Origin of the sequence: Burkholderia cepacia ATCC 25416 (assembly GCF_001411495.1) — a bacterium.
Classification (GTDB): domain Bacteria; phylum Pseudomonadota; class Gammaproteobacteria; order Burkholderiales; family Burkholderiaceae; genus Burkholderia; species Burkholderia cepacia.
In genome coordinates this window covers 114624-172294 of record NZ_CP012982.1, presented here as the reverse complement: position 1 = coordinate 172294, position 57671 = coordinate 114624, and the positions used below count along the sequence as shown (strand labels likewise).

Here is a 57671-nt window from a genome sequence, read left to right as displayed (position 1 = left end):
CCGATCTCGGGCTCGACCAGCCGCTGCCCGCGCAGTTCGTGAACTTCTTCGTGAAGATCGCGCACGGCGATTTCGGCCTGTCGACCCGCAGCAAGCGGCCGGTTTCGACCGAGATCGGCGAGCGTTTCATGCCGACGCTGATGCTGACGCTCGTCAGCATGGCGTGGGCGACGGCCTTCGGCATGGCGATCGGCATCGCGTCGGCGGTGTGGCGCAACCGCTGGCCGGACCGCGTCGGCATGACGCTCGCGGTGTCGGGCATCTCGTTTCCCGCGTTCGCGCTCGGCATGCTGCTGATGGAAATTTTCTCGGTGAAGCTCGGCTGGCTGCCCGTCGTGCCGGACGGTTCGTGGCGGAGCTACGTGCTGCCGTCGCTGACGCTCGGCGCTGCGGTCGCGGCCGTGATGGCGCGCTTCACGCGTGCGTCGTTCGTCGAGGTGCTGAACGAGGATTTCGTGCGCACCGCGCGCGCGAAAGGCGTGCACGAGCCGATGGTGGTGCTCAAGCACTGCCTGCGCAACGCGATGATCCCGGTCGTCACGATGATGGGGCTGCAGTTCGGCTTCCTGCTCGGCGGCTCGATCGTCGTCGAGGTCGTGTTCAACTGGCCGGGGCTCGGGCGCCTGCTCGTCGATGCCGTGACGATGCGCGACTACCCCGTGATCCAGGCGATCGTGTTGCTGTTTTCGCTCGAATTCATCCTGATCAACCTGACCGTCGACGTGCTGTACGCGGTCATCAACCCGACCATCCGGTTCAAGTGAGGCGCGCATGAACGCGACTGTCCAGACCGCGGCGCCGGCCGCACCGACCGCGATCCGCACGCCGTGGCGCGAATTCTGGCGCAAGTTCCGCAAGCAGACCGTCGCGCTCGTCGCGGGCGGCTTCGTGCTGGCGCTCGTCGTGCTGGCGTTCGTCGGCCCGCACGTCGTGCCGTTCGATCCGGAGAACTATTTCGACTACGACGCCCTGAACGCGGGGCCGTCGGCCGTGCACTGGTTCGGCGTCGATTCGCTCGGCCGCGACATCTTCAGCCGGATCATCACGGGCACGCGCATCTCGCTCGCGGCCGGCTTCTTCTCCGTCGCGCTCGGCGCGGTGATCGGCACGTTCTTCGGGCTGCTCGCCGGCTACTACGAAGGCTGGTGGGACCGCATCACGATGCGTGTGGCCGACGTGCTGTTCGCGTTCCCGGGCATCCTGCTCGCGATCGGCGTGGTCGCGATCCTCGGCAACGGGATGGTCAACGTGATCTGCGCGGTCGCGATCTTCAGCATCCCGGCGTTCGCGCGGCTCGTGCGCGGCAACACGCTGATGCTCAAGCACATGACCTATGTCGAGGCCGCGCGCAGCATCGGCGCATCGGACTGGACGATCATCATGCGGCACATCCTGCCGGGCACCGTGTCGTCGGTCGTCGTCTACTTCACGATGCGGATCGGCACGTCGATCATCACGGCCGCGAGCCTGTCGTTCCTCGGGCTCGGTGCGCAGCCGCCGACGCCGGAGTGGGGCGCGATGCTCAACGAGGCGCGCGCGGACATGGTGACGGCGCCGCACATCGCGATCTTCCCGAGCCTCGCGATCTTCCTGACCGTGCTCGCGTTCAACCTGCTCGGCGACGGGCTGCGCGACGCGCTCGATCCGAAGCTGGAGCGCCGCTGATGCGCATCGCACCGATGTGGACGGCGACGCTGCCGGCCGGGCCGCGCGGCACGATCGCCGACGTGCCGGGCGTGACGGTCGGCCATTGCACGCTCGATGCCGGCAGCGTGCAGACGGGCGTGACCGTCGTGAAGCCGCATCCGGGCGATGTGTACCGCAGCAAGGTGCCGGCGGGGGCCGCCGTGATCAACGGCTTCGGCAAGAGCGTCGGGCTCGTGCAGGTCGACGAGCTCGGCACGCTCGAGACGCCGATCGCGCTGACCAATACGTTCGGCGTCGGCGCGCTCGCGCACGCGCAGATCCGCGCGGCGATCGCCGCGAATCCGCAGATCGGCCGCGACTGGCCGACCGTCAACCCGCTCGTGTTCGAGTGCAACGACGGTTATCTGAACGATATCCAGGCGTTCGCGGTCACGGCCGCGCATTACGACGACGCGTGCCGCGCGGCGTCGCGTGACGTCGCGCGCGGCGCGGTGGGGGCCGGGCGCGGGATGTCGTGCTTCGACCTGAAGGGCGGGATCGGTTCGGCGTCGCGCGTTGCCGTCGCGGCCGGCCGGCCCTATACGGTCGGCGCGCTTGTGCTCGCGAATTTCGGCCGGCTGCCGATGCTGACGCTCGGCGGCGTGCCGCTCGGGCGCATCGTCGCGCAACGGCGGGCGGCCGAGGCCGCGCACGCGGCGCCACCCGAGCAGGGCTCGATCATCCTGTTGCTGGCCACCGATGCGCCGCTCGACGCGCGGCAACTGTCGCGGCTCGCGCGCCGTGCGGGCGCGGGGCTGGCCCGCACGGGCTCGGTCTACGGGCACGGCAGCGGCGACATCGCGCTCGCCTTCTCCACCGCCTACACGATCGCGCACGACGCGTCGACCATCGCGCTGCCGGCCCTCGTCGCCGACGCGGCGCTCGATCCGCTGTTCATGGCTGCCGCCGAAAGCGTCGAGCACGCCATCGCCGATGCGTTGCTGCAGGCCGTGACGGTGGCCGGGCGCGACGGCCACGTGCGGCAATCGCTGCGCGATGCGGTGCCCGACCTCGATCGCCTGTTCAACGAAAGTCACGAAGGACGTATTGCCCAGTCATGAAGATCCTGATTTCGACCGACATCGAAGGCGTCGCCGGCGTGTTCGCCACCGAGCAGACGCGTGCGGGCAATCCGGAATACGAACGCGCGCGGCGCTGGATGACCGCCGAGGCGAATGCGGCGATCGAAGGCGCGTTCATGGGCGGCGCGCAGGCCGTGTGGGTCAACGATTCGCACGGCGGTTTCCGCAACCTGCTGCCCGACGGGCTCGATGCGCGTGCGCGCGTCGTGCTCGGCAAGCCGCGCACGCTCGGGATGATGGCGGGCCTCGAACGGCAGCCCGACCTCGTGTTCATGATCGGCTATCACGCGAAATCGCAGACGCGCGGCATCCTCGCGCACACGATCAACAGCTTCGCGTTCACGCAGGTGTGGCTGAACGGCGTCGAGCTCGGCGAAGCCGGGCTGTACGGCGCGCTGGCCCGTGAATATGGCGCGCACGTCGCGCTGGCCACCGGCGACGACGTGTTCGCGGAAGAAACGCAGCCGCTGTTTCCGGATGCGCATTTCGAGACGGTCAAGACGGCCGGCGGCGCTTCGAGCGGCGATACGCTCACGCCGTCCGCATCGTGTGCGCGGATCGCAGCCGCTGCGCGCGAGACGGTCGCGCGGGCACTGTCGGCAGGCGTGCGCGCCGGCGCCCGTCGGCCCGCGCCGGCCGCCTGCACGTTGCGTGTGCAGACGGCGGCGCTGGCCGACCTGTTCTGCGTGCTGCCGTCGCTGGAGCGCGTCGATGCGGTGACGCTGCGCTTCGACGGGCCTTCGGTCGAGCACGTGGTGCGCACGTTGAACAGCCTGTCTGCGATGTCGTTCATGCTGCGGTGATGCGTGCCGCGGCGATGTCGCCGGCGTGCGACCGGTCAATGGGCGGTAGCAGGGCTCGCTGTCACGGCAAGCAGGAACGTTTCCATGGCCGCGACCAGCGCGAGCGGCGTCTCGTTCATCGGATAGTGGCCCGCATTGCGCAGCACGTCGACGGTGGCGAGCGGGTAGCGCCGCAGGTAAGTGCGGGCCATCAGCGCCGCGTCGAACGCCGGATCGTGCTCGCCGATCAGCACTTTCACCGGATGGGTGCCGGCGATCTCGTGGCTGAAATCCGTGTCGGCCCACGCGCGGAAGTACGCGCCGAACGCCGGCGGCGACGAACGGGCTGCCGAATACGCGGCTTTCCACGCGACCCAGGCGGCGGGCAGCCGGCCGCCGGTGCTGCGATCGATGATGGTCCGGCGATCGGCGACGTGGTCGGCGGCTCGCTCGAATAGCGCGCGTTTCTCCGCGTCGAACGGCAGGCCGCCGCAAGGCACGGGCGTGACCGGCACGAGCGCGCGCACCCGGTCGGGCGCGATGACGGCGATTTTCTCGGCCGCCATCGCCCCCATCGAGTGGCCGACGACGCTGAAGGTCGGGAATTCGAGTGTGTCGGCAAGCGCGAGCGCGTCGGCGGCGATCTCGTCGATCGTGTAGTCGCCGGCTGTGTCGCGCATGCGGCCGTAACCTCGGTAGTCCATGAACACATAGCTGAAACGCTCACGCGACAGCCACGCCTCGACGGGTTCGAACGCGTGGGCGTCGCCGAACCAGCCGGGCAGTACAAGAACAGGGTGGGGGCCGTCCCCCACGCGATGAAACGTATTCGGCATGTCCGCTCCGATGCAGTGGTAATCCGGCCGATCAGGCCGACGGGTCTTGCGGCCGCGAGGTCGCGCAAGGGGTGGAGCGGATCGTAGATCGCGCGAAGGAGACCCGCCTTCGATATCGGGTCATTGATGATGGAATTCGGGCCGTGAGAAATACGCTGCTAGATCCCTACGAACACATTCCGCGGAGCGTGGTCGTGACCGCGAACGACTACGCGGCGGGTACGACGTTTCCGGAGCACGCGCACGTGCGCGGGCAATTCGCGTTCGCGTCGCGCGGCACGATCAGCGTGTCGACGCCGCACGGGCGCTGGCTGGTGCCGCCGCAGCGCGCGTGCTGGGTGCCGGCCGGCGTGCGGCACGAAATGACGATGACCGGGCCGGTCACGATGCTCAACACGTTCGTGTCCGGCGACGCCGCGCTCGAGGCGGGTCTGCCCGAGCAGTGCGGCGTCTATGGCGTATCGGCGCTGCTGCGGCAACTGATCGACGATGCGATCGACCTGCCGGCCCTGTACGACGTCGACGGGCGCGCGGGCAAGCTGATGGCGCTGCTGGTCGCGGAAATCGCGACGATGCCGCGCCTGTCGCTGCATGCGCCGCTGCCGGCCGACGCGAGGCTGGCGAAGGTGTGCCGGCACCTGCTCGCGTCGCCGTCGATCGCGGCCGATCTCGACCAGGTGGCCGCCGATGCCGGCGTGAGCCGGCGCACGTTCACGCGGCAGTTTCGCGCGCAGACGGGCGTGAGTTTTGCCGCATGGCGCCAGCAGGTGTGCATGCTCGCGGCGATCGCCCGCCTGAGCGACGGGCAGCCGGTCACGCGCGTCGCGCTCGATCTCGGGTACGCGAGCGCCAGCGCGTTCACGTCGGCGTTTCGCCGCATTCTGGGCGATACGCCGAGCCGCTATCTGGAGATTCGGCGCTGACCGGAAGGCATCCGAGCGCACAACGCCGATGTGCCGGTCGCCACAAAAAAATACGCGTCTGCCAACTTCGGTCAGACGCGCTTAAAGGCACTCGGTCAGAAAAAATGCGCGCACGGCCCGGTGGGCCGATATCGCGCATGACATGCGTAATTGTTGCTGATCCTGATTTAATTCCGTTTGAACGTTGCGGATAACGCAGGATACGCCGCATAACGCGCAAACGATATCCTGCCGGGGCGATGATTCATGTGCAGTCGCAGCATGCGTTTCAATCGCGCGTTCGATGCGGGGGCGGCAGCCCCTGGCACCGGGCATCGATGCCCGCAGCCTGGCGTGCTGCGATGCAGCATCAAATGATGGCGCCGCAACACGAAAAACGCCGCGTGGCGCGATGCCTGTCGGTGTCGCGCCACGCGGCGTTGCGGTTTGCGATAGCGGGCGAAGCCGGCGTGCGCCGGCTCGCGCGTCACACGTCGAAGAACACCGTTTCGTCGGGCCCCTGCATGCGGATGTCGAAGCGGTAGACGACCGGGCGGCCCGGTTGCGCGTCGCGTTTCGCGACGAGCGTCGCGCGACGCTCGGCGGGCACCGCGTTCAGCACCGGGTCGGCGGCGTTCGCGGCGGCTTCGTCGTCGAAATACACGCGCGTGAACGCATGGGTGAGGATCCCGCGCATCATCACGGTCACGTTGATGTGCGGCGCCTCGCCGGCGGTGATGCGGCCCGGCTTCACCGTCTCGACGACGAAGCGCTGCTGCGCATCGGTGCCGGTGCCGACCCGCGCGAAGCCCGTGAAGCCGGATTTCGCGATGTCGTCGCGCGACGCGGGGTAGCGGCCCGCGCTGTCCACCTGCGTGAATTCGAGCACCGCGTCGCCAACGACGTTGCCGTCGCCGTCGAACACCTGGCCGATCAGCAGCACGTGCTCGCCTTCGGCGTGTGCCGCGGCGATCGTCGGCGTGAACAGGCTTTTCAGGTCGTAGTCGTATTGCTGCGGGCACAGGCCGTACGCGAAGTACGGGCCGACCGTCTGCGAAGGGGTTTGCTTCAGCGTCGTCATGGTTCAGCGCTCCATCGGGGTAGCGTCGCGGCCGCGCAGCACGATGTCGAATTCGTAGCCGAGCGCATAGCCTTCTTCGGTGATGTCCATCGAGAAGCGCGAAATCAGGCGGTCGCGCGCGGCCTCGGGCGTGCCCTGGAAGATCGGGTCGTACGCGAGCAGCGGATCGCCGGGGAAGTACATCTGCGTGACGAGACGCGAACCGAAGTAATCGCCGAACAGCGAGAAATGGATGTGATTCGGGCGCCACGCGTTCGGATGGTTGCCCCACGGATACGCGCCGGGCTTGATCGTCAGGAAGCGGTAGCGGCCTTCGTTGTCGGTCAGGCAGCGGCCCGCGCCGAGGAAGTTCGGGTCGAGCGGCGCATCGTGCTGGTCGACCTTGTGCACGTAGCGGCCGGCCGCGTTCGCCTGCCACACCTCGACGAGCGTGTTGCGCACGGGCTTGCCGCCTTCGTCGAGCACGCGGCCGGTGACGACCATGCGCTCACCGAGCGGCTCGCCGTTCTTCACGGCGTTCTTCGTCAGGTCGTGGTCGAGCGCGCCGAGATCCTCGGCGCCGTAGACGGGCGCGTACTGGTCGCGCAGTTTCTCCTTCAGCGGGATCAGCGGGCGGGTCGGGCCGCGCTTCACGGACGAACGGTACTCGGGGTGGATATAGGCCGGATGCGACGGCCAGTCGCGCGGCGTGAGGATCGTGGGGGAATCCATCGGGCGTCTCCTGATAGGTATTTCGCGAAGTGGATGGCAGGACTTTAGCCAATCCGGAAAGTTATGCAAAATGACCTTTTTTCGCGAATCGCATAACCGTTCGTTATGTTCGACGCGCCAATGAAAATTCCGCCGGACAGGATGCCTGTCCGGCGGAAAAAGCGATCGGGCTTCGCGTCGTCGGTGACGACCCCGTGCACGGCCCTCCAGCCAGCCCGTCGCTGCTTTTTGTGTTTTCGTTCTTGTTGTTATCCGGCCTCCCTGAGCGCGCCCGTCATGACTGGCGGCCGGGATCGAACACGATCCCGTCGAATTCGAGTGACAGCGTGCCGCCGCGCAGCAGTGCCGCAGGCGTCGCGTCCCGGTCGGCGCCGAGCACGTCGCTCACGTAGTCCGCGCAGAACGCACGCCGCGTCCGCAGGTTGAAGCGGTTGCCGAGCAGCGCGTCGATCCGCTGTTCCGCCGTTGCATGCATCCGGCGCTGCGCGTCGGCGGTCGGTGCCGCGACGCGGCGTGCCAGTGCGATGCGCCCGCCGTCGGTACGGGCGACGAAGCGCGACAGCGGCGTGAGTTTCGTCCACGCAAACCCGGATTCGGCGATCACGGGCTCGTCGCCCGACGTATCGACGACGATGCCGAAGCGATTGGCCCACGTGCCCGTCGTGCCCATCGTGCCCGCCGCGTCGCGCGGCGCGCTCGCCGGCACGCGGATGAACACGAGATCCCCGACGTGCGCGCTGGCGGCCAGCGTGCGGATCGTGGCGAGCGGCATCGTGCGATCCGTGTCGCGTGCATCGCGCGGGGCGGTGTGGCGCGATTCGTAGGCGGCGGTTTCGGTTCGGGTGGTCATTTCGGCTCCGTCGTTCGGTGACAGCACGGAGCGGATTATGCAGACAAGTATCCGAAAGTGTTCATTTGTGTGTGCAGGTAGCCTAATATCTGACCTTGAGCATCATTTTTCGATACCAAAATGACCGAAACCGCCCAACTCATCGAAATGCTGAAGCGCCAGTTGAAGGCGCAGGGCATGACCTACCGCGACGTCGCGCGGGCGCTCGACGTCTCCGAGACGAGCGTGAAGCGGCTGTTCGCCAGCGGCCGCTTCACGCTGGAGCGTGTCGTGGAGATCGCCCAGCTGCTCGGCTATACGCTCGCCGAACTCGTGCAGGAGGCTTCCGCGTCGGCGCCGAGGCTGCGCGTGCTGACCGAGCAGCAGGAGGCGTTGCTCGTGTCGGACGACAAGCTGCTGCTCGTTGCCGTCTGCGCGATCAACTACTGGACCGTGCAGGACATCGTGTCGACCTATCAGGTGACCCAGGCCGAGTGCGTGAAATACCTGCTGATGCTCGACCGGATGAACGTCGTCGCGCTGCTGCCGGGCGACCGGATTCGCGTGCGCGTCGCGCGCGATTTCGACTGGCTGCCCGGCGGGCCGATCCGCCGTTATTTCCATGCGCACGCGCTCGGCGATTTTCTCGACAGCCGCTTCGACGGGGAGGGCGAGACGATGACGTTCTCGCAGGGGATGCTGACGGAGGCTGCCGCCGCGGAGCTCGAGCTGGAGTTGCGCCGGCTGCGCAGCAAGGCGGCCGCGCTGCATGCGGAATCGTCGTCCGCGCCGCTCGCGCAGAAGCACGGGACGAGCTTGCTGATCGCGAAGCGGATGTGGGAGCCGGCCGGTTTCCAGGCTCTGCGGCGTCGCGCGTGATGCCTCGTCGAACGCTTGGGGCGATCCGGAAAGTTATGCAAAATGGCGTTTCATCGTCAATCGCATAACCACCCGTTATGAATAACCGTATCGCCGACGGCCGCGTCAAGTTCCGGCACCTGCAGTGCTTTCTCGCGGTCGCGCAGCTGGGCGGCGTGCAGAAGGCGGCGGAAAGCCTGTCGATCACGCAGCCGGCCGTCTCGAAGACGATCGCCGAACTGGAGGCGATCCTCGGCGTGAAGCTGTTCGAGCGCGGCCGGCAGGGCGCGCAGCCGACCCGCGAGGCGCAGCTGTTCATGCCGCATGCGAACGCGTGCGTGCTGGCGCTGCGGCAGGGTGTCGGGCTGCTTGCGCGTGAGGGCGGAGCCGCCGCGGCGACGCTGGAAATCGGCATGCTGCCGACGGTCGCGGCATCGCTTGCGCCGGCGTTGATGAAGGCGCTCACCGAGCGCTGGCCGCGCGTCGTCGTGCGGATCACGACGGCCGCGAATGCCGATCTGCTCGAGCGCCTGAAGTCGGGCGCGATCGAGTGCGCGATCGGGCGGCTGTCGGAGCCGGAGCGGATGATCGGGCTCGCGTTCGAGCAGTTGTACAACGAGCCGCTGGTTGCCGTCGTGCGTGCCGGGCATCCGCTGCTTTCAAGCGCGGCACCGGCGGCCGAGCTCGCACGCCATCCGGTCGTGCTGCCGCCGTTCGGCACGCTGATCCGCCAGTCGGCCGAGCAGTTGCTCGGCGCCTGCGGCGCGCCGCCGCTGGATTCGTTCATCGAGGTGCTGTCGGTATCGGTCGCGCGCGCGCTGACGCTCGAAAACGATGCGGTCTGGTTCGTGCCGCTCTATGCGGCCGAATACGACCTGTCGGCCGGGGCGCTGGCACGCCTGCCGCTGCCGTCCGCGGGCACCGACGAGCCGGTCGGGCTCATCCTGCGTACCGATGCGCAGCCGTCGCCGGTCGCGCGGACGCTGATCGATGCCGTGCGCGACATCGCGCGGTCGCGGTTCGGCGATGCGCGAGCGCACCAGTCGCCACGCGTGGCGCGCAAGCGGGCTCGTCGCGACGAATAACCCGGGGCGGATCGCGCGGCAAGCGCGGACCGAGCCGTCCCCGGCTATCGAATTGGCCGTCCGGCCAGTAGCTGTCCCGGTGGTGCTTGGCTTATCGTACCGATTTTGGTACGATGGGTGTCAAGACGATGACGAGACAGCAGATCCAGGTCACGCTCGGCGTGCGGTTCTTCCAGACGGCTCGTGGCAACGAGCCGGTGCGCGAATGGCTGAAGTTGCTTGGGCAAGCGGAGCGAAGGGTGATCGGCGAGGAGATCAAGACCGTTCAACTCGGCTGGCCGCTCGGCATGCCGCTGGTCCGGAAGATGGCACCGGATCTGTGGGAGATCCGCGTGGCGCTGCCGGGGCGGAGCGCCCGTGTGCTGTTTACGGTCGTCGGCGACACGATGGTCCTGCTGCACGGCTTTTTCAAGCAGTCGCGCGTCACGCCGTCGGACGATCTCGATGTCACCGTCGCGCGTCTCAAAGCGTTGACGCATGCCATCTGAATTTCCCGGTTGCGCCGGAACGCACCGTCTTCGACGGGCAGGCAGCCGGCAACGCCATGCACTGGAGTACCTCATGACGACCACGAACCATCCGCATATCGGCAGCGATTTCGATACCTTCCTCGAGGAGGACGGCAATCTCGAAGCGGCCACCGCCACCGCGATCAAGCGCGTGATCGCGTGGCAGATCGGGCAGGAAATGAAGGCGCAGCACATCACGAAAACCGCGATGGCCGCGCGGATGAAAACCAGCCGCGCCGCGCTCAACCGGCTGCTCGACGAAACCGACACGAGCCTCACGCTCGCGACGCTCGCGAGCGCGGCCGCCGCGCTCGGCAAACGGCTCAGCTTCGAGCTGGTGCCGGCCTGACGAGCGTGAAGCAGCGGCGTATGGCCGGGTTCGCGCCCATATGCGTGATGCGCACGATGCGCACGGCGCAGTGGCCGGCCCTCCGGCCGGCGGGTCGGCCATGATTCGCCGGCGTGTCGCCGCAAGCCGGCGAGTGCCGGCCCGCGCGCACATGCCGGGTCACTGGCGCGGTCCGGTCACCCGCAGATAGAGCAGCGCACCGCCCGCGAGCAGCAGCGGGCACAGGATGGCCCAGCCGGTCGTCAGGAACAGCCCGGCAACCGCAACCAGCGAAACCCACGCACAGCGGTAAGCGATGCCGCCGCGCGGCAGCAACTTCAGCGCGGCGGCCGCACCGAGCCCATACACCATCACGAAACATCCGGACGTCACGAGCACGAGCGGTTTCGGCCCGACGTCCGAGAGCGTCGTCGCGGCCAGCGCAACGGCTGCGAGCGTGGCGATCACGCCGAGGCTTCGGCGCGGGACGCCGCCGACCTGGCTGCCTTGCGCGAGCCACGCGGGTAATGCGCCGTCGCGACCGAGCGCCGCACCGAGCTTGGCCGCGCCCGCGAAATACGCGTTCATCGTGCCGAGCGTGAGCAGCAGCGCGGCCGCGGCGGCGAGCACCTGTGCATGACCGCCGATGCCGCCTGCGATCAGTTCGGCGAGCGGCGCCCCCGAAGCGCCCGCGGAAGGCCCGAGCACCGTCACGCTCGCGGCGGCGACCGACAGATACAGGAATCCGACCACCACGACGGCGATCCCGGCCGAGCGCGGCATGTCGTGTGCGGGCCGTCGGAACTCGGCCGCGAGGTGCGTGATCGCTTCCCAGCCGGCGAAACTCCACACGAGCAGCGCGGCGGCCTGGCCGACCGCGAGCCAGCCGTGCGGGGCGAACGGATGCAGGTTCGCCGTGCGCGCATGCGGCGCGGAGGCGAGCACCGCCGCGAGCAGCAGCGTGACGAGCAACGCCGACAACACGAGCTGCATGCGGCCCGAAACGGTGACACCGAAAGCATTCGCGGCCGACACGGTCGCGATCAGCGCGGCAGCGGTAACGATGACGGTCGTGTGCCCGCCGCCCGTCACGGCCGCGACGTATGCGCCGGCGAACATCGCGGCAGCCGGCGCGCCGGCCGGTACCGCGAAGTAGAAGCACCATCCGACGACCGCCGCGGCTTTCGGCCCGAATGCGCGCCGGGCGTAGGTCGAGACCCCGCCTGCATCGGGATAACGCGCGCCGAGTGCGGCGAAGGTGGCCGCGAGCGGCCCGGACAACACGACCAGCGCGGCCCACGCGAGCAGGGATGCCGGGCCCGCGACCTCGGCGGCCAGCGCGGGCAGCGCGATCACGCCGGTGCCGAGCACCGCGCCGATATAGAGCGCGGCGCCCTGGAAAATCGTCAGCGAGCCCGCGTGATGAGCGGCGGGCGAGTCGGCATGCGAGGGCATGGACAGCAGTCTCCGGAAATCTTGTTGTGCTGGAGCGCGGGCGCCCGCGCGGAAAGTCGTTCGATGCTACCCGAAGGCAGGCGGTCGCGCGGCCCCGCGATCAGTAGTCGGTGTGGTGCTGCGTGTCAGCCGATGTCAGTGGCTGCGCGCGAGCCGCAGGCGCGCTTCCTCGCGCGCGGCGGGCGACAGTTCGGGGGCGTAGTGGAACGCCCCGGAAACCAGCGAGGCGACGGGCACGCCGTCGCGGAACAGCACGCGATTTCCCGCGAGGGCCGGCACCTTGTCGCCGGGCAGCAGCGTGCCGGCAAGATTCAGCGGATCGGCGCCCGTCACGCAAACGTACTGTCCGTCGCCCGGTTGCCGCCGCAGTTCGCGCAGGACCGGGATCGCTTCAGGCAGCGCGAACTGTTCGCCCGCGAGCCCGGCGACGAAGCGTCCGCCGCGAATCTCGCCGCGCGCTTCGAGGCGTTGCAGCACGCGCACGAGCTCGCGCCAGTTCGGCAGCCAGTCGGCTTCGCGTTCGAGCAACCGCCAGAACACGACGCCATAGCGGCGCAGCAGCGTCCAGACGATGTGTTCGAGTGCGTCGGGATCGGTCGCGGGCGCACCGCGCCTCGGTGCCGGGCTTGGCGTGTCAGCCGGTGCCGAAGCGCGTTGCACGAGCGCCCAGCGGCCGGCGTCGTCCATTCCGCCGATCAGCGCACCGCCGCGCCGCGTGCGCGGCGCATAGGTCGCGCTGCGCTTGACGGCAGGTTTCAGCAGTGCGCGGAGGCCCGCGTAGCTGTCCGCATTCACGAGGCCGGCCGACACCAGTTCGCCGAGCGCCTGCTCGAGTTCGACGGGCAGCATGTGCAGGTCGTCGAGCAGCGCATCGAAGAACATCGCGCCGTGCGCGGCGAGGGTGTCGCGCACCTGGGCGGCCCGTGCGGACAGCGCCGGTTGCGCGTCGGGATCGCGCAGCGCCTGCCAGGCAGAGAGGTGGCGGCGCGGCAGAAGCACGATCGGTGTCGTCTTAACGGGCGTGCCGGCCGCGCGGGCCGGCGCGCCGATGCGCGTCCACACGAGCTTGCCGGAGCGGCACAGCTCGTCGAGCCCGCCCGCCGTGTAGTCGGTGAGGCGCGCGGGCAGCAGCGCGTCTTCCCATGCGCTCGCCGCGGCCTCGTAACCCTCGAGCTGTTCGACCACGGCCGCGAGTGCATCGCGGCCCGTACCGCGCGTGTCGGGTGTCAGGTGTTGCCAGTGGAACAGGAAGCGCATGAAGTCGGCGCGCTCCACCGGCTCGATTTCGCGGCGCAGCCGTTTCACCGTGTAGCGATGAATGCGCGCAAGCAAATGGCGTTCGCACCATTCGTCGGTCGTCGTGCCCGGTGTGAACCGGCCGCGCATCACATAACCTTCGCGCTCCAGCGCCGCGAGCGCCGTCGCGACCGACGCAGGCGGCAGGCCGAGCGGTGTCGCGATCGCGTCGAGTGCAAGCGGGCCGAAACCGGTGAGCCGCGCGCGGATCACGTCGACGAGCGCGGCATCCGCTTCCCACGGCTGCGCGCAGGCAGCCGGCACCTTGAGCGCCGGCGCGATGCGGGCATCGGGATGCAACGCACGCAGGCACACGAGCCGTTCGACCGGCACCCACAGGGCGCCGCCGCCGGGCGTCACGAGTTTCGTCGCGCGGCGGCGTTCGGCAAGTTCCGCGAGCCGGTCGGGCCAGCCTTCGTGCGCGTGCGCTTCGCTGTCGGCGATGCATGCGAGCGTGAGCAGCGCGTCGTGCATTTCGTCGGCGTCGCGCACGAGCGGCCAGGCTTCGTCGCGCACGGCATCGATCGCGTCGGCGTCGAGCGCGCCGAGATCGTCGGCCGATTCAGGGTCGCTCCAGCGGCGCGACTGTACGGCCTGCGTGCGGCGCTCTTCCAGCGGCGCGTCGTCGAGGAACGCATACGGTTTCGCGTTCAGGATCTCGGCCGCGAGCGGCGACGGCGCGGGCAGGTCGCGCGCGATCAGCTCGATCGCACCGCTCTCGATCCGGCGCAGCAGCGCGAGCCAGCCGTCGGTGTCCATTGCGTCGTGCAGGCAGTCGTCGAGCGTCTGGTCGACGAGCGGGTGATGCGGTATCTCGCGTTCGCCGACGATGTTCTCGAGGCAGGCGACCTGATCGGGAAACACGGTCGCGAGCAGATCCTCGCTCTTCATCCGCTGCAGTTGCGGCGCGGTGCGCTTGCCGCCGGTGAAGCGCGGCAGCGCGAGCGCCGTCGTCGCGTTCCAGCGCCAGCGCACGCCGAACATCGGCGCGTCGAGGAGTGCCTGGACGAGGACGTGTTCGGCGCTGGCCGAACGCAGGTAACGCCACACTTCGTCGAGCGCGAAGCTGTGCGCGAGCGACAGCGACAGGATGATCGCGTCGTCGGTCGCGGCCGCCTGCAACTCGAAGTTGAAGCTGCGGCAGAAGCGCTTGCGCAGTGCGAGCCCCCATGCGCGGTTGATGCGGCTGCCGAACGGCGAATGGATCACGAGCTGCGTGCCGCCCGATTCGTCGAAGAAGCGTTCCATCACGAGCGTGTCCTGCGTCGGCAGCGCGCCGAGCGCGGCGCGGGTGCGGGCGAGGTAGTCGACGATCTGGCGGGCGGCGTCGGGCGACAGGCGGAGATCGTCGACGAGCCAGCGCAACGCCGGCGCGAGGCGGCTTTCGGCGGTGGCGGCGACGACGGTGTCGTGCCGCAAGCCGGTCGAGGCGTCGGTATCGGCTTCGATCCCGGCCTTCGATTTCGCCTTCGCGCCCGCTTTGGCGTCGGCCCGGGGCACGGGCTTTCCGCCAGTCCCTTCACCGATGCGTTCACGGTTCTTGCCATGTGCGAGCCGGTCGCCGTCCGCGAACAGTCCGTCGAGCCGCGCGCGCAGCCGGCCGACCGCCGCCGACAGCTCGTCGCTGCGCCCCGGCGCCTCGCCGAGCCAGAACGGAATGTTCGGCGACTGGCCCTGCGCGTCCTCGACACGCACGCGGCCCGTTTCCACGCGAATGATCCGGTACGACTGGTTGCCGAGCTGGAACACGTCGCCAGCGAGGCTCTCGATCGCGAAATCCTCGTTGACCGTGCCGACCTGGATGCCCTGCGGTTCGAGCAGCACCGCGTAGTCGGCCATGTCGGGGATCGTGCCGCCCGACGTGGTCGCGGTCATCATCGCGTTGCGGCGCCCGCGCACGGTGCCGCCGACCACGTCGCGATGCAGGTACGCGCCGCGCACGCCGCGCCGGCTCGTGAAGCCTTCGGCGAGCATCTTCATCACTTCGTCGAAGCGCTCGCGTGTCAGCCGCGCGTACGGCGCCGCGCGCGTGAAGCTCGCATACAGCGCGTCTTCCTGCCATTCCGTGCACGCCACTTCGGCGACGATCTGCTGCGCGAGCACGTCGAGCGGCGCTTCGGGAATCCGCAGCGCGTCGAGCTCGCCGCGTTGCACGCAATCGAGCAGGGCCGCGCATTCGACGAGCTCGTCGCGCGACAGCGGGAACAGGCGCCCCTTCGGCACGCCGCCGACATGGTGTCCGGAGCGGCCGACGCGCTGCAGGAACGGCGCGATGCCGCGCGGCGAGCCGACCTGGCAGACCAGATCGACGTCGCCGATATCGATGCCGAGTTCGAGCGATGCGGTGGCGACGAGCAGCTTCAGTTCGCCGCGCTTCAGCCGCTGTTCGGCGTCGAAGCGGTGCTCCTTCGCGAGACTGCCGTGATGCGCGGCGATCGCATCCTTGCCGAGCCGGTCGGCGAGATGGCGCGCCATGCGCTCGGCGGTGCGCCGCGTGTTGACGAACACCAGCGTCGTGCGGTGCGCGGCCGCGAGCCCGGCAATGCGGTCGTACACCTGTTCCCACACGTCGGTGGCCATCACGGGTTCGAGCGGCACGTTCGGCAGTTCGAGCGCGAGGTCGCGCTCGCGTGTGTGGCCCGTGTCGACGATCGTGCAATCGCGCGGCGCGTCGGCCGGCCCGCCGACGAGGAAGCGCGCGACCGCATCGATCGGCTTTTGCGTGGCGGAGAGCCCGATGCGCGGCAGCGCTCGGCCGGCCAGCGCGTCGAGACGTTCGAGCGACAACGCGAGATGGCTGCCGCGCTTGGACGATGCGAGTGCGTGGATCTCGTCGACGATGACCGAGCGCACGTTCGACAGCATCTGCCGCCCCGACGTGGACGACAGCAGCACGTACAGCGACTCGGGTGTCGTGACGAGGATGTGCGGCGCGCGCTTGCGCAGCGCCGCGCGCTCGGCCTGCGTCGTGTCGCCGGTGCGCACGGCGGTACGGATCGCCGGCACCGGCAGGCCGAGTTGCGCGAGCGAATCGGCGATGCCGGCGAGCGGCGCATCGAGGTTCACGTGGATGTCGTTGGACAGCGCCTTCAGCGGCGACACGTACACGACGAGCGTCGCGTCGGGCAGCGTGCCGTCATGCGCGAGCGCATCGCGCACCAGATCGTCAAGCGCGCACAGGAACGCGGTGAGCGTCTTGCCGGAGCCGGTGGGCGCGGCGACCAGCGTCGAGCGGCCGGCCTTGATGTGCGGCCACGCGAGCGCCTGCGCGCCGGTGGGCGCGGCGAACGTGCGCCGGAACCACGCGGCGACGGCCGGGTGGAACACGTCGAGCGCACGGGCGGCAGGGCGGGTAGCGGTGACGTCCATCGGAGCGTTGAAATAGGGTGCAAGCAGGGCGCAAAGCGTGCGCAAGGCGCGCACGAATCGAATCGTCAGTGTGCCAGACGTCGCGCGTGCGTGCCGGGTGCGCGTGTCGGCGAACGGGACTCAAATGGGGGCCTGCACCGTACTTTCAATGGACGGAAAGTTGCATGCGCGCCGGCGTGCCGATAGCACGCCGAATCGCGTCAAATTGCGCCGAATTGCAACTAGACGCGATGCAGCCAGCCGAGCCAGTGTTCGAGCAGCGGCGTACGCGAGCACAACGACTGCGCGAGCCACAGCGTGCCGCCCCATGCGGCGCCCACGACGATCAGGTCGCAGCGCCCGCTGTTCCACAGGTTGAGTGAATGACGCCGCCAGATCCACGGTACGCCGAGCGGGTTCGGCCAGTCGGCGAGCAGGTGCATCACGCCGCCGCATGCGAAGCCGAACAGCGGCGCGGCCCACAGCGGATGCGGATGATGGATGAGCCCGTGCCAGCCGAGTGCGAGCAGGGCGATCCAGCCGATGCCCCAGTGCGTGATGGTTCGATGCGTGACCCACAGGCGGCGCTTGCGGCGCCACCATGCGACTTCGAGCCAGTCGGGCGCGGTACCGCCCGCGACGCCCGCCGCGAATGCGGCGAACATGCCCGAATGCCACGGGCCCGTGGCGCCGGTTTGTGCGACGAGGGCGGCGGCGGCGACGCCGGCCGCGAAGCCGGACGCATGATGCGCGTTGTGTGATGCCATAGGAAGCGAGACGAAGAAACGTGAGGCGGCGCGTGAACGAACCAGTGATGCGGTGTGAAAGCGGGGCGCTATCTTCGCAGATCGGATCGCGCAGCGGGATGGACGTTTGCAGATTTTTTTTCACGCGTCACGTGGCCTGTCGCGCAGTTCGCAACTTTCGGTTTTTGTGCGCTGCGTGATGACGTGAACCGGTGTGAATTGCGGCCGCGCGCCCGGTGCAATTTCGACCTGTCCGCATCCGTGTCGAGAAGCGGCGACATGACCAGGCGCACACAGCGAATGCGCTTTCATCGCATGTCACGTGTTCGACCCTTTTTGTCCCCCTATACTACGAAACCGGATATGGCCGTCGGTGCGCCGGCGACCATGCGCGGGACAGGTGCTTTTCCTGCCTGAAGGAGATCCACATGGGGGACATGCAATGACTACGCTGAATCGCTTCAAATCATCCGCTGTCGTGCTCGCGACGGTGGCCGGCATCGGTTTCCTGCCGAACGCACCCGTCTATGCGAAGGGGCCGCAGCCGGCCGTCCTGACGAGCTCGGCGGTCGCGGTGGCCGACAAGTACAGCGCGGATGCCGCGGAGCGGATCTTCAAGGAAGGCGGCAACGCGATCGACGCGGCCGTCGCGATCGCCTTCACGCTCGCCGTCACGTATCCGGAAGCCGGCAACATCGGCGGCGGCGGCTTCATGACGATCTACAAGGACGGCAAGCCGTACTTCATCGACTACCGTGAGCGTGCGCCGCTCGCCGCGACGAAGGACATGTATCTCGACAAGGACGGCAACGTCGTCAAGGGCATGAGCCTGTACGGCCCGCGCGCGGTCGGCGTACCGGGCACGGTCGCGGGCATGTGGGAAGCGCAGAAGCGCTTCGGCAAGCTGAAGTGGAAGCAGGTGCTCGCGCCGGCGATCCACTATGCACGCGATGGCTTCGTCGTCGACGAGCAGCTCGCGCAGCGCGGCGTCGACGCGTCGAAGGAGTTCGGCGGCAAGACCAACTTCGACAAGTATTTCTCCGGGCTGAAGGCGGGCGTGAACTTCAAGCAGCCCGATCTCGCCGACGTGCTCACGCGCATCGCGAACGACGGCGCGGAAGGTTTCTACAAGGGCAAGACGGCCGAGCTGATCGCCGCGTCGATGAAGACCGGCGACGGCAACGGGCTGATCACCACCGAGGATCTCGCGCAGTACCGCGCGGTGTGGCGCCAGCCGGTGCAGGCGAAGTGGAACGGCTATGACGTGATCACCGCGCCGCCGCCGAGCTCGGGCGGCATCGGCCTCGTGCAGTTGCTGAAGATGAAGGCCGACCTCAAGCAGGACTTCGAGGGCGTGAAGCTCAACTCGCCGCAGTACATCCACCTCGTCGCGGAAATCGAGAAGCGCGTGTTCGCCGATCGTGCGCAGTATCTCGGCGATCCCGATTTCTACAAGGTGCCGATCGCGCAGCTGACCGACGACGCCTATATCGCGAAGCGGGCGGCCGAAGTCAACCCGAAGGAGCCGTCGGATACGAAGAGCGTGCAGCCGGGCCTCGGCACGACGATGCCGGAGAAGGCTGAAACGACGCACTTCTCGGTGGTCGACAAGTGGGGCAACGCGGTGTCGAACACCTACACGGTCAACGGCTATTTCGGTTCGGGCGTGATCGCCGACGGCACGGGCATCGTGCTGAACGACGAGATGGACGACTTCTCCGCGAAGCCGGGCGTGGCGAACATGTTCGGCGTGGTCGGCAGCGACGCGAACGCGATCGAACCGAAGAAGCGCCCGCTGTCGTCGATGTCGCCGACGATCATGACGAAGGACGGCAAGGTGTCGCTGGTGATCGGCACGCCGGGCGGCTCGCGTATCTTCACGTCGATCTTCCAGGTGATCAACAACATCTACGATTTCAAGATGCCGTTGAAGGAGGCCGTCGGCGCGATGCGCTTCCATCACCAGCTGCTGCCGCCGAACACGATCTTCTGGGAGCCGTACCACCCGATCGAAGGCGAACTCGCGAAGCAGATCGAGGCGCGCGGCTACACGCTGAAGGGGCAGGATTTCAGCGGCGACATCCAGGTGATCAAGATCGACGGCAAGACGCCGGAGGCGATGGCCGACCCGCGCGGGCGTGGTGTGACGCGGGTCATTCGCTGATGTGAAGCGGTGCGTGCGCGGTTGCGAAGGCGGCCGCGCACGCCGTGTTCCGCGGCTGGGCGCCGGATGCACGCTGCGGAACGCACTCAGCCGGTCGTCCGGATGAATCCGGCGATCCGCGCCGCGATGGCGTCGGGCGCATCCTCGAAGCAGTAGTGCCCGACGCCCGCCAGCCGCTCGACGGGCGCGGACGGAAACAGCGCGGTGAAGAGCGGCAGGAAATGTTCGGCGCCGAGTGTCCGGTCGGCGTCTCCCCAGATCGCGAGCGCGGGTTTGTCGCGTATCGCGCGCAATGCCGCCGCATCGGGCACCTCGAACCGGTGCGCGCCCGCGGCAAACCCGCGGGCCCATCCGATCGCGCCGAGACAGTCCGCCGGTTGCGCGAACGGCGCACCGTATGCGGCGATCCACGTGTCGGTGATGACTGCGTGGTTCTCGAAACCGTTCAGTTTCAGCGTGCTCAGGATGTTGAAGCCGAGCTGACCGAGCACCGTCTCGAGCGTATCGTCCGCCGCCGCACGCATGATCCACTGGAACCACGGCGCATCGCGGCCGTTCGCGGTCAGCCGCTCGACGAGATCGGGCTGGCCGAACGGCGTCGGCCCGTTCGCCGACACGATGCGCCGGATCCGGTCCGGATGACGCGCGGCGAGCCCCATGCCGACCGGGCCGCCGAAATCGTGCATCACGAGCGTGATGCGCTCGAGGCCGCGCGCCAGCACGAAGCGCTCGAGGTTGTCGATATGGTCCTGCAACCAGTAGCTGCGATCCTGCGGCGTCGCGCTTTTGCCGAATCCCATGTGATCGGGCACGACGATGCGGTGCGTCGGACGCAGCGCCGCAACCAGATGGCGGAACAGGTAACCCCACGTAGGTTCGCCATGCAGGCACAGAACGGTTTCGCCGTCGTGCGGGCCTTCGTCCACGTAGTGCATCCGGAAGCCGGATGCGTCGTCGAAATGCGGGGTGAAAGGAAAGGTGCCGTCGAACGTGGCATCGGACCGGATCATCGAATGCTCCTTCGGTAGTCGGATAGTTTGGTTTCAAGTTGAAACCGAATCGAAGCGTAGGATATCGGGTTGCAAGTTGCAACCAAAAAGAGGGCCGCGGCAATCGACGGACATTCGGCGCGTTGGTGCGGGATGATGTGCCGGAACGGGAAAATGCCGGAATTTATAGACCAGATGTACGAACTGGAGTGCCAATGAGGCCCGAATCGACCATGGCGTTCATCGATCGCGAACAGTCGAGCCCCGCGCGATTGATCTTTCGTGTGACGAGTTTTATATTGCAACCATTCATTTCAACGAGCGTAACCACCGTTCCGCCCGCATTCCCGGAACGGCATTGCCTCATGCATCGATGAACAGACGAACCACGCACGAAGATTCCCTTTGCGGCGTTGCCCGCCCGCTGGACGCGATCGGCGACTGGTGGTCGCTGCTGATCGTCCGCGACGCGTTCGACGGGTTGCGCCGCTTCGGCGAATTCCAGAAGAACCTCGGGCTGGCCAAGAACATCCTGGCCGCGCGTCTGCGCAACCTGGTCGCGCACGGGATCATGGACATCGTGCCGGCCGCGGACGGCGGCGCGCATCACGAATACGTGCTGACCGAGAAAGGGCGCGGCCTGTTTCCGCTGCTCGTCGCATTGCGGCAGTGGGGCGAGGATTTCTTCTTCGAACCCGACGAGGCGCACGTGCTGCTCGTCGACCGGAAGACCGGGCTGCCCGTCAGGAAGCTCGAGCTGCGTTCGCAGGACGGGCGCGTGCTCGGGCCGGAGGACACGGTCGTGTTGCCGCCGCCGGACTGACGCGCCTGACGCGCGGCGATCGGCGATCGCCGATCGCGTTACCGCTTCAACAGCGCATGCGCGTGCACGATCTGCTCGGCGAGCTGGTTGATCGAGATGCGCCGTTCCATCGCCTGCGAGCGGATCTGCTGATATGCCTCTTCCTCGCTGATCGCGTTGTGCTGCATCAGCAGCGTTTTCGCTTCCTGCAGCGTGCGCGCGGACATCACGCGCTGTTCCAGCTGCGCGATGCGGCGCCGGTATTCGTCGTGCCGCCGGCTCTGGTGACACGCGAGCGCCATCGCGCTCAACAGGCCGAACGAACGCACCGGCGTCGTTACCGCGCTCTGCGCATCGATGCGCAGCATCAGTTCGAGGATCGTCGGGCTTTCGTAGGTCGTGACGGCGATGAGCGGCGGCCGCGCATCGTCCTCGAGCCACGGGATCGACAGGTGCAGCAGGTCGGGCCGGACCGCGAGGATCACGAGGTCGACGCTCTCCGGCAGCGCGGCGGGCGGCGGCCAGCGCTGCTCGCTCGGGCAACCGATGCGCGAGAGCTGCTCGACGAGCAGCAGGCCGTTGTCGTCATCCGGGTAGTACACCATCACGCGCAGCGAGCGCAGTTCGGCGAGCAGGCGCGGCGTCGAGCGGATCGGGGTGCGGGCGCGCATCGTCGGTTACGCCTTCTGTTCGTCTGGCGCGTGCACGCGGTCGCCGAGCGAATGCGTGACGAGGTACGGATCGGGATGCACGCGCCGCGTCGCTTCGCGCACGATCGTGAAATTGCCGTCGGCCGTCGCGCAGCCGATGCGCGGGTACAGGCACGTGTGCTGCGTGAGCCGGTCGATCTTCACGCGGCCCTGCGGCGCGTCGAATTCCGCGTCCGCGAGATGTTCGACGAGCCGGTCGCGCTGGTCGGTGCCGGCGCGCGCGAGTGCATTGGCGAACAGGTGAACCTGGAAATACGCGGCTTCCCACGGCGCGGAGGCGTTCGCGTCGTCGCCGAAGCGCGCCTTGAGCTGCGCGATGCAGCGCCGGTTCACGTCCGAATCGATGGTCTGGAAGTAGGGCGACGACGTGTAGTGGCCGGCCGCGGCCGCGCCCATCTGACCGAGCTCGATCTCGGAGGTCGTCAGGCTCGCGATCGGCATCTTGCGCGCATCGAGGCCGGCTTGCGCATACGCACGGTAGAACGCGGCCGTGCTGTCGCCGACGAGCGTGCTGAACACGAAGTCGGGCGCCTTCGCGCGGATGTCCTCGACGACCGCCGCGAAATCCTGCTCGGACGCGACGAGCGGCATGTAGACCTCGCCGAGGATCTGGCCTTCCGGATGCTGCGTGACGAGGTCGATCATGATGCGGTTCGACTCGTACGGGTAGATGTAGTCGGACCCGACGAGATACACGCGCGCACCGAACTGCGCGGTCATGAACGCAGCGAGCTGCACGCTGTTCTGGTTCGGGGCCGCACCCGTGTAGATCACGTTCGGCGAGAACTCGAAGCCTTCGTAGAGCGTCGGGTAGAACAGCAGCTTGTCCCACTTCTCGACGATCGGAATCAGCGCCTTGCGGCTGCTCGACATGTATCCGCCGAACAGCACGTTCACGCGCTCGGTGGCGATCAGTTCCTCGGCGAGCCGCGCATAGACGGCCGGGTCCGAACAGGCGTCGTGCACGACGGGCACGATCTCGCAGCCGTTCGCGCCGCCCGCTTCGTTGATCTCGGCGATCGCCTGCAGCGTGCCGCGCAACTGGCTCCGGCCAAGGTGCGACGTGCATCCGCTCTGCGAGAACAATACGCCAACCTTCACACTGTTCATTCGGTCGTTCCTGTCTCTTCCGGGTGGGGCCGTCATGCGGTCAGTCGTCCGGCCGCGTGCGCGACGACGGCCGGCAATGCGTCGCCGTTCGCCGCGTGCACGCAGCGCGGGCCGACGCCAAGTATTGTAGACAACCCGGGCGGCTCGCCGAACGACAGACCGGCAATCGCGACACCGCGCCGCCGGCCCTGGCGTGCCGCGTGACGCGCATCCTCGACGAGGTAGCGCGGGTCGAACACGTCGACGTCGGCGGCTTCGCCGTCGCCGATCAGCAGCACGGCGGCCCGCGCATTCGCGGTTTCGCGGCGCAGCAAGGCCAGCGCATGCCGCAGTGCCGCGCCCGTGCGCGTGCTCATCCCGCTGTCGGCCGCGAGCAGCGCCGCGCGGCGGCCGGCGTCGAACGCTTCGCCGAAATCCTTGAAGCGCGCGTAGTACACGCGATGCCGGCCGTCCGACGTGTAGCCGTGCACGGCCCAGCGGCGCCGCTGCCGGTCGAACAGGTCGCCGAGCACGAACGCCGCGCGTTTCTCGAGCGTGGCGACCTGCGCGGCCGTCGACGCCGACAGGTCGAGCAGGATCAGCACGGGCCCGCGCGCGTCGTGCGGCACGCGGCGACGGAACACGCGCGGATCGGGCGCGTGCCCGGCGCACCGGGCGATGCGTGCGGCGATCGCCGCATCGACGTCGAGCGCATCGCCGTCGAGCTGGCGGCCCACGCGCCGCAGCAGCTCCGATGCGCGCTCGGCCGGCATTCGCTTTGCCGCGCGCCGGTCGGCGTCGATCAGTGCGGAAAGCGACGGCGGCGGCGCCGACGTGGCGGGCGCGCGTTCGACGATCGTCGTCCAGTCGCGTCGTTCGCGCTGCGTGCGGCAATTCCACTCGGGATAGCGCGGCGCATCGGGTGCGGACGGCGGTGCGTCGTCGCGTTCGTCGCTGGGGCCGCCGGTCGAGGCCGACATCTCGACGCCGTCGTTGCCCGCCTGTTCGGCCGCCGCGGTGGCCGGCCGCGCCCACAGCCACGCATTGTCGTCGCGATAGGGCAGCCATGCGCCGTCGTCAGGCTCGAAGCGCACGCGCATCTGGCCGAGATCGTTCGCGAGCCTCGACGCAATCGTGCGAAACGCACGGTAATCGTCGAGCGTGTCGCGTCGCTCGGCGAACAGCTGCGCGCCCTTGTCGACCCACGGGTTGCCGTCGCGATACGACGGATCGAACAACGCTTTCGCGAGCCGCGCGCACAGGCAGCCGAACGTGAGCCCTTCACGGCCGATCGGCGCGAACGCCGGCGCCCAGAACGTTGCGAGCCCCGGCCATTCGCGGGCCAGCAGCGCCTCGACGCGCGCATCCTCGATCACGCCGGCGACGGCCGAACCGATCTGCGTCAGCGTGTCGGCCGGCTCGCCGGACGGCGAGTGCCGCCAGTGAGCCAGCGCGTGCGCGGCCGCCGCGATGCGCGCATCGGGCGGCAACGCACGGGGCACGCGCAGCGCGGCATGGCCGAGCGTCGCGCGCGGCGCCGCGTCGTCGAGGCGCACGTCGGTCTCGTGCGCGGTCATCCCGTGCAGGAAGCGGGCGAGTGGCAGTGCGCTCATGTCGCGAAGTACGCGGCGGCCATCGTCTGCAACGCGGCACGCGTGTCGGCGTCGTCGGTCGCCGCGTCGCTGATCGCGATCCGGCAGGCATCGAGCGGCGCGAGCCCCGCGACGATCAGCCTTGCCGCGTGCACGAGCAGGCGCGTCGACGCGCCTTCGTCGAGCCCGTTGCCCGCCTGCGCCAGCGCCCGCGTGCGCTGCGCAAGATCGACGAGCCGGCGCGCGGTTTCGCGGTCGGCGCCGCTTTCGCGCACGACGACGTCGGCCTCGTGCGCGGCATCCGGATAGCCGAAGTCGATTGCGACGAAACGTTGCCGCGTCGACGGCTTCAGCCGCCGGTGCTCGCCGTGATAGCCGGGGTTGTACGAGATCACCAGATGGAAATCCGGATGCGCATGGACGACTTCGCCGAGCCGGTCGAGCGGCAGCACGCGCCGAGAATCGGTCAGCGGGTGGATCACGACCGTCGCGTCGGGGCGCGCCTCGACGATCTCGTCGAGATAGCAGATCGCGCCGTGCCGCGCCGCGAGCGTGAGCGGCCCGTCGGCCCAGTAGGTGCCGTCGGCGTCGAGCAGGTGGCGGCCCGTCAGGTCGGCCGCCGACGTGTCGTCGTTGCACGCGACCTGGATCAGCGGCAGGCCCATGCGCCACGCCATGTATTCGACGAAACGCGTCTTGCCGCAGCCGGTCGGCCCTTTCAGCAGGACCGGCAGGTGATGGCGGCAGGCCGTCTCGAACCAGTCGGCCTCGGCACCGGCCGGCTGGTAGAACGGCACATCGGCGATGCGGTGCCCGGCGAGCGGATCGGTGGCCAGCGGCGTATCGCGTGCGCTCATTACCACCTCCCCGTCATCATCAGCATGCCGGGCAGCCAGCAGGTGCCGACGCCGATCGCGATCGTGTAGCCGGGCAGGAAGCGCACGGTCCGCTTCAGCCCGAGCGCGACGAAGAACAGGAACCACAGGCTCGACCACAGCAGCCACATCGCCCCGAAACGCGCGTCGCTCGACGTGCCCGCATAGACGAGTGCGCTGATCGCGACGAACAGGCAATACCAGCCGAGGCCGGCGCCTTGCAGCCCGCGCCACTGGACGGCGGCGAGATACAGGTACGTGAACGCGAACAGCAGCCCGCCCGCGCTCGAGAAAAACTGCGGCGGCGCCGACGCCTGCACGAGGCCGGCGAGGTTGATCAGCAGCGCGAGCAGCCCGACGAGCAGGTTCAGGCCGGCCGCGTCGCGCGGTTCGATGCGGCCGGTGAGCGCGACGCCGTTGACGACCAGCACCGCGCCGATGAAGAAAAGAGCGACACCGAGCATGATGAAGGCTCCAGAGTGAGACGGCGCCGTTTGCGCAGGCAGCGCGAACGGCCGGGCGGGGCGCGGGTTCAGCGATGCGCGGGCGCTTCGGACGGAATGCCTTCGATCGGGCATTCGGGCGTGCCGGGTGTCGCGCGTGTCAGGCGTTCGACGGCCTGGCGCGTGCCGTCCGGGTCGTTCACCCAGTTCGCATAGAACTCGAACGGGCATTGCGCGACGCCGTTCGGCGATTCGCCGGAACCGATCTTGCCCGTGTAGCCGCGGTGCAGCAGCTTGTACAAGTGGTTCTGCGACTGCATGTTGCGGCGCGCGTCGCGGATCAGGCTCACCGACAGCTCCGCGTACTGCACGCCGTTCTCTTCCTCGCCGCATTCGCCGAGCGTGCGGCCGTCGAAGCCGACGATCGCCGAGTGGCCGAAATACGAGTACACGCCGTCGAATCCGGACGCATTCGCGACTGCCACGTAGCAGTTGTTCATGAACGCCATCGCTTTCGACACGAGCACCTGCTGGTCTTTCGCCGGGTACATGTAGCCCTGGCAGCGCACGACGAGCTCGGCGCCGCGCATCACGCAGTCGCGCCAGATCTCCGGGTAGTTGCCGTCGTCGCAGATGATCAGGCTGATCTTCAGCCCCTTCGGCCCTTCGGCGACGTACGTGCAGTCGCCCGGATACCAGCCTTCGACCGGCACCCACGGCATGATCTTGCGGTACTTCTGCACGATCTCGCCCTGGTTGTTGATCAGCACGAGCGTGTTGTACGGCGCCTTGTCCGGGTGTTCCTCGTGGCGCTCGCCGGTCAGCGAGAACACGCCCCACACGTTCGCCTTGCGGCACGCGGCCGCGAAGATGTCGGTTTCCTCGCCGGGGATCGTCGATGCGGTGTCATACATCTCCTTCGCGTCGTACATGATCCCGTGCGTCGAATACTCGGGAAACACGATGAGGTCCATGCCGGGCAGGCCGCGCTTGATGCCGACCACGCGCTCCGCGATTTCGCGGGCGTTCGCGATCACGTCGGCGCGCGTGTGCAGGCGCGGCATCTTGTACTGGACGACGGCGACGCCGACGGCGTCGTTGCTGCTGGAAATATCGCCATGACGCATGGTGTGCTCCTGGTTCGGGTGAAGACGTGCGTTTTCGAAAGACAAAAAAAAGCCCTTGCCTCGACGAGCGAGGCAAGGGCTTCTTTGCCGGTCCGTTCATCCGACAACGCTGTCGGATAACGGGAATGCGGATGGGCGGCCCGAAACGGGGCCGGCGAAGCGCGGGCTAGCGGGCGCGCGCTGCGCACGATCGTGGGACGTCTTTGTCCGCCGGATCGATGGGATGCACTCTAGGCAAAGTTTTTTTTGGACGCAACATCGCGTATACCCCTGCACGCGGTGAGGGCGCGGCGTGCGCCCGGGATCGTGTATTGCGCCGCGCGATCGAGCGGGGTCGGACGCACGCTTGCGTGAACGACGGCGCGTTGTCGTGCCGCGCCGGCTTCGATGGATCGACCGGCCGGCGCGTCGGCATCGGTCATCAAGGTTGCGTGTACAACCTTTTGGCGCGATGCCGATGCGCGCCAACCCACGCTCAACTACGCTTAACCACGCTCGCTCACCGCATTGCTTTCGAGAAAGCTGTCCACCGCGATCAACGACTGCTCGTCGAGCGTGCCGAGCACGCTTTTCAGCTTCAGCTGCAGCTTCAGCGCGTCGAGATAGCTGTCGAACAGCTTCTGCCGGATGCCCGAGATGTCGCGCCGCAGGTTCAGCGTTTCGTACGTCGTGCTGTAACCGACCTGATGCGCCTTCATCGACGAATCGTACGCGAGGCGCGCGGCCTGCAGCGACTGCTGCAGCGCGCGGATACGCTTGCCGACCGATTCGAGCGCGGACAGCGCCTCGCGATGATCGGTGCCCAGTTGCTCCTCGACTTCGCGCAGCCGGTTGCGGTACTGCTCGGTCACGTGCTCGGCTTCCACCTGCCGGTAGTACACGCTGCCGCCCGAGAAGATCGGGATCGTCACCTGCACGCCGACCGCGCTCTGATGGAAGTCGGAGCGATCGGTGAGCCCGCGCAGGTTCGGGTTGAGCCCGCGCGAATACGACGCGAACAGGTCGACGGTCGGCAAGTGCTCGGCGCTGACGCGCTTCGCGGCGAGCCGCGCGACCTGGACGTCGCGGTACGCCTGCCGGTACGCGGGGTTGTCCTGCGGCGCGTATTCGCCCGACGGAATGCGCGGCGACGAGCCGCGCATCGCGAGCCGCGGCCAGCGCGAGAAATCGATCGTCGAACCGAGCAGCGTCTCGTAGCGCGCGCGGCGCGCGTCCACGTCGGTTTGCGCGAGGGCTTCGTCGGATTGCGCAAGACTGCGGCGCGCCTCGATTTCGGCCGTGTCGCCGATCGTCTTCATGCCGAGCTGTGCCATGCGTCGCGTATCGCTTTCGAGCCGAGTGAGCGCGTTCACTTCGTCGTCGGCCGACTGCAGTTTCTCGCGCGCGCTCAGCAGGTCGAAGCACGCGTTCGCGACGCGCAGGATCAGGTCCTGCTTCGCGACCTCGAGTTTCTGTTTCGCCGATTCCTCGTACTCGGTCGCGCGCCGCATGTCGTACAGGTAGGGCACGTTGAACAGCGCCTGCGTGACCTGCGCGGAACCGTATGCGGCATTGCTCGAGCCGCTGACGTCGATGCCGAACAGGTTCGCGTGCGTACCGTAGCGTCCCCATTCGAGTTGCGCGGCGGCCTGCGGCAACATCTGCGCGCGTGCTTCGGGGAATTTCTGGCGGGCCGCATCGTATTCGCTGCGCGCCTGCAGGTAGCGCGGATCGTGCACGACCGCGTTCTGGTAGGCGGTGTCGAGGCAGAACGCGCGCGCGTTCGCCGACAGGCCGGCTATCGTTACAGCGAACAATGTCAAGGTTGCAAGTCGGGGATTCCACCTAGTCGTAAAACTTGATAGGGAATTACCCGAATTCCGCGTCGCCGATCCGTAATTCGCGCGCCTCGTTTCAAACATGGCCGTCTCCGTCTCCTGCCCGTGCCGCAATGCATTGCGGCGGGATTTAAACGTATTGAAATTGAAATTCAAACAGAATGAATGCCTGCCGTCCGTGGCGCACCGGAAAACGCGCCTGTAAGAGTGTGTCCTCCATTGAATTCCGATGCGCCCGCATGATAGCCTGATTTCGGCTCGTAATCGCAGTGATTATTAGATTAACAAGTCGCTAGGGATTAAAAGCCGTTTGTCTTTCAATGAAGGTTCTTTGCATCATCTTTATTTTTTACGAGGAGAGAATGATGAAGGTCATGACGACGGAACAGGTCAGGAATGTGCATGGCGGCGGTGCGATCAGCTCGCTGGGTAGCCTCGCCGTTGACGCCGCGCCGGTGGTGACCGCGCTCGGCCAGTTCCTGCCGAGCCTCGGCAATTACCTGCAGAACCCGAAGACGTTCAATAACACCGGCAAGTAACCGCCGTGCGCGGGGAGGCGCCCCCCGCGCGAAATGCTGCGAAACAGAAGGAAAAGAATCGATCGCCGAAGTGGCAATAAAGCGAATCCGGAATGCATTATTTCCGGTTCGGGCGATTATCAGGAGGCGGGAGTGCCGGATTATCCCCGTAATAAAGTTATCAGCCATTGAGATTGCAATTGGCTGACGGTGGCGGGCATTCCGACAATATAAAGGCCACAACAAATGCGAGACATCACGGAAGAACAGGCCCGCCAGATTCGCGGCGGCGCGTCGCTTTACTCCAATTCGGCCGCCTATACGGTCGATCTCGTCAACCAGTCGATCGGGACCACGCTGCAGGGCCTGATGACCCAGTACCAGACCCGCGCCGTCGAACAGTTCCGGATGTCGCTCGGCTCTTCGCGCTGAGCGGCCCGCCAGGCGGCCGGTAACACCGGTCTTCCGTCGCAGCCGGCAGCGTGCCGGCTGTGCCCTTGCGTATCGCGCACGACCCGCCACGGGCCCGCATCGGCAGGCCCGGGCGGCGTGTCGTCGCGCCTCGGGTGCCCGACCATGCTCTTCAATACGCGTAAAGTCCGTCCGGTCCTGCAGGACGAGGTGACGGAGTGCGGCCTGGCCTGCCTCGCGATGATCGCGTCGTGGCACGGGCGCGAAACGACGTTGCGCACGCTGCGCAACCGCTATCCGGTCCGGATCGATTCCGGGCTGTCGTTCTTCGACCTGATGGAGATCTCGAACGATCTCGGCCTGCGCGCACGCGGGCTGCAGTTCGACGCGGGCGAACTCGACGCGCTCAAGACGCCGTGCATCCTGCACTGGGGGATGAACCACTATGTCGTGTTGACGAAGGTCGGCTACGGCAGCGTGCACATCGTCGATCCCGCGCTCGGCGAAACGAAGCTGCCGCTCGCGCAGGCGCTCACGCACATCACGGGCTACGCGCTCGAACTGAATCCCGATATCGGCTTCACGCGGGCGGGGCGGGCCGACCGGATCCGGCTGCGCGACTACCTCGAAGGGCTGACCGGCATCCGCAAGAGCCTCGCGATCGGCATCGCGGGCGGCGTCGCCGCGCAGCTCCTGCTGCTGCTCGGCCCGTCGTACGTGCAACTGACGATCGACGAGGCGCTGAAGAAGACCGACGTCGACATCCTGTACCTGCTGACGATCCTGTTCGCGATCGTGTTCCTGTTCGACACGCTCTACGCGAACCTCGTCGGCAACATCAAGAGCTACCTGCGCAACATCGTGTCGCAGCAGTTGTCGGCGAACATGGTCGGGCATCTCGCGCGGCTGCCGATCGGCTATTTCCTGTTCCACAACACCGGCGATTCGATCTCGCGCGTGTCGTCGGTGTCGGAGGTCGGGCGGTTTCTCGTCGACGGGCTGGTCGGCGGGCTGCTGAATATCGTCACCTGCACGCTGACGCTCGTGCTGATGCTGTACTACAGCCCGGTGCTGGCCGGCATCAGCCTGGCCGGGATGGTGCTGTTCGCGCTCAGCCGGCTCGCGATCCAGCCGCAGCTGCAGGACGCGATGTCGCAGATCCTCACGCGCGGCGCGGAAGCCGACGCACTGCTGATCGAGAACATCCGCTCCGCGCACTCGATCAAGCTGCTGTCGGCCGAAACCGCGCGCAGCAGCCTGTGGGTCAACGCGTTCACGCAGAAGCTGCAGGCGATGCGCCAGCAGGAGCGGCTGCAACTGCTGTTCGATGCGGTGTCGAAGGGGATCGTGCACGTCGAGCAGCTCGTGATCGTCACATACGGCGCGTGGCTCGTCATGCACGGGCAGAGCACGATCGGCGTGATCTACGCGTTCATCCAGTACAAGAACCTGTTCGCGGACAAGTTCATCGATTCGATCCAGCTCTACGTGCGCCGCAAGGTGTTGCAGGTGCACATGGACCGCGTCGCCGACGTGTTGCAGACCGAGACCGAGGAACCCGCGCCGGACGCGGTCGTGCGGCCCGTCGACGGTTTCGACGGCACGCTCTCCATCCGCGCGCTGTCGTACACGCCGAAGGGCGGCAACCGCCCGATCCTGCGCGATATCGCGCTCGACGTGCCGGCCGGCAGCAAGATCGCGATCGTCGGCCGCACCGGCAGCGGCAAGACGACGCTGCTGAACCTGATCTGCGGGCTCGTGCGGCCGGAGCCCGGCACGCTGTTCGTCGGCGGCGTCGATCTCGCGGAAGTGAACCTGCGGCAGTACCGCAAGCATCTCGCGGCCGTCACGCAATCCGACCAGCTGTTTCGCGGCACGATCCGCGACAACATCACGAACTTCGCGCCCGCGCCGCGGATCGGCGCGATGTTCGACGCGGCGAAGCTCGCATGCATCCACGACGAGATCGAGCGGCTCGACCATCGCTACGACACGCCGCTCGGCGATACGCAGAAATTCCTGTCGGCCGGGCAGATGCAGCGGCTCCTGATCGCACGGGCGCTGTATTGCGAGCCGCGCCTGCTGATCCTCGACGAATTCTCGTCGAACCTCGATCAGGCGACGACCCACGAGATCTGCCGCAACGTGCTGACGCTGCCGTGCACGATCGTGCTCGTCACGCACGACGCGTCGATCCTGTCGATGGTCGACCGGATCTACCAGATGCACGACGGCGTATTGACCGACGCGACCGATGCGTGGCGCGCGGCCGAGGAGGCACGGTGATGCTCGGGCGACTCTTCCTGCTCAATCCTTTCTCGTATGCGTTCCTGGTGCGGCGCGTGGTGCGGGCCGTCGCGCTGCGCACGTCGCCGGCGCGCGGGCTGCGGCTGATGCGCTGGTGCTCGGGCGCCTGCCTGCGCTGCTTTCCGTGCATTCGCGAGTCGATCGAGCGCGCGGTCGCATACATGCTGAGCGCGCACCTGAACGACGATCCGCGACGCGTGCGGGACGTGTCGGCGGCGATCGTGCGCGAACTGTTCGAAGCGGAATTCGCGGGGCTCAAGCTGCGCACGCACAGCCTCGAATCGATGAAGTCGATGATCGACGGGATGGCGTGCAAAGGCGACGAGCAACTGCGGGCGGCACTCGCGCGCGGCGGCCCGCTGATGCTCGCGGGGCTGCACTTCGGCAACCTGATGCTGTTCGTCACGAAGCTGCGCTTCATGATCCCCGACGACCGCAAGCTGATGGTGATCCTGCACCGTGATGCACCCGGCGCGTTCTTCGACGATGCGCTGCGGCTCGTCGCCGAATACGGTGCCGGCGAAGTCGAGTTCATCGACATCGAGGAGCGCGTGCACCTGCGGCGGCTGATCACGAGCCTGCGGCGCGAGGCGCCCGTGTTCCTGCTGTTCTCCGACCTGCACGGCAAGTTCGGCAAGACCAACCGCTGCCGGCTCGGCGGCCGCTGGGTGCGGATGGCCGGCGGCGGCGTGAAGCTCGCGGTCGAGCAGGGGATTCCGCTGCTCGTCGCGTATGCGACGGGCGTGCCGTTCCGCGATCGTTGCGCGGTGCATTTCACCGAGCTGGCGGCCAGCCCGCTTGCGCCGATGCTCGGCGCGGACGACGACGCGTCGCCGGTGCGCGCCACGCACCAGCGCATTGTCGACCGTCTTGAACAGGCGCTCGTGCGGCAGCCCGAGCAGTGGCATTTCTGGGAACACTTCACGCCTTACCTGATGCCGACGCCGCTGCTCGATGCGGCCGCGCGGCGTCGCTCCTGACGAGCCTGCCCCATGCCGACCTGGAATTCCGCCCTCCGAGAACAGAAGCCGTCGCGCAAGCTCGCGCGCGGCACGACCTTCGGCACCGTGATCCACGGCGTCGTCGACGTGCCGGTGTCGATGCGCTTCTTCTGCTACCTGTCGCTTGCGATGTTCGCGATGTTCGTGACCGCGCTCGTCGAACTGAGCTACGCGAACACCGAGAGCGTATCGGGGATGCTGACGCCGCGTTCGGGGCTGATCGGTGTCAGCGCGCCGCCGGGCTGGGCCGTGCGCGACGTCTACGTCGGCAAGGACCAGCACGTGAAGGCCGGCCAGCGGCTGCTGGCGGTGACGCGCGACACGAGCTTCGTGAGCCAGGCGAACAACGTGCAGGGGATGCGTGCGGCGCTCGACCGGCAGCGCGTCGAGGTCACGCAGCAGATCGACGCGGCACGCCTCGAATACCGGTCGTCGGTACAGCAGATCAACCAGCAGATCGCCGCGCAGGGCGAGAGCCGCGGGCTGATCGACCGGCAGATCCAGGACCAGAAGCGCATCGTCGACGAGTACGGCGAACGGCGCGCACGCGTGAAGCAGCTGCTCGACGAACAGGTCGTGACGCTCGAGCAGTACAACCAGGTCAACACGCAGTACCTGCAGGCCGGGCAGGCGTACCAGGACCTGCTGCTGCGCCGCGCCGAGCTCGCGAAGAATGCGATGAAGCTGCGCGGCGACCTCGACACGATGCAGAGCAAGTACGACGGTGCGAACGCGGAACTGAAGATCAAGCAGGAGGAGCTGAACGCGAAGGAATACAACATCGACGAGAACGTGAACCAGGTGCTGTACGCGCCGGCCGACGGGCAGATCGTGCGGCTCGACGTCGTGCAGGGCGGTGTGATCGACCCGCCGGGTACGCGCGTCGTCGAGATCCTGCCCGCGAAGGCGGACGGGCTGATCGCCGAGGTCTACATTCCGTCGTCGAAGGCCGGCTTCGTGAAGAAGGGGCAGGAGGTGAAGGTTGCGTACGCAAGCTATCCGGTCGAGAAGTTCGGCACGTATCGCGGCAAGGTGCTGTCGATCTCGCCCGTCGCGTTTTCCGCGAAGGAGCTGAACCTGCCGGGCGATGCCGCCACGCCGCAGACCTACTTCAAGACCTGGGTCGAGCTGGCCGACCGCACGCCGGCGTTCGAAGGGCGGCCGCTGTCGCTGCGGGCCGGGATGATGCTGAAGGCCGACATCGTGCTGGAGCGGCGCAGCCTGCTCGAATGGCTGTTCGAGCCGTTGTACCGCATCCGTCAACGCCTATTCGGCGTGCCGGCCTGAGCCGATGGCGAGCCGGGACACGTACCGCCGCCGTGCGCGGCCGGGCGCCGTGCGTCCGCTGTCGCGCTGGCTCGGCGCGACGCTGTTCGCGTGCGCGGCCGCCGCGCATGGCGCGCCGCCGCCGGACGCGGACGCCGAACCACGCTGGCAGGCCGGCGCCGACGGGATCGGCTTCTGGCCGGGCGGCGACGCGGACGGGTTCGATGCGAGCGCATGGACGACCGACGCGGGGCCGGCGCGCGGCGGGCGCGGCAGGCACGGCAGGCACGGAGAAGAGACCGACGGGCCGCAACCCGACGCCGTCCCGTTGACGGCGCGCAAGATCACGCTCGGCCAGCGAACCGGCGGGGCGGGGCGCGCATGCGCGGCAGCGCCCGACGACGGCGCCGACGGCATCGGCTTCGACGACGGCGGCGCCGGTGGCGTCGTTGGCGGCTGCGATCCGGCCGCGCCGCGCGACGCGGCGGCGGGCGACATGCCGGCGCCGGGCGTCGTCCATGCCGACCGGATGCCGTACGAACTGCATCCGGTCGATCCGTCGCGGCTGCCCGATCTGCCGGCCGCCCAGGCGCCGCCGTTGCTGACGCAGCTGATGGGCGACGACCGCAACATGGTCGGCCTCGGCTGGCACTTCGTCGGCACGACCGGCCGATCGACGCCCGTGACGACGCACACGGACGCACTCGGGCTGAACAGCTTCGAGAACCAGGGGTCGCAGCTGTCGCTCGGCAACACGAACACGCTGGCGTTCACGCTGACGCATTTTTTCTCGGAGAACTGGGCGGCCGAACTCGGCGCGGGCATTCCGCCGGTGCTGACGCTGCGCGGGCACGGCAGCATCGCGCTGCCGCTCGACCGGATCTTTTCAGGCGCCCAGGGGCGCTTTCCGCTGATCGATCTCGCGAACACGCAAAGCAACCCGCTCGCGACCACGCGCGCGTGGCTCGGGTCCGTCGTGTTCAAGTATTACCTCGGCGAGCGCGACGACCGTTTCCGCCCGTTCGCGGGCATCGGCGTCAGCTATACGCGCTTCACGAACACGAACCTGAATCCCGTGTTCCAGCGCAAGCTCGCGTCGCTCGGCGGGCTGCTCGCGGCGGGCGCGGACATCGGCAGCCTGCAGTCGCTGCTGCTCGACCCGTCGCTGTTCCAGCGGATCTGGGATGCCGGCGGCGACCTGCTGCTGTCGGGCAAGACCAACGTGTCGGCGAAGGTGAAGAGCGTGTGGGAGCCGGTGTTCACCGTCGGCGCGAGCTACCAGATCACGCGCCAGTTCTGGATCACCGGCATGGTGACCTATATCCCGTTACGTACGAAGATTACGCTGGATATCGACCAGCCGAACCGGCAGCTCGCGTCGAACACGTTCGATATCGCCGCGAACCCCGTGCTGGCGAGCGTGCTGCTCGCGTTCCGCTTCTGACCGGTGCGCCGGCCCTTTTTCATGAATTTGACGCGCGACGCTGGGATAATGTCGGCGTTTGGCTGCGTCAACGATGGAAGGAGGCCCCATGGGCGACAACGATAACCGCACCGAGACCGACAACCGCACCGATCTCGAATCGATGGAAGCGCGCCAGCGCCGCTTCGAGGAAGACCTGGTCGACGCCTACGACGAAGAACTCGAGATGGAGCTCGACGATCGCCGCTTCGACGACAGCGACGACCTGCTGTTTTCGCAGGAGCGGCGCGAAGCGCGCAAGCAGTATTTCCGCGAGCTGTTCCGCCTGCAGGGCGAACTCGTGAAGCTGCAGGACTGGGTCGTGAGCACGGGGCACCGGCTCGTCGTCATTTTCGAGGGGCGCGACGCGGCCGGCAAGGGCGGCGCGATCAAGCGCATCACGCAGCGGCTGAACCCGCGCGTATGCCGCGTGGCGGCGCTGCCGGCGCCGAACAACCGCGAACGCACGCAGTGGTATTTCCAGCGCTATGTCGCGCATCTGCCGGCCGGCGGCGAAATCGTGCTGTTCGACCGCAGCTGGTACAACCGCGCGGGTGTCGAGCGCGTGATGAACTTCTGTACCGACGACGAATACGAGGAGTTTTTCCGTTCGGTGCCCGAGTTCGAGAAGATGCTCGTGCGCAGCGGGATCCAGATCGTCAAGTACTGGTTCTCGATCACCGACCACGAGCAGGAAGTGCGATTCCAGAGCCGGATCGAGGATCCGCTCAAGCAATGGAAGCTGAGCCCGATGGATCTCGAGAGCCGCCGCCGCTGGGAGGCCTACACGGCCGCGAAGGAAGAGATGCTGCTTCGCACGCACATTCCGGAAGCGCCGTGGTGGGTCGTGCAGGCGGTTGACAAGAAGCGCGCGCGGCTGAACTGCATTCACCATCTGCTGCAGCAGGTGCCGTATCACGAGGTGCCGCACGCACCGATCGACCTGCCGCCGCGCGAGCATCACGAGGACTACATCCGCCGGCCGGTGCCGGACCACATGATCGTCCCCGATACCTACTGAATGACCGACTGACCGGCGACGGGATTCGTCCGGCCACGCGGGGAACGCGGACGCGTTCCCCGCGGGTCACGTCGCCGGAAATCCCGAGCGCCCTTGCGTCAGGTCGAACAACTCGGTTCTTGCCGCGGCTTCGGCGTTTTCCGGCAGCTTGATCGAGAGCTTCACCGTCATCCCGTATGCGCTGTCCACGAGCGCGTACCCGGCCTGTTCGATCCAGCGGCGCACGCGTGCCTCGTCCGGGTAGCCGATCTCGATCGCGAGCCGCGTGTAGCGGACACGTTCGACGCGCTCGGCGTCGAGCAGCGCCGATGCGATCGCATCCGTATAGGCCCGCACCAGCCCGCCCGCGCCGAGCTTCACGCCGCCGTAATAGCGCACGACCGCGCCGAGCACGCCGTCGAGATCGTGATGGCGCAGCACTTCGAGGATCGGCCGGCCCGCGGTGCCCGACGGCTCGCCGTCATCCGACATGCCCGACTGCCCACCCGCCAGCAACGCCCAGCATACGTGGGTGGCCGCAGGATGCTCGTCGTGCAGGCGCTGCAGCGCGTGCATCGCGGCGTCGCGATCGTCGACGGGGATCGCGAACCCGATGAAGCGGCTCTTGCGGATCTCGAGTTCGCGGATGCAGGTGGTGGCGAGCGAGTAACTCATGCGTCGCGAGATGAAAGGTGTAGGGAAATCAAGGTGATGACGGCCTGACGATGCGTTTGATATCGACCCGCGCAGGCATCGGGCGGCGGCACGAGCGGGCGGGATGAAACACGAATTTTACCGTGGCGCGCATCGATGCCTTTCGAAGCCGTCAAAACGCGACGCCGATGCGAATGGTCAGGCGCGGACGAGCGCACCGGCTCTGCCGCGGGACTCGGCGTTTCGGATTCGAAGGCAGGCACACCGGATCACGGTTGCCTTGACGTCGTGGCTCCGGCGCCGATCTGGAGCGCATACAGCTCGGCAACGTCGACCGCCTGACGGCTGCTGCGTTCGACCGATCCTTCTTTCGTCCACAGGAATGGATGGAAGCTGAAGCATTGATCCGTCGTCAGGCGCTGGACATCGGCCTGCCAGCCGGGCCAGCGCATGCTCGCGTAGAAGTCGCTCAGCGTGTCGCCGAGCGACCATCGCACGAAGTCGCCGTACCCGATCCCGAGGGGCTCCCATTCCAGCGTGTCGGGTGCAAAGTAGTACACGGAACCCGTGTCCTCCCCGAGTGCGCCGCCGTTCAAGGCGAAGAATCCGCCGACGGCGTCATCCGCGACCAACAGAAAGCCCGAGGATCGTCCCTGATTCCAGCCGACGATGTCCCGAGGCAACGCGGGATGGCCCGAGCCGAGCAGACGAAGGTAGCCGCCGTCCACGAGCAGGCCGCCGGTCGAATAGGCGATGGCCCCCAGGAGCGATCGCGTGGTGACCTGAAGGGTGGACAGGATTTCGCCATTCCGGCCCGATGGCGGCAATATCTCGCAACGATCAGGCGCTGCCGCCGACCACTCGATCAATGACGGCAGGGCGGATTCACGCTCGTTGACCAGTTCGTCCAGCGGACGCATGTGTCTTCTCTCCGGGTGGTTCGGTTCGGCATGGGCCGAGCCGGGACGATACGGCCTGCACCGGCTGGTGCGGCATCAACGCGCCCCGACCGACGCGCGCAGTGCCGCGCCCAGCGTGCGCAGCGCCTGCCGGGCTCGCGCATCGGTCAGGCTCGAGTGGAGCACCACGTCGCGCGTCGGCAACGGCGGCAGCCCGTAGCGCGCACCGACGTCGACCGTGCCGGCGGGCGCCACGCGATGCCCGAGCGCCGCGACGGCCAGCCCCGCGGACACCGCCGCGCCGATCGTCGCGACGCCGCCGCCGACGAACACCTCCGTCCAGCCGACACCGGCCTGGTCGAGTGCGCCGATCGCCATGCGGCGCACGCTGCAGGGTTCGGCTTGCGTGGCCAGCCGCAGCGGTTGCGGCGGATGGTACTCGAAATCCGCCGCGGCCATCCAGCCGAACGACTCCGACAGGATGGTTTCTCCGTCGAGCCGCCGGCTGTCGTGCTGCAGCGCGACGGCCGCGTCGAGCTGACCGCGGTCGAATGCATCGAGCACGTCGCGCGACGCGGCGACGCGGATCTCCAGCACGAGCGTCGGCTCCGCTTCGCTCATGCGCCGCAGCAGCATCGGGAGATCGGCGCCGACGACATGGTGGCTGACGCCGATCACCAGGCGCCGCCGGCCGGTGCCGAACGCGCCGATCGCACCGTGGTGGGCGGCCACCAGTTCGCGCGCCGGTTCCAGGAATGCGGTGCCGTCGGCCGACAGGCGAACCTGCCGCGGTGTGCGTTCCAGCAGGCGGCGGCCGAGGCCGCTTTCGAGCCGCTTGATCTTCAGGCTCACCGCGGACTGCGTCGTGTCCATCGCCTCGGCGGCCCGCGTGAAGCTCTTGAGGTCGGCGGTCAGCACGAACGCCTGCACGGCTTCGATGTCGAGCGTTTTCATCGCACTCTCATCCATTGAGAAATCGAATCATTGAAATATTCTGCCATCGTATTTTCAAATGATTCAAGGTCTTCTACGCTGTTCTCGAGCCATTCGGAATCTCCGTTTCCCTTCGGGAGTCGATCATGCTGACCGCGTACTACGTGCACCGCCTGCCGGCGGATTACGACCTCGACATCATCCGCCATCGCGTGCGCGAGCGCGGCAGGCTCTGGGACGACACGCCGGACCTGGTGTTCAAGGGGTTCCTGCTGCGCGAGGCGGGGCGCTACGGTGCGACGGAAAACGGCTATGCGTCGTTCTATCTGTGGCGTAACGAGCAGGCGTTCGCCGGGTTCGTCACGGGCGGCCGCTACCGGGTCGTGACGGACAGCTTCGGCCGCGCGCCGATCGACGTGCAGGTCGCGCTCGATGCGCGCAAGGGCAGTGCGTCGACGGGGCGCTTCGTTCGTCTGGAAGCCGTCGATATTCCGGCGGATGCCGACCTCGAGGCGACGCTGGCGCGGGAGGTGACGCGCAATCGCGAAGTGGCGGCGCGGCAGGGTGTGGTGGCGGCCGCGGTCAGTCTGGACTCGCTACGCTGGCGGCTGACGCGTGCCCTCGTCACCGAACACGAGCCGGACGGCGGCGGCGCAGGCACGGTGTATCAGGTGCTGCATCTGGCGAGGCCGTTGCTCGATACGCTGGAAGGGAGCGGAGCATGACGACGGGCGTCGCGTCGCGATCGCGGGCCGGGCCGTCGGGTGGGGCGAGCGGCCCGGCGTCCGTGCGATTGCCGGCCGGCCTCGTGGTCGCCGCGCATCTGGCCGGGATGGCGGCGGGGATCGCCGCGATTGCCGCGCTCGCGACGCTGCTGGCGCTGCTGTTCCGGTGAGGATCGCCGGTGCGGATGGCGGAAGACGGAAGAGCCGGGCACGACACGCGCGGCTCTTCCGCTGGGTGGGCGCCGCTCAGTGCCCCTGCAGCCGGATATCCCGCGACGACGCACCGACGTACACGGTCCCGCCCGGCACGAACCGCCAGCCGTTACGCGACGTATCCCACACGCTCTGCATGCGCGGCGACACGGTCACGCGGACACGCCGCGCCTCGCCCGGGTTCAGCCGGATCTTCTCCCAGCCGACCAGCCGCTTCGGCGGTTCGTCCTTGTACGGCACGCCGAGATAGACCTGCGGGATCTCCGCACCGGCGACGCGCCCGTCGTTGCGTACCGTGAACGCGACGCTCAGCGACCCGTCCCACTGCTTCGACACCGACAGCCCCGAATACGCGAAGCGCGTGTACGACAGCCCGTAGCCGAACTCGAACATCGGCTTGATGTTGCGCGCGTCATACCAGCGATAGCCCATGTTCAGCTTTTCCGCGTAGACCGGGTCGTTGTCGAACGTGCCGTTTTGCCCCCAGGCCGGCGAATCCTGATCGCGCGCGGGGAAGGTGACGGGCAGTTTGCCGGACGGATTGACCGCGCCGAACAGTACGTTCGCGATCGCCTTGCCGCCGGCTTCACCCGGATACCACGCCTCGACGATCGCCGACACGTTGTCCTTCCACGGCATCAGCACCGGATTGCCGCTCTGGACGACGACGATCGTATGCGGATTCGCGCGCGCGACGGCTTCGACGAGCGCGTCCTGGTTCGACGGGTTCGCGAGGCTCAGGCTCTGCAGGTCGCCGAAATCCTCGCCGGCCGGCTGGGCCACCACGACGATCGCGACGTCCGAGCGGCCCGCGAGCGCCGCGGCCTGGTCGATTTCCTGCTGCGTATACGCACGGAACGGCGACTGCTGGTCGCTGTTGCCCGCATACGTGACCTGCGCGGCCGGCGCAAGCGCGCGGATGGCCGCGACGATCGGCACGTCGACCTTCAGCCACGGATTGCGCCACCAGCTGCACCCGGTCGACGCGCCGAACGTCAGGCCGCCGCAACCCGCGAACGACCCCGACACCGGGTCGCGCGTGTTGCCCGAGCCGCCGCCGGACAGCACGGCCGCGTCCGCATGGCCGCCGATCACGGCAATGCGCGACAGCGCCGATGCCGCCAGCGGCAACTGATTGCCGTCGTTCTTCAGCAGCACGATCGACTGCTCGGACGCGGCCTGCGCGAACCGGTTCGCGGCCGCGAAATCGATCGTGCCGCCGCCCGTGGCCGGATCGTCCATCACGCCGACGCGGATCATCACGGCGAGCTTGCGCCGCACCATGTCGTCGAGTCGTGCGGTCGACACCGAGCCGTTCGCGATCGCCTGCTTGACGGCCGTCGGCGTCAGGTACACGCTCGGCCCGACGTCTTCTTCCTCGTCGAGCCCGGCGTTGATCGCGGCGGCCGTGCTGTGCGTGGCGCCCCAGTCGGACTGCACCTGGCCCTGGAAGCCCCATTCGTTCTTCAGCACGTCGTTCAGCAGGTGAGGGTTTTCGCACGCGTATGCGCCGTTCAGCCGGTTGTAGCTGCACATCACGCTGCCGGGGCGACCGCGCTTCGCGGCGATCTCGAACGGCAGCAGGTAAAGCTCGCGCAGCGTGCGTTCGTCGATCTGCGTGTTGCCGCCCATCCGGCCGTGCTCCTGCTCGTTGCCCGCGTAGTGCTTGATCGTGGCGATGACCTTTTGCCGCTGCGTGGCGAGCGTGCGTTCGGCGAGCAGGTCGCCCGCGAGCAAGGGATCTTCGCCGAGATACTCGAACAGCCGGCCACCGCGCGGCTCGCGTGCGAGATTGGTGCCGCCGCCGAGGCCCATGCCGAATCCTTGCGCGCGCAACTGGATCGCGACCTGCTTGCCGTAGTCGTACGACAGCCGGCGATCCCAGCTCGCGGCGACGGCGATCGTCGCGGGGAACGTCGTGCTGGCCTGCGACGTGCTGCCGGAGCCGGTCGCCGAGTCGACCATGTTGAGATCGGGAATGCCGAGCCGCGGCACGCCCTGGATATAGCCGGCGCCGCCGCCCGGTACCTTGGACATTTCGTATTGCGAATGGATGAACTGGAGTTTCTCGTCGAGTGTCATCTTGCGCACGAGCAGGTCGGCGCGCCGTTGCGCGGCGGCCGACGCGAACGCATCGGTCGCATCGCCTTGTGCGTTGAAGTCGGCGTCGCCTGCGTAGGCGGTGGTGCAGAGGGTCGCTGCCAGCACGACGGCCGGCCAGAGTGTGTCCCGCATGTTGCTCTCCTGATCGTATTGCCGATTGTTCGGATGATGTCTGGAGCTGCGCTCGTCCGGTGGATTCGCACCGGACGCATTCGGCTGGCGATGCAGGGTGGTTGCGCGTCGGCATGCCAGGCCGGGCGGGGAATCGTTACGGCCGGTTGGGCTCGACCGGTCAACGCGGGCGGCGACGCGCAGGCCGCCCGGCACTGCCGAATCGGATGTAGCGATTCTCTGCAGCGACTAATGGTATGAATGTAGTTTGACTACAGCATCGGTGTTTCTACCGATACGTACGATCTTTATCGGGCAGGGCCGCGCGGCGGGGTGGAAAAGCGGTCATCGTTCCCGACGGGGGTGTGCGATCGGGTAAGAAGTACCCGGGGCAAGCGCGTGCGAGAGTCATGCTGCGGCGCGGGTGCGCCGGTTCGTTGCGTATGCATCGAACCGGGCTTCGGTCATGTTGCGCACTGTTCGTCGGGTATGCCGCTTCTATTCTGGTCGGGTATGCCGCTTCTATTCTGGAATAGGGGCGTACGAACGATCGTGCACGGGCGTTCCCTTCGAATTCCCCCGTTTTCTTGATGTTTTTGCATCGAGATTGAATTGCGACGATACGGAGCGCGTGAATGACAGCAGAATTTCCGGCTACATATGTTGTGGGTAACGCAACGGGCCTGACCGCCCGACCGCTACTGCAGGAACTGGTCGATCTCCCGATGAGCGTGAGGCGGTTCGGGGTGATGGGAGACGGCGTGACCGACGACACGGCGGCACTCCAGGTGGCGCTCAACGCCGGGATCCCGCTGTACTTTCCGCCGGGAACTTACCTGTACAGCAATACGCTGACTGCAACGGCGTCGATCGTGGGAGCCGGTTGGGATTCGATCCTGCAGTGCACGACACCGCAAGGCGAAAATTCGGTGATTTACTGGCGCAACGCCAGTCATTTCAAAATCAGGGATCTGCAATTCTTTTCGAAGAATTCGACCGCGTACTATCCGGACGAGAACGCAGGTTCACTCAACCTGCTGGATTGCAGCCAGTTCGAGATTTCGGGATGCAAGTTCAACAACTCGGCCGGCGGTGGCGCGATCATGCGCAGTTGCGTCAACGGCAAGGTGTTCGGCAATACCCTGCTCGACGTCTGGCATGACGGCATCCATGTCACGAAGGCCAGTTCGGACATCACCATCACGAACAATGAAGTGATCAACGGCGGTGATGACGCGTTTGCGGTGGTGGGCTATTTCAACGAGGGTGTTCGGCCCTGCCGCGTCACGATCGCAAACAACCGGGTTGTTGGAACCAAATACGCGCGGGGCATAGCGATTGTCGGGGCGCAAGACATCACGGTGACCGATAACCAGATCTATAACCCTATGGCGGCCGGTATTTATGTCGCGTCGGAGTTGACGAGCATCTACCAGTCTTACGGCAACAACAATGTGACGGTCGCCAACAACGTTCTGGATACGTGCGGCGTGCAATCCAATATCGGTGCTATCGTCAATTCGCCAAACGGGCCGCTCGGTTATGGGGCATTGGTCGTGACCGCGACGGCCGGATTCAATAACTCGAACATCACGATCGTCAACAACACGATCAAGAACGCCGCGGGAACGCCGATCGGACTGTGGCAGCCGGCCGGAAGCAACATCCACGTCAACATTTCGCAGAACACGATCACTAATGCGTGGGACCCGAACAACAAGAACGGTTTCCCGTTGACGACGATCGGCGCGACGTCCGCATCGACGACGCTGAACTTTGCCAATACCCCCGGCGTCGCTGTCGGCATGATGGCCTGGTATTTCGACGGGTCGACAAGCGTACCGATCGGCACGGTCGTATCGGCAGGCGTATCGACTGTGACGCTGAACCGCAGTGCGACCGTGCCGAGCGGCGGGACCGTGATCTTTTCCGGTGTCGGCCTGTTCGGTTCGACGATCCCGACCACCGCGGCGGCCCTGAACGGTGCGACATCGTTGACGTTCGCCACGACGACGGGTGTCGCCTGCAACGACAACTACGGTTTCGGGTCGCCCGGAAACGAAACGACAGGTGTGTCGATCGGGCAGGGTGTCAGCGGGGCCAACATCGCGGCCGGAACCTTCGTGACCGGCGTGACGGCGAATTCCGTCACGCTGAGCAAGGCGACGACCGGCACCGTGGCGAGCGGTGCTTCCATCGTCTTTACCCCGATGGTCTGCATGACGACTCAGACGATCAAGACCTCGGCCGCGGCGGCGGCTGGAACCAACACGCTGACGTTTACGCCGTACCCTTCGGCACGCGGCTGTGCCGTGGGGCAAGGTGTATCCGGAACGAATATCCCGGTCGGCGCTTACGTGACGTCGGTTTCCGGTAACGGAAATGGCCCGACCGTGACACTGTCCAGCAATTTCACGGGTAGCGGAATCGCCAGTGGCGCGTCAATCACGTTCACCGGAACCGGCGGACTCAGCGCCGTTTCCGGAATCACGCTGTACAACACGCGAGGGTGCATCGTCTCGAAGAACCAATTGTCCGGCATCTCGAAGGACGGAATCTACGTGGATGGATCCTGCGCGTCGTTCACGGAGATCAGCGGCAATACTGGTGAGAATATCGGCTGCTGCAACGGCTTTGCTCGCCTCATCACGGTCGGGGCGCTCGCGGCCGGGGCGTCGCTCAAGTTGCGGGGAAACTATATGGCCCAGCCGGTCAATTATCCCCGTGCAATCGACGCGCTGATCTCGTCGAACTCGTGGGCCTACACGTCGTGGAGCGAAGACAACATCGCGCAAAACGGTTTTGTCGGTTTCGGCGTGCAACTGATACCGGTTCCGCAGGCGGTGGGTACGTCACCGTGGACGTTCGCGAACAGTTACCCGAGTGCGGTCAGCCTGTCGGTCGAAGGCGGCACCGTGTCGTCGATCGGCGTATCCCGAAACGGGCAAGCGTCCCATGCGTGCGGATTGACGAACGGGTTGATCGATCTCAAGCCCGGTGATGCGATGACGGTCACCTTTAGCGTGGCGCCGAGCGTCACGATGATTCCGAGACTGGGGCAGTAACGCGCGTCCTCGCGTCGAAATCCGGGCGGGGACGGCAAGCCGGGATCATGCCGATCCGACGGATCGGTGGGACGGCCGCATAACTCGCCTGAGACAGCTTAGAGAGGTTCGAAACAAATGCGCCACTCGGTAGGCCGCATTCAACGTTTTCGTCAACGTTCATCAAGCGTATTCATCAACCGCATGTCGAGGATCGATATGGCATTCCAGCTTCAGGATCGTGTTCAGGAAACGACGACGACCACCGGTACGGGGGCGCTCTCTCTGGCGGGTGCAATGACCGGATTCCGTTCGTTCTCGTCCGTTTGTGCAAATGCCGATACCTTCTATTACGGGTTGCAGGCCGTGACCGGTGCCGGTACCCCGAGTGGCAACTGGGAGATCGGAATCGGCACATACAACGCGAGCGGGAACACACTGTCGCGTACCACCGTGTTGGCCTCGAGCAACGGCGGGTCCGTCGTCAATCTTGCAGCAGGTACCACGCAGGTATGGATTGATCTGCCGGCGGCGCTGCCTGCCAATTTGCCGGTCAGCGCCAAATACTTCGGCGCGAAGGGAAATACGAGGATCGTCAACGATGGTGTGACGACGTCGGGGTCGACGGCGATTTCGTCGGCGTCGGCCGCGTTCACGGCGGCGGACGTCGGCAAGCGTATCGATATTGCGACGACCAATGCAAGCGGCGTCGCGACGCTTGTGGTTTCCACGACGATTGCGGCATTCGTCAGCGCAACACAAGTGACGCTCGCGAAAGCAGCCGGTGCTTCCGCCACGGCGGCGAATGTGGTCTACGGCAGCGACGACGGCCCGGCCCTGACGGCGTGGTTGAACTACCTGATGACCATCTGGCCGGTCAAAGGGGATCTTCCTGCCGGGGTCTACTATTCGGGTACCGCGCTGCCCGCGATCACGAAACCGATCGCCTTGTTCGGGCATTCGGCGCGTACCTCGATCATCCAGTTTGGCGCCGGGGTCAGCGGTCAATGCCTGACAGTACTGAACGCGGGTTTCAATAACGAAGCGACGGACCTCCCGCAAACAGGCAACGTATCCTGGACATCCAACACGGCCGTCCTGGCCGGTTGCGTGCTGCGTGACTTTACCCTTCAGGGCAATCGCGCGTGCACGTCGCTTCAACATGGATTGGTTTTGCAAGGCAACGTGGACTGGCTCGACGTCGCGCACGTGAACTGCCTGTATTTCCGGGGCGGCGGTGTGCTGTGGATGGATACCGGAAGCGGATCGACGCAAGCGCGCGCCAACGTACGCGAAGTCAATCTGGATACGATGAAGATCAGGCATTGCGGCGACGTGTCGACGAACACGCCCAGCCTTGGCATCTATCTTGACGACAGTCCGGCCGCCGCCGGATCCGATTCGTCGAACCTGTTCAACCTGAACAATATCGACATCATCTTCAGTTACGGCACGGCGTTCGCCGTGCAGGACCGGCGCACGTCGAACACCGGCTTTCCGCTGTACGGTATCCAGGCGCGCAACATCGTGCTGCATGATCGCATGACGACGATGGGCCTGAGCGGAGGGCGCATGTTCAGTGTCATCGGACAGGTCACCAACTGCCTGTTCGACATCAACTTCCCGTTGAGTGCGCGCAACGACTATGCGGCCGAGATTCTGCCGAACCCGAATTTCAATGTTTATCCGACCGACAACGAATTCACCTTTGCATTCCCGAAGACGGTCAAGGGCGTGATCGTCGGGAACGTCGGCTATAACACGATCAGGTTCAGGAATTACTTCGGATGTGCTGAAGCGGTCTTTATCGCCACCGAGAGCCCATACAATCTGAGAATCGATTGCGAGACCGACAGCGTGTTCCAGCAAATCACCGCGGCCCTGGTGCTGACCGGTACGGGTGCCGTGGCGATTCCGGGCTGGTCGTTCGGTACGACGCCGAACCTGTCGATCTTCATGCCGGTGAATGCCGTCAACGGGACCGGCGACACGACACTGGCGACGATCTTCGGGATCACCGGCACCATTACGCGTTCCGGAAGCGTGACGGCAGGAACGGACAGCTATACGTTTACGCCGTCTTCATCCAATACCTCGTATATCCCGGCCGGTGAATACTTCTCGAAGATCTGCGTCGACGCTTCGCAAGGCAACGGTGTCGCCGGTCGCTACAAATATATTCCGGAAGACCGCTACGGGCGCGCAGTCAATAGCGCATGGGCAAGCGGGCGCCTTCTGCAAATGTGGCCCTGGCAGTTTCACATCGAGAATGCAACCGGGCTCGTTCGGTACAGCTACGGTGTGCCGACGGCCGACAGCGCCGGCAATGCGATAGCGGTCTGGGCAAATGGCTTCGTCGGCACAAGTTCGACGCCGAGTGTGACCGGAATCAGCAAGCTGACGGCGAACTATGCGTTGCCGACGACGCTGACAAACCTTGTCGGCGGGATTGACGGTCAGTCGATCAAGATCGTTGCGACCAACGGGAACTGCACGATTGCGAACAACGCGAACATCCAGACAGCAACCGGGGCCAACGTCGTCATGGCGACCGGTCAGGTTCTGACCTTGACTTTCGACGCGACACTGAACAAATGGTGTAGCGGCTGACAAGACCGTCATGGTGACTTTGTGACTCGGCCGTCCACGGCAACGCGCACCGATCGGTGCGCTTTTTTTGCAACGACGGATCCGGCGACCGAGCTTGCGGTGGCCGGGCGACGATTTCCGGTGGTGTGGTCAGCGTAGCGGGGCGTGATCGTCTGGGGCGATCGGATGCTTGTATGAAGATTGGCTTTCGGTGAGGTTGCTCACATACACGCGGTGCCGGACAGTGTTCAATCAGGTATCAGCGCGTGAGTACTCTGGCACGACCGGCAAGGCGGTGTCGGCGCGTGGTGCGCGGGGGCATATCAGGCGACGATTGACGCTGCGATGCAGGTGGCATGGGGTGCGCCGGCCGACCGGCTGCAGACGAGCGCGACATGGTATCGCTCATGATGACCTGTACGGATCGACGTGCGGCCGACGTGCGATGCAAGGGCCGCGCGGCAATGCAATGCGAGTCGCACCGGCAATCGTAATGCGGCAATCCGTCATGTCGGCGGGTTCCAGCACAGTTTGGAAAGACGCGATGTCAACTACTACACAAACCAGATCGAGGCTCGGTTCACCGCGACTGTTCGCGGCGGCGGTGACCGTGTGTGCGCTGAGCGCATGTGCATTTGCGCCTGGCATGACGTACCGCGCGCCGGCCGAACGCGACGCGAATGCAAGCGTGGGTGTCGCCGCGTCGGGCGCGGGCGGCCTCGACGGCGTACAGAACGTGTCAAGCGCGGACTTGATCGAGATCACGCCGGCATTCGTCGAGCAGCAGCACGCCACGCGTTCTGCCAGTGTCGACGCCGAAGTCCGGCACCTGTTCGGCACGCCGAAGGCGTACGTCATCGGTCCCGGCGACGTGCTGAACATCGTCGTATGGGATCACCCCGAACTGAATCTGCCGGCGGCCCAGGCGACGAATGGCGACAACGTCGGTACCAACTCGGTCGCGGCGGGCTACACGGTCGACGCGAGCGGTAACGTGCAATTCGCGTATGCCGGCCTCGTGCATGTCGCCGGGATGACCGAAGCGGAGGCGCGCACGGCGCTGACCAGGCGACTCGGCGAATATGTGCGCAAGCCGCAGATTGCACTGCGCATCCAGGCGTATCGCAGCAAGCGCGTGTATCTCGACGGCGAAGTTCGCACGCCCGGGTTGCAGATCGTCAACGACATGCCGATGACGCTGCCCGAGGCGATCGATCGCGCAGGCGGCTTCACGACCGCGGCCGATCGGTCGCAAGTCACGGTGACGCGCAGCGGCAAGACGGTAAACGTGAGCCTGCCGGCGATGATTGCGGCCGGTGTGAATCCGTCGAACATCCTGCTGCGCGACGGCGACCTGGTGCGCGTGCGTGCGACGAGCGAAGCGAAGGTGTTCGTGCTTGGCGAGGTGTCGCGCCCGGCGACGCTGACATTGACCGATGGGCGAATGAGCCTGGGCGAAGCGCTCGGCGACACGGGTGGCGTGAGCCAATACACGTCGGACGCGCGGCAGATTTACGTGGTGCGCCGCGGGCCCGGCAACCGGCCGCTGGTCTATCACCTGGACGGGAGTGCACCAGCATCGTACGCGCTTGCCGACCAGTTCGCGCTTGAGCGTCGCGATGTCGTATTCGTCGACGCGTCATCGCTGGTGCGCTGGAGCCGTGTCGTGAACCTGCTGATTCCGTCTGCGGCGCAGGGAGCGCTGACCGCCCGCGCCGTTACGCCGTGAAGCGCGTTTCGGATGCCACCGTCGCGATGTTCCGGCCCGCTCCGAGCGGAGTGCGGCGAAATGTATTGAAAATGTAATGTGACGTACGCAATACGTCAGAAATGGATGGTCTACTACCCGTAGACATTCGAGCGGGGCCGTCTGCCCGACGCATCGAGGTCATCCGGCGTGAAAAATGGCGATATGACGGAATGCGAATGAAGGACATTCTCGGAAGCAGTCTCAACGACGAAGCGCAGGCGGATCGGGGTGGTCCGCGGCGAACGCTCACACGTCAGGCGTGCGCGTTCCTTCGTTCAGGCGAGTAGCGATCGACCACTTGCCCCATGGCCTGCGGCAAGCACGCATTGAAATCCGGCCTGTCAGACACTTAAAACAAGGACCAAACCATGACACCCATCCAGTTCGATGGATGCGTCGGCTGGCTTCACGAGGGTAACCGATCCCATGGCATCGTGATTTGCGAACCGCTCGGCCACGAGGCGCTCTGGCTTCATAAACTGGTACGCTCACTCGCCGAGCATCTCGCGGATCGTGGCTTTCCGGTGCTGCGCTTTCACTATCCTGCGAGCGGTGATTCGCTCGGCGACGAACAGGACGCGGATCGCTTCGAGCGCATGCTCGAGAGCATCCGGCAGTCCGTTCGCACGCTGCACGAGCGGGTAGCGCCAGACAGCCTGACGCTCGTCGGCATACGCGCCGGCGCGGCGTTGGCGCTCCTCGCAGCCGATGGCATGCCACGGCTCACGCGTTTCGTCGCAATTGCGCCGGTCGTGCGTGGCCGCAGCTACGTACGCGAGCTTTCCCTCGTCGCACAACGTTGGCTCGATAATGTGCCGCCGACCGTACGGGATGCGGTGCGCGACGAACGGCCGTTCAATGTACTCGGTCACGCGTATCCCGACGATCTCGTCGACGCACTCCGGCGCATCGACCTGAGCCACGCTGCGGCGAACATGCGCACGTTGCCGGCACGCGCGTTGCTCGTCGATGCGCCATATGGCGACAGCGCCACGTTGTCGGACGCACTGCAGGCGCGCGGTGTCGCGGCGAGCGTTCATACGTGTCAGGATTGGGCGGTCGCGATGCGCGAACCGCTCTGGTCGCGGCTGCCCGATGCGCTTCCCGATACGATCGCGAACTGGATCGAAGACGGTGCGGATACGGTCGTACGCGTCCGTGCGCCACGTCCGGTATCAGGCGTCGTACCGGCGGGCAAGGGCAGCGTCGAACATTTGATACGTGTCGGCCCGCAACAACTGGTCGGCGTGTTGAGCGAACCGGCCGGCGACAGGCTATGCATCGGTGCACCCACACTGCTGATCGCCAATACGGCCGCCAATCCACGCATTGCCGACGGACGGCTTGCCGTTCGACTGGCACGGTCGCTCGCGGCGCGGGGTATCCGCAGCCTGCGATTCGATTCGAGCGGCATCGGCGACAGCAGTGAGCGTGCGCGTGACGACCAGACGGACATTCCGTACTCGGACCAGGCGGTTGGCGACGTGGTTGCCGCCGCGCGCTGGCTGAAAGAAGCGGGACACCACAAGATCGTTGCGTTCGGGATCTGCTCCGGGGCGTACGCATCGCTTCATGCGGCCGCGCGGGCGCCCCTGGCCGGCGTGATAGCGGTCAATCTCCCGGTTTTCATCTGGCCGCGCGGGCAGACGCTCACGAATGCCGTCAATAACCAGACCAATTCGATGCGCGGCTATGCCGCATCGTTGCGCAATCTCGACAAGTGGCGCCGCCTGCTGGCCGAGGGTCGCGACCTGCGTCCCGTATTGCGCGCGCTTATCCGCTTCGTAGCGGATGTCATGAGCGTACCGGTCAGGCGCTTCATGGAGCGTGTCGGCCGGGGGGGCGGCAAGGACACCCCCCGTGGCTTGCTGCGTGACATGTCTGCGCGCGGCATCCAGACGCATCTGATCTACGGTACGTTCGACGCGGGCGTCGACGTCGTAGTCCGGAATTTCGGCTCGGCGTCCAGCGGTGCGTTCGCGCACTTGCCGAATGTATCGATCGACACTCAGGATGCGCTCGATCACTCGCTGCGCGGCACGGCTGCCGCGCAATACGTGATCGATCGATGTACTGCGTTGCTGACCGGCTGGCATGCGCCGGCAGTGCCAGCCGTCAGCGCCGGCACCATCGCGAAACCGAAACCGAAACCGAAAGCGGAAACGAAGACGAAACGAGCGATCCAATAGCACGTCGGCGTGCGCCGAACCGACGCAAACGCGGTGGAGTCGGCAATTTGCGGAGGGCTGAACGTCTGGCAGAGGGGCGGTGCCGGGGACGTAACACGCCTCGATGCGTCGGGACGCCCGTTTGAAACCGCCCGTAAGTAATCGTGCGAACAGATCCCGGACGTCCGAAACACTATCGTGGCGGTGTCCATTTCTCGTGTCGTCGCGCCTGTGAGGGGGCGGCGCCACGAGGCCGTTCAGGAATACCGATGCAACGAAATTGCCACGAATGCCGAAACACGAGCACATGCTGCGAGCTGCGGGCCGCGCATGCCGGATGGCTTAGTACGCGCCCGCGAAAAGGGCGAACCGGGCCGCTTCCCGCGTACGAGGACCGTGACGACGCGTCGCGTTCACGGTACGACGTCCGTTGAGGCCTGTCGTGACGCGTGTGTTGATCATCAATGACTTCGTTCGCAGGGGCGGGGCCGAAGAGGTATATCGGGTATCGGTTGACGTGCTGCGCGCCCGCGACGACGTAGTGGTCGAAACCTTCGACGAGCACACGCTCCCCGATGTCGAAGACAGCCGGCGTTCGCGTGCGTGGTCGCCAGCCGCTGCACGTGCGCTCGTCACGCTGCTCGAGCGATTTCGTCCGCAACGGATCCTCGTGCACAACTATCACAACCTGTTGTCGAGCGCGATCCTGCCTGTGCTGGCGCGCTACAAGCGGCGGTCGGGATGTGGCTTGTACCTGACCGCGCACGACTACCATCTGTTGTTCTACAACCCGAGCCTGATGGTCTATTGCCGGGGAACGGCGCGGCCGTTGTCTCCGGACGAGCTGTGGCGCGTCCGGCGTCTTGCGCTCACGGCCAGTCCGCGCGGTTTTCTTCACGACCTCGGGAAGAAGTTGCACTGGCATGCGGTCAAGGCGCTGTTCGACCCGATCAGCCTGTTCGACGAGATCCTCTGTCCAAGCCCCTTCATGCGGGACCTGATTGCGCGGTCCGGTCGAACGCCTGCCACGCTGGTGCCGAACCCGATCGACGCCACGCTGGTGCCCCGCGCGCCGAAGCCGGCGAAGGGCGATCGTCTCGATCTCGCGTTCGTCGGTCGCGTGGAACCGGACAAGGGCCTTGCGCAGTTCCTTGCGCGAATGACCGAATCGGCAGGCGATGCGATTGCGTCGCTCACTGTCTACGGTGACGGATCGGAACGCGGCAACCTGGAACAACAGTACGCGGCACTCGTCGAATCGGGGCGGTTGCGTTTCGCAGGACGTCTCGATCACGACACATTGTTCGCCGCACTGCCCATGCACGATGCGCTCGTGTTGCCGTCGATCTGGGTAGAGAACGCGCCCCTCGTCATCGTCGAAGCCGCGGTGCTCGGCCTGCCGGCGCTCGTGCACGACATCGGGAGCCTGTCGACCTTCGGCGACGAGATCGGCAACAAGATTCGCTACCGGAATACGCCTGACGGCTTCGCGCGCGCACTGGCCGAACTGCGTGCGCACCTCGACAGCGAGAAACGACGCTACGACTGGGCGCGTTACTCGGTCGACTGCTATGCGTCGTCGCTGTACGCCGTACTCGGTCTCGGTAGGGACAGCCCGCGCACGTGGGCACATTGACGGTCGGTGCACTGTTCATATTCAGCCCGGAAAGCACGATGACCGCCGTCCGAAAAAACTTTGCGTTGTTGTTTTCGCTGCAAATCTCGACCTATGTCATACCGCTCGTCACGTTGCCGCTGCTGACGCGCGTGCTCGGCCCGCAACAATACGGAACGCTGTCGTTCGTGCTTGCGGTTGCAACGTACTTCATCAACCTCGCGAATTACAGTTTCGACCTGACTGCAACGCCGCGTGTTGCGCTCGCGAAGGACAGGGGGGAGCGATCACGCATCTTCTGGACGACGGTTTGCGCCCAGTGGCTGATTACCGTTGCCGGCTTCGCCGTGCTCATCGCGCTAACGATGCTGATTCCGCATTTCGCGGCGGAGCGCACGGCACTGCTCATCGGGTTCGGGATGGCGATCGGTGCCGCGCTGACACCAGGCTGGTATTTCCAGGGAATCCAGCGGTTGAGCGTGTACAGCGTCACGGTAGTCGTGTACCGTGCGCTCAGTGTCGCCGCCTTCTTCCTGTGGGTTCGCACGCCGGACGATCTCCTGCCCGCCGTCGCGATCAACGCGGCGGTACCGTTGCTGTGCGGGATCACCTTGCTTGCCTATCTCTTCTTTCAGCGCGAGATCGAAGGGGTACGCGTGCGGTTTGCCGATATCGTTACTGCGCTGCAAGGCGGTTTTCAGGTGTTCCTCGCGTCGACGTCGATCTCGTTCTACGCGTCGACCAATACCGTGCTGCTGAGTATCGTCTCGGGTAACGTCGCCGCCGGCTATTTCGCTGCAGGTGACAAACTGATCCGGGCAGCGGTCGGCCTGTTGCAGCCGCTTCGGGCATCGACCTATCCACACATTACCTATCTGATGCATCACGCGCGCGACGAGGCATTCGCGTTCCTGCGCAAGCTGATCGTCATGCAGGGGGCGCTCGTCCTGGCCATGTCGGCCGTTATCTACGCGTGCGCGCCGATCGCTGTCCGGATTCTGTATGGCAGCTCATTCGCGCCGACGATTGGCGTACTGCATTGCCTGGCGCTCGTGCCGTTCATGGCATGCATGACGGATCTGTTCGGCGTTCAAACGATGCTGCCACTCGGCATGAAGCGCGCCTTCAGCATCATCCTGATTTCATCCGGCATGCTGAATGTGACGTTGCTGCCGCCCCTTGCCATGCTGTTTGCGGAGCGGGGTGCGGCTATCGCGGTGTTGATCACGGAAACGGCCGTCGCTGCCGCGCTTGCGTATGTCCTCCGTCGCGAACGGGTCGGCGTCGTCGATATATCGGTGCGTTCGGGTTGACGCGATTCGCGCCATGAACACACGACGCAGGGGGCAGGGCCGTGGCGAGAACCGGCCATGCCGCAGGTACGGAAAGTGTGAGGTGTCGAACGTTTCGTCGGATTGCGCCCGCCTATACTGGCCTGACGTGAGCGCAGGCCGGCGACGCTTCGCTGCGCCTGATCGGCGCGATTCGCACGGGGCGGATTGCGCGAACCACGTCGCGCGCCACGCCTTCGCGTCGCTCCGCTCGAAAACAGGTGTATCCAGCATCATGAACGGAAACCGATCGATTAACCGGCTCTGGGCCGCCACATTCATGATCGCGATCGCGAGCGAGGTCTTTTCCGGCGCGATTCGCTACTACACGTCGCTCGCTGGCATTTCGATGCTTGGCTATCTGCCCAAGGCGATGATGGTCGGCTGCATCGTGCTTGGCCTCGTGATTCGACCGCGTATCGATACGCTGCTCGTCGGAAGTTACCTGGCCGTGCAACTGTGCGTTTCGCTCGCGAACGGCGTCAGTCTCGTGGCCGCGTGTTTCTGGGTCTGGACGGTCGCGCCGTTGCTGTTCGTGCTTCTCATGCCGCCCGGCGCGCTTGACATGCTCGAGTCGAACCCGATCCGGTTCGCGTTCATCGTGTTGACGACGGCATGCTGCGCCGGCGTCATGCTCAACGGGTTGGTGCACCTGCCGTGGGTGGGCGGGAGCATCGACGTCGACGGCGTCAATGTGCAGCTTGCTTCGTCCAATTACGTCGGTACCGTTCCACGCTTGCCCGGGTTCGGTCGAAGCAGCGCGACGACCGGCCTCGTGATCGGCCTGCTGACCGCGTGGCTCGTCCCGCGCCTGCGCCATGCGATGGCGACCGTGGTGCTGCTCGTCATGTCGGCCGCCGCCATCTGGGCCACGACCAACAAGACGACACTCATTGCACTCTCGCTCGTGTTGCTCTGTTTCGCCACGCTGAAAACGACAGGCCTGAGGCGCGCCTGTATCGTCCTGACGGTACTGGTGATCGTATTGCCTGTCGCGGGATGGGTGATCGCTGCGACGACCAACGTTGGAGTCCCCGATACGGGATCGCTCGCTTCGATGCAGGACCGGTTGTTGAACACCTGGCCAAAGCTGCTCGACGGTATGGCGAACGCAAACCTGCTCTGGTTCGGTGTCGGGCCCGGTGGCTTCGGTTCCGCGACGGCGTACTATACGGCCGATTTCGGCTTCAATACCGGCTACTCCGATAATGCGGCGCTCTATGTCGTCGCGAATTTCGGTGTGGTGGGGGCCATGCTCGTCATGCTCGTATTCGTACAGCGCGTGCTTGCAAGTCGTGCCGACGACCCGCGTGCATGGCTGATGCTGCTCTTCGTGTTGTTGAGCGGCGTGACGACCGACATCTTCGAAGCGCTTGGCTGTCTGCTTTTCACGGGCCTCGCGATTCGCACGCTGACCATGCATGCCGGCCGCGAGTGTCTAACCGGTCGCGACGCGCCGGAGCGTGCGGTGAACTGGGCGGGCATTCAATGAGCACGGCTGTTCATTCCGCACGCGCGAGGCGCTGGGCGAGGTGGTTCGCAAGCGCGCTGCTCTGGGTCGTCGTCATATCGACGGCGTCGAATTCCGCGGGCTCGGACGAACCGGCTGTCGTCCTGCCGAACGCGACACAAATGACGGCGCTGCCGTTCGTCGCCCTCCCGCGCTTTTTCGACACGCGCGCGAATTCGGGGGTAGCGATTCACCAGATCGACGATCCGGCGCTGCTCGACGCGGTACGAGACGCCGGATTCTCGTTCGTCCGTACCGACCTGTTCTGGGATTCGGTGGAAACGCCGAGAGGCTGGGATTTCTCGCGCTACGATGCACTCGTCGCCAACCTGCGCGCGCGCCGGTTGGGGGCGCTGTTCATCCTCGGCTACGGGCATCCACGATACGCGCCCAAGCAGCCGCCGACGTCGTCCGCACAGATCGACGCATTCGCCGAGTATGCGACCCAGGCCGCGAGGCACTATCGCGATCAGCCCGTACGCTTCGAAGTCTGGAATGAGCAGGATCACAAGGACTACTGGCTCGCGCCGCCTTCGCCGGCCGCGTACCGGAACCTGCTGGAAGCGACCGTCCGGGCGGTCAAGGCCTCGAATCCGGATGCAGTCGTTGCGACTGGGGGCGTTCAGCAGGTGGACGTGACCTTCATCCGTGCAGTCGGCGATATCGGCAGCGCGTCGCAGCCCGCACCCGACGCGGTCAGCGTGCATCCGTATCGGCAGAATGCGCCGGAGACTGCGCTGGGCGACTATGCCGCGCTAGCGCGCGATCTCGCCACCTATCGCACGGTTCCCGCGATCTGGGCCACTGAGTGGTCGTATCCGACCTATGCATACAAGTACGTGTCGCACACGCGTGACGGTCACGATCCAGTCGCGCGTGAACGCCAGGCGCGCTACGCGGTGCGGCGCCTGCTGGTCGA

At 66.4% G+C, this 57671-nt stretch carries 47 protein-coding genes (2 of these 47 cut by a window edge); 28 read left to right on the top strand and 19 right to left on the bottom strand.

Going from position 1 to position 57671, the window contains the following annotated elements; translation table 11 throughout:
- The 4 genes in view from gsiC to APZ15_RS18195 are tightly spaced (at most 7 nt apart) and all read left to right on the top strand, a layout consistent with a single transcriptional unit that may run on beyond the window.
- A protein-coding gene (gene gsiC, locus APZ15_RS18210; RefSeq protein ID WP_027791364.1) for a glutathione ABC transporter permease GsiC crosses the window boundary here: on the top strand, positions 1 to 764 show its 3' portion. Its footprint begins 157 nt before the window's first position; only the last 764 of its 921 coding nucleotides appear in the window; its start codon lies off the left edge, out of view; its stop codon occupies positions 762 to 764.
- A gap of 7 nt (positions 765 to 771) precedes the next feature.
- The gene (gsiD, locus tag APZ15_RS18205) at positions 772 to 1665 is read left to right on the top strand and encodes a glutathione ABC transporter permease GsiD (protein ID WP_021156639.1); all 894 of its coding nucleotides are present in this window, start codon (positions 772 to 774) and stop codon (positions 1663 to 1665) included.
- Positions 1665 to 2747 carry a DmpA family aminopeptidase gene (locus APZ15_RS18200; RefSeq protein WP_027791365.1) on the top strand — a complete coding sequence of 361 codons (1083 nt, stop codon included), beginning with the start codon at positions 1665 to 1667 and terminating at the stop codon, positions 2745 to 2747. Before gsiD ends, APZ15_RS18200 begins: the two co-directional genes overlap by 1 nt.
- Positions 2744 to 3571 carry a M55 family metallopeptidase gene (locus tag APZ15_RS18195; RefSeq protein ID WP_027791366.1) on the top strand — a complete coding sequence of 276 codons (828 nt, stop codon included), beginning with the start codon at positions 2744 to 2746 and terminating at the stop codon, positions 3569 to 3571. The genes APZ15_RS18200 and APZ15_RS18195 overlap by 4 nt, the downstream gene beginning before the upstream one ends.
- Positions 3572 to 3606: 35 nt before the next feature.
- On the opposite strand, the gene APZ15_RS18190 is transcribed toward APZ15_RS18195, so the two are convergent.
- The gene (locus APZ15_RS18190) at positions 3607 to 4386 is read right to left on the bottom strand and encodes an alpha/beta fold hydrolase (RefSeq protein WP_027791367.1); all 780 of its coding nucleotides are present in this window, start codon (positions 4384 to 4386) and stop codon (positions 3607 to 3609) included.
- A gap of 143 nt (positions 4387 to 4529) precedes the next feature.
- Between APZ15_RS18190 and APZ15_RS18185 the strand changes: the two genes are divergently transcribed.
- Positions 4530 to 5309, top strand: a complete 780-nt coding sequence (locus tag APZ15_RS18185; RefSeq protein WP_027791368.1) for an AraC family transcriptional regulator — start codon at positions 4530 to 4532, stop codon at positions 5307 to 5309.
- Positions 5310 to 5775: 466 nt separating this feature from the next.
- Here the strand turns inward: APZ15_RS18185 and pcaG are convergent, their stop codons facing one another.
- The 3 genes from pcaG to APZ15_RS18170 form a co-directional block, all read right to left on the bottom strand.
- Positions 5776 to 6369, bottom strand: a complete 594-nt coding sequence (gene pcaG, locus APZ15_RS18180; protein ID WP_027791369.1) for a protocatechuate 3,4-dioxygenase subunit alpha — start codon at positions 6367 to 6369, stop codon at positions 5776 to 5778.
- 3 nt (positions 6370 to 6372) lie between these two features.
- Positions 6373 to 7080, bottom strand: a complete 708-nt coding sequence (gene pcaH, locus APZ15_RS18175; protein ID WP_021159510.1) for a protocatechuate 3,4-dioxygenase subunit beta — start codon at positions 7078 to 7080, stop codon at positions 6373 to 6375.
- Between the two features lie 274 nt (positions 7081 to 7354).
- On the bottom strand, positions 7355 to 7930 hold the full coding sequence (locus APZ15_RS18170; RefSeq protein ID WP_027791370.1) for a YiiX/YebB-like N1pC/P60 family cysteine hydrolase: 576 nt from the start codon (positions 7928 to 7930) through the stop codon (positions 7355 to 7357).
- Positions 7931 to 8050: 120 nt separating this feature from the next.
- Here APZ15_RS18170 and APZ15_RS18165 point away from each other — a divergent pair, with 120 nt between their 5' ends.
- The 4 genes from APZ15_RS18165 (at position 8051) to APZ15_RS18150 (ending at position 10710) form a co-directional block, all read left to right on the top strand.
- Positions 8051 to 8788: a helix-turn-helix domain-containing protein gene (locus APZ15_RS18165; RefSeq protein WP_027791371.1), complete on the top strand. Its 738-nt coding sequence runs from the start codon at positions 8051 to 8053 to the stop codon at positions 8786 to 8788.
- 77 nt (positions 8789 to 8865) lie between these two features.
- The gene (pcaQ, locus tag APZ15_RS18160; RefSeq protein ID WP_027791372.1) at positions 8866 to 9852 is read left to right on the top strand and encodes a pca operon transcription factor PcaQ; all 987 of its coding nucleotides are present in this window, start codon (positions 8866 to 8868) and stop codon (positions 9850 to 9852) included.
- Between the two features lie 128 nt (positions 9853 to 9980).
- On the top strand, positions 9981 to 10340 hold the full coding sequence (locus tag APZ15_RS18155; RefSeq protein ID WP_027791373.1) for a type II toxin-antitoxin system RelE/ParE family toxin: 360 nt from the start codon (positions 9981 to 9983) through the stop codon (positions 10338 to 10340).
- Positions 10341 to 10413: 73 nt separating this feature from the next.
- Positions 10414 to 10710 carry an XRE family transcriptional regulator gene (locus tag APZ15_RS18150; RefSeq protein ID WP_027791374.1) on the top strand — a complete coding sequence of 99 codons (297 nt, stop codon included), beginning with the start codon at positions 10414 to 10416 and terminating at the stop codon, positions 10708 to 10710.
- 159 nt (positions 10711 to 10869) lie between these two features.
- On the opposite strand, the gene APZ15_RS18145 is transcribed toward APZ15_RS18150, so the two are convergent.
- The 3 genes from APZ15_RS18145 to APZ15_RS18135 form a co-directional block, all read right to left on the bottom strand.
- Entirely contained in the window at positions 10870 to 12144 is a 1275-nt protein-coding gene (locus tag APZ15_RS18145; RefSeq protein ID WP_027791375.1) for an APC family permease, read from the bottom strand.
- Positions 12145 to 12279: 135 nt separating this feature from the next.
- Positions 12280 to 16809 (bottom strand): DEAD/DEAH box helicase, encoded by a 4530-nt coding sequence (locus APZ15_RS18140; protein WP_027791376.1) that lies wholly within the window; start codon positions 16807 to 16809, stop codon positions 12280 to 12282.
- Positions 16810 to 17030: 221 nt separating this feature from the next.
- Complete coding sequence (locus tag APZ15_RS18135) at positions 17031 to 17555, bottom strand: metal-dependent hydrolase (RefSeq protein ID WP_027791377.1); 525 nt, start codon at positions 17553 to 17555, stop codon at positions 17031 to 17033.
- A gap of 421 nt (positions 17556 to 17976) precedes the next feature.
- On the opposite strand from APZ15_RS18135, the gene ggt reads away from it, so the two are divergent.
- Positions 17977 to 19698 carry a gamma-glutamyltransferase gene (gene ggt / locus APZ15_RS18130; protein WP_027791378.1) on the top strand — a complete coding sequence of 574 codons (1722 nt, stop codon included), beginning with the start codon at positions 17977 to 17979 and terminating at the stop codon, positions 19696 to 19698.
- A gap of 86 nt (positions 19699 to 19784) precedes the next feature.
- On the opposite strand, the gene APZ15_RS18125 is transcribed toward ggt, so the two are convergent.
- The gene (locus APZ15_RS18125) at positions 19785 to 20708 is read right to left on the bottom strand and encodes an alpha/beta fold hydrolase (RefSeq protein WP_027791379.1); all 924 of its coding nucleotides are present in this window, start codon (positions 20706 to 20708) and stop codon (positions 19785 to 19787) included.
- A gap of 352 nt (positions 20709 to 21060) precedes the next feature.
- Between APZ15_RS18125 and APZ15_RS18120 the strand changes: the two genes are divergently transcribed.
- On the top strand, positions 21061 to 21510 hold the full coding sequence (locus tag APZ15_RS18120) for a winged helix-turn-helix transcriptional regulator (protein ID WP_027791380.1): 450 nt from the start codon (positions 21061 to 21063) through the stop codon (positions 21508 to 21510).
- A 38-nt stretch (positions 21511 to 21548) separates the two neighbouring features.
- Here APZ15_RS18120 and APZ15_RS18115 read toward each other — a convergent pair whose 3' ends face one another.
- From APZ15_RS18115 to APZ15_RS18085, 7 genes are all read right to left on the bottom strand, one after another.
- Complete coding sequence (locus tag APZ15_RS18115) at positions 21549 to 22160, bottom strand: ANTAR domain-containing response regulator (protein ID WP_027791381.1); 612 nt, start codon at positions 22158 to 22160, stop codon at positions 21549 to 21551.
- 6 nt (positions 22161 to 22166) lie between these two features.
- A complete protein-coding gene (locus tag APZ15_RS18110) occupies positions 22167 to 23309 on the bottom strand; it encodes a transporter substrate-binding domain-containing protein (RefSeq protein ID WP_027791382.1) in 1143 nt (380 codons plus the stop codon).
- A 32-nt stretch (positions 23310 to 23341) separates the two neighbouring features.
- Complete coding sequence (locus tag APZ15_RS18105; protein ID WP_027791383.1) at positions 23342 to 24901, bottom strand: nitric oxide reductase activation protein; 1560 nt, start codon at positions 24899 to 24901, stop codon at positions 23342 to 23344.
- Complete coding sequence (locus APZ15_RS18100; RefSeq protein ID WP_027791384.1) at positions 24898 to 25737, bottom strand: CbbQ/NirQ/NorQ/GpvN family protein; 840 nt, start codon at positions 25735 to 25737, stop codon at positions 24898 to 24900. Before APZ15_RS18100 ends, APZ15_RS18105 begins: the two co-directional genes overlap by 4 nt.
- Positions 25737 to 26219, bottom strand: a complete 483-nt coding sequence (locus tag APZ15_RS18095) for an AmiS/UreI family transporter (RefSeq protein ID WP_021159494.1) — start codon at positions 26217 to 26219, stop codon at positions 25737 to 25739. Before APZ15_RS18095 ends, APZ15_RS18100 begins: the two co-directional genes overlap by 1 nt.
- Before the next feature lie 68 nt (positions 26220 to 26287).
- Entirely contained in the window at positions 26288 to 27325 is a 1038-nt protein-coding gene (locus APZ15_RS18090) for an aliphatic amidase (protein WP_021159493.1), read from the bottom strand.
- Between the two features lie 485 nt (positions 27326 to 27810).
- Positions 27811 to 29226 carry a TolC family protein gene (locus tag APZ15_RS18085; RefSeq protein WP_034196146.1) on the bottom strand — a complete coding sequence of 472 codons (1416 nt, stop codon included), beginning with the start codon at positions 29224 to 29226 and terminating at the stop codon, positions 27811 to 27813.
- 278 nt (positions 29227 to 29504) lie between these two features.
- Between APZ15_RS18085 and APZ15_RS41000 the strand changes: the two genes are divergently transcribed.
- The 7 genes from APZ15_RS41000 to ppk2 all read left to right on the top strand — a co-directional run bounded on the left by APZ15_RS41000 (position 29505) and on the right by ppk2 (position 37128).
- Positions 29505 to 29681 carry a hypothetical protein gene (locus tag APZ15_RS41000; protein ID WP_006479216.1) on the top strand — a complete coding sequence of 59 codons (177 nt, stop codon included), beginning with the start codon at positions 29505 to 29507 and terminating at the stop codon, positions 29679 to 29681.
- A gap of 225 nt (positions 29682 to 29906) precedes the next feature.
- Positions 29907 to 30092, top strand: coding sequence for a hypothetical protein (locus tag APZ15_RS18080; RefSeq protein WP_027791386.1), 186 nt, complete (start codon positions 29907 to 29909; stop codon positions 30090 to 30092).
- 144 nt (positions 30093 to 30236) lie between these two features.
- The gene (locus APZ15_RS18075; RefSeq protein WP_027791387.1) at positions 30237 to 32357 is read left to right on the top strand and encodes a peptidase domain-containing ABC transporter; all 2121 of its coding nucleotides are present in this window, start codon (positions 30237 to 30239) and stop codon (positions 32355 to 32357) included.
- On the top strand, positions 32354 to 33358 hold the full coding sequence (locus APZ15_RS18070) for a lysophospholipid acyltransferase family protein (RefSeq protein ID WP_027791388.1): 1005 nt from the start codon (positions 32354 to 32356) through the stop codon (positions 33356 to 33358). Before APZ15_RS18075 ends, APZ15_RS18070 begins: the two co-directional genes overlap by 4 nt.
- Before the next feature lie 12 nt (positions 33359 to 33370).
- Positions 33371 to 34666: an HlyD family secretion protein gene (locus tag APZ15_RS18065; protein WP_027791389.1), complete on the top strand. Its 1296-nt coding sequence runs from the start codon at positions 33371 to 33373 to the stop codon at positions 34664 to 34666.
- A 4-nt stretch (positions 34667 to 34670) separates the two neighbouring features.
- Positions 34671 to 36089: an OmpW/AlkL family protein gene (locus APZ15_RS18060; RefSeq protein WP_027791390.1), complete on the top strand. Its 1419-nt coding sequence runs from the start codon at positions 34671 to 34673 to the stop codon at positions 36087 to 36089.
- A gap of 88 nt (positions 36090 to 36177) precedes the next feature.
- Entirely contained in the window at positions 36178 to 37128 is a 951-nt protein-coding gene (gene ppk2 / locus APZ15_RS18055) for a polyphosphate kinase 2 (protein ID WP_027791391.1), read from the top strand.
- Positions 37129 to 37194: 66 nt separating this feature from the next.
- Here ppk2 and APZ15_RS18050 read toward each other — a convergent pair whose 3' ends face one another.
- The 3 genes from APZ15_RS18050 to APZ15_RS18040 all read right to left on the bottom strand — a co-directional run bounded on the left by APZ15_RS18050 (position 37195) and on the right by APZ15_RS18040 (position 39614).
- Positions 37195 to 37782, bottom strand: coding sequence for an IMPACT family protein (locus APZ15_RS18050; protein WP_027791392.1), 588 nt, complete (start codon positions 37780 to 37782; stop codon positions 37195 to 37197).
- 248 nt (positions 37783 to 38030) lie between these two features.
- A complete protein-coding gene (locus APZ15_RS18045) occupies positions 38031 to 38681 on the bottom strand; it encodes a DUF2625 domain-containing protein (RefSeq protein ID WP_027791393.1) in 651 nt (216 codons plus the stop codon).
- Between the two features lie 75 nt (positions 38682 to 38756).
- On the bottom strand, positions 38757 to 39614 hold the full coding sequence (locus tag APZ15_RS18040; RefSeq protein ID WP_027791394.1) for a LysR family transcriptional regulator: 858 nt from the start codon (positions 39612 to 39614) through the stop codon (positions 38757 to 38759).
- A gap of 125 nt (positions 39615 to 39739) precedes the next feature.
- On the opposite strand from APZ15_RS18040, the gene APZ15_RS18035 reads away from it, so the two are divergent.
- On the top strand, positions 39740 to 40318 hold the full coding sequence (locus APZ15_RS18035; protein WP_027791395.1) for a DUF4865 family protein: 579 nt from the start codon (positions 39740 to 39742) through the stop codon (positions 40316 to 40318).
- Positions 40315 to 40488, top strand: coding sequence for a hypothetical protein (locus APZ15_RS41785; RefSeq protein WP_167562613.1), 174 nt, complete (start codon positions 40315 to 40317; stop codon positions 40486 to 40488). Before APZ15_RS18035 ends, APZ15_RS41785 begins: the two co-directional genes overlap by 4 nt.
- A 76-nt stretch (positions 40489 to 40564) precedes the next feature.
- Here the strand turns inward: APZ15_RS41785 and APZ15_RS18030 are convergent, their stop codons facing one another.
- A complete protein-coding gene (locus tag APZ15_RS18030) occupies positions 40565 to 42766 on the bottom strand; it encodes a glycoside hydrolase family 3 C-terminal domain-containing protein (RefSeq protein ID WP_027791396.1) in 2202 nt (733 codons plus the stop codon).
- 614 nt (positions 42767 to 43380) lie between these two features.
- On the opposite strand from APZ15_RS18030, the gene APZ15_RS18025 reads away from it, so the two are divergent.
- The 8 genes from APZ15_RS18025 to APZ15_RS17990 all read left to right on the top strand — a co-directional run.
- Positions 43381 to 45810, top strand: a complete 2430-nt coding sequence (locus APZ15_RS18025; RefSeq protein WP_027791397.1) for a right-handed parallel beta-helix repeat-containing protein — start codon at positions 43381 to 43383, stop codon at positions 45808 to 45810.
- Between the two features lie 198 nt (positions 45811 to 46008).
- Positions 46009 to 48399: a hypothetical protein gene (locus APZ15_RS18020; RefSeq protein ID WP_027791398.1), complete on the top strand. Its 2391-nt coding sequence runs from the start codon at positions 46009 to 46011 to the stop codon at positions 48397 to 48399.
- Between the two features lie 523 nt (positions 48400 to 48922).
- Entirely contained in the window at positions 48923 to 50107 is a 1185-nt protein-coding gene (locus tag APZ15_RS18015) for a polysaccharide biosynthesis/export family protein (RefSeq protein WP_027791399.1), read from the top strand.
- 389 nt (positions 50108 to 50496) lie between these two features.
- Positions 50497 to 52317, top strand: a complete 1821-nt coding sequence (locus APZ15_RS18010) for a serine aminopeptidase domain-containing protein (protein WP_027791400.1) — start codon at positions 50497 to 50499, stop codon at positions 52315 to 52317.
- A 421-nt stretch (positions 52318 to 52738) separates the two neighbouring features.
- A complete protein-coding gene (locus tag APZ15_RS18005) occupies positions 52739 to 53932 on the top strand; it encodes a glycosyltransferase (RefSeq protein ID WP_027791401.1) in 1194 nt (397 codons plus the stop codon).
- Between the two features lie 38 nt (positions 53933 to 53970).
- A complete protein-coding gene (locus tag APZ15_RS18000) occupies positions 53971 to 55224 on the top strand; it encodes an oligosaccharide flippase family protein (protein ID WP_027791402.1) in 1254 nt (417 codons plus the stop codon).
- 298 nt (positions 55225 to 55522) lie between these two features.
- On the top strand, positions 55523 to 56734 hold the full coding sequence (locus APZ15_RS17995) for a hypothetical protein (RefSeq protein ID WP_261325234.1): 1212 nt from the start codon (positions 55523 to 55525) through the stop codon (positions 56732 to 56734).
- Positions 56731 to 57671, top strand: the 5' portion of a protein-coding gene (locus APZ15_RS17990; protein WP_027791404.1) for a cellulase family glycosylhydrolase. The gene runs 412 nt beyond the window's last position; only the first 941 of its 1353 coding nucleotides appear in the window; it begins with the start codon at positions 56731 to 56733; its stop codon lies beyond the right edge, outside the window. Before APZ15_RS17995 ends, APZ15_RS17990 begins: the two co-directional genes overlap by 4 nt.

Coding starts and splice junctions, on each gene's coding strand:
- gsiD (WP_021156639.1), top strand. CDS start 772: ATGAACGCGACTGTCCAGACCGCGGCGCCGGCCGCACCGACCGCGATC.
- APZ15_RS18200 (WP_027791365.1), top strand. CDS start 1,665: ATGCGCATCGCACCGATGTGGACGGCGACGCTGCCGGCCGGGCCGCGC.
- APZ15_RS18195 (WP_027791366.1), top strand. CDS start 2,744: ATGAAGATCCTGATTTCGACCGACATCGAAGGCGTCGCCGGCGTGTTC.
- APZ15_RS18190 (WP_027791367.1), bottom strand. CDS start 4,386: ATGCCGAATACGTTTCATCGCGTGGGGGACGGCCCCCACCCTGTTCTT.
- pcaG (WP_027791369.1), bottom strand. CDS start 6,369: ATGACGACGCTGAAGCAAACCCCTTCGCAGACGGTCGGCCCGTACTTC.
- pcaH (WP_021159510.1), bottom strand. CDS start 7,080: ATGGATTCCCCCACGATCCTCACGCCGCGCGACTGGCCGTCGCATCCG.
- APZ15_RS18170 (WP_027791370.1), bottom strand. CDS start 7,930: ATGACCACCCGAACCGAAACCGCCGCCTACGAATCGCGCCACACCGCC.
- APZ15_RS18165 (WP_027791371.1), top strand. CDS start 8,051: ATGACCGAAACCGCCCAACTCATCGAAATGCTGAAGCGCCAGTTGAAG.
- pcaQ (WP_027791372.1), top strand. CDS start 8,866: ATGAATAACCGTATCGCCGACGGCCGCGTCAAGTTCCGGCACCTGCAG.
- APZ15_RS18155 (WP_027791373.1), top strand. CDS start 9,981: ATGACGAGACAGCAGATCCAGGTCACGCTCGGCGTGCGGTTCTTCCAG.
- APZ15_RS18150 (WP_027791374.1), top strand. CDS start 10,414: ATGACGACCACGAACCATCCGCATATCGGCAGCGATTTCGATACCTTC.
- APZ15_RS18145 (WP_027791375.1), bottom strand. CDS start 12,144: ATGCCCTCGCATGCCGACTCGCCCGCCGCTCATCACGCGGGCTCGCTG.
- APZ15_RS18140 (WP_027791376.1), bottom strand. CDS start 16,809: ATGGACGTCACCGCTACCCGCCCTGCCGCCCGTGCGCTCGACGTGTTC.
- APZ15_RS18135 (WP_027791377.1), bottom strand. CDS start 17,555: ATGGCATCACACAACGCGCATCATGCGTCCGGCTTCGCGGCCGGCGTC.
- ggt (WP_027791378.1), top strand. CDS start 17,977: ATGACTACGCTGAATCGCTTCAAATCATCCGCTGTCGTGCTCGCGACG.
- APZ15_RS18125 (WP_027791379.1), bottom strand. CDS start 20,708: ATGATCCGGTCCGATGCCACGTTCGACGGCACCTTTCCTTTCACCCCG.
- APZ15_RS18120 (WP_027791380.1), top strand. CDS start 21,061: ATGAACAGACGAACCACGCACGAAGATTCCCTTTGCGGCGTTGCCCGC.
- APZ15_RS18115 (WP_027791381.1), bottom strand. CDS start 22,160: ATGCGCGCCCGCACCCCGATCCGCTCGACGCCGCGCCTGCTCGCCGAA.
- APZ15_RS18110 (WP_027791382.1), bottom strand. CDS start 23,309: ATGAACAGTGTGAAGGTTGGCGTATTGTTCTCGCAGAGCGGATGCACG.
- APZ15_RS18105 (WP_027791383.1), bottom strand. CDS start 24,901: ATGAGCGCACTGCCACTCGCCCGCTTCCTGCACGGGATGACCGCGCAC.
- APZ15_RS18100 (WP_027791384.1), bottom strand. CDS start 25,737: ATGAGCGCACGCGATACGCCGCTGGCCACCGATCCGCTCGCCGGGCAC.
- APZ15_RS18095 (WP_021159494.1), bottom strand. CDS start 26,219: ATGCTCGGTGTCGCTCTTTTCTTCATCGGCGCGGTGCTGGTCGTCAAC.
- APZ15_RS18090 (WP_021159493.1), bottom strand. CDS start 27,325: ATGCGTCATGGCGATATTTCCAGCAGCAACGACGCCGTCGGCGTCGCC.
- APZ15_RS18085 (WP_034196146.1), bottom strand. CDS start 29,226: ATGTTTGAAACGAGGCGCGCGAATTACGGATCGGCGACGCGGAATTCG.
- APZ15_RS41000 (WP_006479216.1), top strand. CDS start 29,505: ATGATGAAGGTCATGACGACGGAACAGGTCAGGAATGTGCATGGCGGC.
- APZ15_RS18080 (WP_027791386.1), top strand. CDS start 29,907: ATGCGAGACATCACGGAAGAACAGGCCCGCCAGATTCGCGGCGGCGCG.
- APZ15_RS18075 (WP_027791387.1), top strand. CDS start 30,237: ATGCTCTTCAATACGCGTAAAGTCCGTCCGGTCCTGCAGGACGAGGTG.
- APZ15_RS18065 (WP_027791389.1), top strand. CDS start 33,371: ATGCCGACCTGGAATTCCGCCCTCCGAGAACAGAAGCCGTCGCGCAAG.
- APZ15_RS18060 (WP_027791390.1), top strand. CDS start 34,671: ATGGCGAGCCGGGACACGTACCGCCGCCGTGCGCGGCCGGGCGCCGTG.
- ppk2 (WP_027791391.1), top strand. CDS start 36,178: ATGGGCGACAACGATAACCGCACCGAGACCGACAACCGCACCGATCTC.
- APZ15_RS18050 (WP_027791392.1), bottom strand. CDS start 37,782: ATGAGTTACTCGCTCGCCACCACCTGCATCCGCGAACTCGAGATCCGC.
- APZ15_RS18045 (WP_027791393.1), bottom strand. CDS start 38,681: ATGCGTCCGCTGGACGAACTGGTCAACGAGCGTGAATCCGCCCTGCCG.
- APZ15_RS18040 (WP_027791394.1), bottom strand. CDS start 39,614: ATGAAAACGCTCGACATCGAAGCCGTGCAGGCGTTCGTGCTGACCGCC.
- APZ15_RS18035 (WP_027791395.1), top strand. CDS start 39,740: ATGCTGACCGCGTACTACGTGCACCGCCTGCCGGCGGATTACGACCTC.
- APZ15_RS41785 (WP_167562613.1), top strand. CDS start 40,315: ATGACGACGGGCGTCGCGTCGCGATCGCGGGCCGGGCCGTCGGGTGGG.
- APZ15_RS18030 (WP_027791396.1), bottom strand. CDS start 42,766: ATGCGGGACACACTCTGGCCGGCCGTCGTGCTGGCAGCGACCCTCTGC.
- APZ15_RS18025 (WP_027791397.1), top strand. CDS start 43,381: ATGACAGCAGAATTTCCGGCTACATATGTTGTGGGTAACGCAACGGGC.
- APZ15_RS18020 (WP_027791398.1), top strand. CDS start 46,009: ATGGCATTCCAGCTTCAGGATCGTGTTCAGGAAACGACGACGACCACC.
- APZ15_RS18015 (WP_027791399.1), top strand. CDS start 48,923: ATGTCAACTACTACACAAACCAGATCGAGGCTCGGTTCACCGCGACTG.
- APZ15_RS18010 (WP_027791400.1), top strand. CDS start 50,497: ATGACACCCATCCAGTTCGATGGATGCGTCGGCTGGCTTCACGAGGGT.
- APZ15_RS18000 (WP_027791402.1), top strand. CDS start 53,971: ATGACCGCCGTCCGAAAAAACTTTGCGTTGTTGTTTTCGCTGCAAATC.
- APZ15_RS17995 (WP_261325234.1), top strand. CDS start 55,523: ATGATCGCGATCGCGAGCGAGGTCTTTTCCGGCGCGATTCGCTACTAC.